The organism is Pseudomonas sp. DWP2-2 (assembly GCF_049897065.1).
GTDB lineage: Bacteria > Pseudomonadota > Gammaproteobacteria > Pseudomonadales > Pseudomonadaceae > Aquipseudomonas > Aquipseudomonas paracarnis.
Window position 1 is genome coordinate 1 of sequence record NZ_JAFCVN010000019.1, and the last position, 55989, is coordinate 55989.

Here is a 55989-nt window from a genome sequence, read left to right on the forward strand (position 1 = left end):
GTGAAACGATGCATCGCCGATGGTAGTGTGGGGTTTCCCCATGTGAGAGTAGGTCATCGTCAAGATTAAATTCCGAAACCCCAATTGCGAAAGCAGTTGGGGTTTTGTTTTGGGCGCTCTAAAAGCACGCCAACTTCCAAAGCCTGCATAGCGTTCCATTGAAACCTTTTGTACAGATACCCGAATACCAGTCGAACCTTGCGTGTTATCAAGGTTCACAGGTGGTGCGCCATGTATTTATCTCCACGGTTATGTACCTCGCAGACACCCACGTAGCGTCTGAGCTGTGAAACAAAATAATCGCCGGGAACAGGCCCTGCTGCCTGTCCGGATCCAACCGCCCCGGACTATCATGCTGATAGCCCTACCCCTCACCGCAAGGAGCCGCTCGGAACGCCGATGCGCCAGATCTGGAAATCTTTTCGAGCCCTTTATTTCGCCTCTTTGATGATGCTGATCGGCTCCGGCCTACTTAGTACTTATCTGGCTTTGCGTCTGGCAGCAGACAATGTCGACAGCCTGTGGGTCGGTGCGCTGATGGCCGCCAACTATTTTGGCTTGGTGCTGGGCGGCAAGCTCGGACACCGCCTCATCGCCCGGGTCGGGCATATTCGCGCCTACGCCACCTGCGCGGGCATCGTCGGTGCAGCGGTGCTGGGGCACGGTTTGATTGATTGGCTGCCAGCCTGGATCGTGCTGCGGATGATCGTGGGCCTGGGGATGATGTGCCAGTACATGGTCATCGAGAGTTGGCTCAACGAGCAGGCGGATGCCAAGCAGCGCGGTGTAGTGTTCAGCGGCTACATGATTGCGTCCTACCTTGGGTTGGTGCTGGGCCAACTGATCCTGGTCATGCATCCTCATCTTGGGCTTGAGCTGTTGATGCTCGTGGCGTTGTGCTTTGCGCTGTGCCTGGTCCCGGTGGCAATGACTCGACGCATTCACCCGGCCCCACTGCACCCGGCCCCGATGGAGCCGCGCTTCTTTATCAAGCGTGTGCCGCAGTCGCTCAGCACCGTGTTGGGCGCTGGGTTGATCGTCGGTTCGTTCTACGGCTTGGCACCGCTGTACGCCTCTCAGCAGGGCCTGACGACCGAGCAAGTCGGCCTGTTCATGGGTAGCTGCATTTTTGCTGGATTGGTCGTGCAGTGGCCACTGGGCTGGTTGTCGGACCGCTATGACCGCGCGCTGCTGATTCGCTGCTTCGCCTTGTGCCTGGCGGTGACGGCCTTGCCGTTGGCAATCATGACGCAGGTTCCGCTGGAAGTGTTGTTCGTGGCAGGCTTCTTCTGTTCGCTGGTGCAGTTCTGCCTTTACCCTTTGGCAGTGGCCTTTTCCAACGACCATGTGGAAGGCGATCGTCGGGTATCGCTGACGGCCATGTTGCTGGTGACCTACGGGATCGGCGCCAGCGTGGGGCCGCTGTTGGCCGGTGTGGTAATGAAGCTATTCGGCAGCCAGATGCTCTATGCGTTTTTCAGCCTGTGTGCATTGATCCTGGTGTGGCGCATTCGCCCCAAGGCGGTGACCAACCTGCATCAGGTCGATGACGCGCCGCTGCATCACGTGGCGATGCCCGACAGCATGTCCAGTTCGCCTTTGGTGGCTGCTCTTGACCCGCGGGTGGATGAGCAGGTGGTACAGGATCAGATGCAAGTCACTGTGCCCGATCCAGAGCCTGCCCCTGAAACCGATGAGCCGACGAGCGAAGAGCCGCACGAGCCACCAGACCCGGACGAACATCCCCATGACTTAAGCAGGGCACGCCCCTGAACGAAAAAACGGGCAGATCCCATCAGGATCTGCCCGTTTTTTATCTCAGCGTCTAACGCTTAAAGATCGTCGTCTTTATCGAAGCGCCGAGCTTCACGCTGTAATTGGTAGACAAAGCGTTCCACTTGTCGCTGCACCAAGCCACTCATGTTATGAAAGCGCACGCCGGCAAAGGTGGTGTTGATCTTGTCTTCGAAGTGCAGATAGCGCAGTTCCACAGAGGTGGTCATGCTGCCGAAGGGCAGGGCAGCGATAAAGCGATCATAGACCTGGCCTAACTGCAGACGCTCGGAGATGTCGCCTTCAAAGCGCAATTTGCAGCCGGTTGCCGAGATGTCCAACAGCTTACCGCTGACAGGCACCTTGAGCTTCTCGCCACCTAACTGAATATCCACCAATTGCGCGAGTTTCAGTGCGGCGCGGAAGGCATTGCGTCTTTGGTGGTAAACCACTTCGCCGGGCAGGCTGCCGCTGTAGATGCGGTGGCCGCCTTTCTCGCTGATGGTCAAGGTGCCGTTGCTTTCCCAGGCAACCCGCACGCCCTCATGGAAGCCTTCGATACGGAAGGCTTCGCCATTCTCAAGATAGCGTTCACCGTCGCGGGGAATCATTTCGTCCAGTACCAGCGTCTTGCTGTCCCGGTCGATGTCCACTAGGTAGCTCTGGAAGCGCTGGCTACGTTCGTGGAAAGTGATGATCAGCGGGTCATGGCTTTCTTGCAGCATCCGCAACGTGCTGGCGATTTCCAGAGGCGTGGTGAGCACCTTGGGTGGCTGCGGTGCATCTTCCGCATTAAGGGCGTTGAACACGGTTCTTCCATCTCCAGGCAAAATACGACTACACGCAAGAACCGGCATTTTGCCAGTATGTAGCGCGCCTTGAATAGGTCGCGCTGTAAACCGGCGTCAGGCTTGGCTGCGGGTGCTTGGTTTGATCAGGCGTGAGGTGGAGCCTTGGGCGTTATACAGGGCCGGAGGTTCTCCGCCGTGCAGTATGCGCAACTGATTGGCGGTGGTGGCTTGCTGAAGCTGGATCGACTGACCGTTGAGCAGGTTGGCTTCCTGGCACTGGGCGAGCAAATGATTGAGTTCTTTGCTTTGTGCCAGCAGTTGATCGCCGACTGAGGAGTGGCTGGCCAGTTGTGCCAGGCCATCATGATCGGCGGGCAGGCCCAGGCTGATCAGAATCTCGCTGCGTTTCTTGCCGTGCTGTTCGAGCAAGACAATCAGCGACTGTTTGCGCGCCAGGATTTCTTCCAGCAAGGGCATATCCCGGCCGTACAAGGCCAGTGATTCTTCCTTGAGCAGCTCGAGCAATTGTTGCGTCGGCGCCAGATCATCAATGATCAGTTGGAGCAAATGTTCGTCGTGGTGCATGGCTGGCCTTGGGTTTTAAGCGTCCAAAAGCCCTGCGCAGGCTTTTGCCTAGCGCTCGGCTTCGAAGTTGAGCAGCTTGCTGGCTACACGGTTGCTGTCGACTTTATAGCTGCCATCGGCGATAGCCTGTTTCAACTCGGCCACGCGGGCTTTATTGACGACGGGTTGATCGCGCAGCGAGTCAGTGACCTTCTGCAACTGTTGAGCCTCATTGCTCAGGTGTACCGATTCCCCACTCTGGCTGGCGGCGGCCTGTTCTGCTTTGGCAGGCAAGGGCTGCTGCTTGGCCTCTACGCTGTCCTTGGTACCGCCGGTGCGCGTATTGCCGGGCAAAGCCGGGGCGTTATTCAAACGACTGAAATCAATGACCATGTTGAAAAACCTCTGGGTATTTGGACGCTTGCCATGTTTTCGGCCATACCCGGGCAAACTTTAGGCTCGATTGACAATAAACCTGTACGGCTCAATATCCAGCACACAGTGTAGGAAAAGCTGGCATTTGATTCCAGTCATCTATAGCGCCACCTCGACCTGGCCTGGTGCCGTGACCCGCGCCTTGATCACGCGATTGGAGTTGAGGTTCTTGACGCGGATCTGTTCGCTCATGCCGCCATTTGACAGCGCCTCGCCCGGCATCCTGACGTTCAGGCCGCCGCTGCTGGCGGAAATTACCACCTGGTCACCCTTGCGAATCACCTCGGCCTGTTCCAGATGAACCAGCGTGAGGACTTGGTCGGTGACCACTGGCCGCGTGAGTTTCTGCCCGACGGCCTGGTCCAGCGACGTCAGGTAGCCCTGGTTGATCAAGCTGATATCCCGCTCGCGCAACGCCACGTCGTCGTAGCCGATGATGCCCGTGCGCTTCAACGGTCGCGCCACTACCACCACATCGCGATACAGCTTGACCTGAGCTGGTACGAAAACCGTCCAGGGCGAGGCGCCCTCACAGCGTACCTTTACGGTCACACGACCGATGGGCTGGGCGGGGCTTTCCAGAGTGGCTGTCAATTCCTTGTCGCACATTGGCATGCGCAAGCGAGGGTCCAACTGGTTGACCTGAATTTCATAACGCCCCGGCGTCTGGGTAGTCGCCAGATAATCTTCTACAGTGAACTCAAGAAAGCCTTGGGTGACGCCGATAAGTAGATCAGGCAGGGTGACGTTGTCGGCACGGGCCGTGACGCCCAGGCCCGAGACAAGCAGTGCCATCGCGGCGCAGAGCAGTCTACGGTAGCGTGAGCGGCCAGGGTGTCGGGAAACTGTCGTTTTAATATCCATACTCAGTAAATAGCAAAGCTCGTGCCGTTTAGTGTTGGGTACGCGTCGTACCCCTAGGATTTAGGAGTCTGGGCATGGCAGGTGTAATGGATTCAGTAAACCAGCGCACACAGCTGGTAGGGCAGAATCGCCTGGAGTTGTTGCTTTTCCGCCTGGATGGCAAACAGTTGTATGGCATCAACGTGTTTAAAGTGCGTGAAGTGCTGCAATGTCCCAAGTTGACGATCATGCCCAAGTCCAGTCCAGTGGTGTGCGGCGTGGCCAACATCCGTGGCGCGACCATTCCGATTCTTGACCTGGCCATGGCCACGGGGGCCGCGGGTTTGCAAGACCGCCAGAACCCCTTCGTGATCATCACCGAATACAACACCAAGACCCAGGGTTTCCTGGTGCGCTCGGTGGAGCGCATCGTCAATATGAACTGGGAAGAAATCCATCCGCCGCCCAAGGGCACGGGGCGCGATCACTACCTGACGGCGGTGACGCGGGTCGATAACCAGTTGGTGGAAATCATCGACGTGGAGAAGATCCTCGCCGAAGTGGCCCCCACCTCGGAAACCATTTCCGTCGGGGTGGTGGATGCCGAAACGGCACACAAGGCGGTTTCGCTGCGTGTGTTGACCGTGGACGACTCTTCTGTAGCGCGCAAGCAGGTCACGCGTTGCCTGCAAACGGTCGGGGTTGAGGTGGTAGCGCTCAATGATGGCCGCCAGGCCTTGGATTACCTGCGCAAGCTGGCAGACGAAGGCAAGAGGCCTGAAGAAGAATTCTTGATGATGATCTCTGACATCGAGATGCCGGAAATGGATGGCTACACGCTCACGGCCGAAATACGTAACGATCCACGCATGCAAAAGTTGCATATCATCCTGCATACTTCGTTGTCGGGGGTATTCAATCAGGCAATGGTCAAGAAGGTCGGTGCGGATGACTTTCTGGCCAAGTTCCGTCCTGATGACCTCGCATCCCGGGTAGTCGACCGGATCAAGGCAGCAGATCACGGCTAGGGGATTTCCCCTGGCGGTCACACGATTTAAGAGGCGGCATCATTGTCTACGGGTAATTTGGATTTCGAACAGTTCCGGGTCTTCCTGGAAAAAGCCTGTGGCATATTGCTCGGTGAAAACAAGCAGTACCTGGTATCCAGCCGTCTCAACAAGCTGATGGAACAGCAGGGCATCAAGTCCCTGGGTGAGTTGGTCCAGCGGATCCAGGGGCAGCCGCGCAGTGGGCTCAAGGAAATGGTGGTCGATGCCATGACTACCAACGAAACCTTGTGGTTTCGCGATACCTATCCCTTTGAAGTGCTCAAGAACAAAGTCTTGCCGGAAGCCATCAAGGCCAGCCCGGGCCAGCGCCTGCGCATCTGGTCGGCGGCCTGTTCCTCGGGGCAGGAACCGTACTCGATCTCGATGTCCATCGACGAGTTCGAGCGGACCAACATGGGCCAGTTGAAAGCCGGCGCGCAAATTGTGGCCACGGACTTGTCCGGCACTATGCTCACCAACTGCAAGACCGGTGAGTACGACAGCCTGGCGTTGGGCCGAGGCTTGTCCCAGGAGCGCCTTCAACGTTACTTCGATCCCAAAGGGGCGGGGCGTTGGGCGATCAAGGCGCCGATCAAGAACCGCGTCGAATTCCGCTCGTTCAACCTGCTCGACAGCTATGCCAGCCTGGGCAAGTTCGACATGGTGTTTTGCCGCAACGTGCTGATCTATTTCTCCGCTGAAGTGAAGAAAGACATCCTGTTGCGTATCCATGGCACGCTCAAGCGTGGAGGTTATCTGTTCCTCGGTGCCTCCGAGGCATTGAACGGCCTGCCGGATCACTTCCAGATGGTGCAGTGCAGCCCGGGAATCATCTATCAGGCCAAGTAGGCCGGGTATAGGCAATAAAACTGTGGGAGCCGGGCTTGCCCGCGATAGCGTTTTGTCAGTCGACGAATAGGTCGGCAGGCACTCGGCCATCGCAGGCAAGCCAGCTCCCACATTTGTTTTCTCGGCAAGCTGGCGTAAAGCGGCAACTGCCCATTGCCGCTTTACTGGCACTACGCGGAAATCGCTTGCCGCTTTTCTGGCATAGTCGCCGGCAACTCCCCTCGAAACCCTTCATATACGGGGCTTTCGCAAGTTTGGCATACACCTTGCTATAACCCTGCTAACGAACAGCAGGTCAGCCTAAAGGTTTCCGCCATGAGCATCAGCTTCGATAAAGCGCTCGGTATCCACGAACAAGCCCTGGGCTTCCGCGCCCAGCGTGCCGAAGTCCTGGCCAACAACATCGCCAACGCCGACACCCCGAACTACAAAGCTCGGGACCTGGACTTCTCCGCCGTGCTCGCCGCACAACAGGACAAGACCAAGAACGGCACCTTCGCCTTGAACATGACCAATAGCCGTCATATCGAAGCGCAAGGCCTGGGCAATGGTGACGAGTCGCTGCTGTATCGCACGCCGATGCAGCCGTCGATCGACCAGAACACCGTTGACGCCCAGCTGGAGCAATCGAACTACGCCGAAAACTCGGTGAACTTCCAAGCCAGCTTCACCCTGCTCAACAGCAAATTCAAAGGGCTGATGTCAGCCCTGCGCGGAGAGTAAGCCATGTCCCTGTCCAGTGTTTTCAATATTGCCGGCAGTGGCATGAGCGCGCAGACCACGCGTTTGAACACCGTCGCCAGTAACATCGCCAACGCCGAGACCGTCTCCTCGAGCATTGACCAGACCTATCGCGCCCGCCATCCGGTATTCGCCACCATGTTCCAGGGTGGCCAGGCAGGCGGCAGCGAGTCGCTGTTCCAGAATCAGGACGCAGCTGGCTCCGGCGTGCAGGTGTTGGGCGTCGTCGAAGACCAGAGCAACCTGGAGGCCCGTTACGAGCCCAACCATCCTGCCGCGAACGAAAAGGGTTACGTCTACTACCCCAACGTCAACGTGGTCGAGGAAATGGCTGACATGATTTCCGCCAGCCGTTCGTTCCAGACCAACGCGGAAATGATGAACACCGCCAAAACCATGATGCAGAAGGTCCTGACCCTGGGTCAGTGATAAGGGGCGCCAAATAATGGCCATCGTTGATACGTCAAACAACACGGCTGTCCAGGACCTGTTCAACTCCAAGGTCAAGGACGCGTCGAACAATGTCTCGAATGTTTCCAAAGCGGCCACGGGTAACCAGGCGCTGGGCAAGGACGCATTCCTGCAGTTGCTGGTGACCCAGCTGAAAAACCAGAACCCGCTGTCGCCCCAGGACAACGGCGCGTTCGTGGCCCAGCTTGCCCAGTTCAGCAGCCTGGAAGGCATCAACACCCTGAACGACTCGGTGAACAACATCTCCAGCAACTTCAGCTCTTCTCAAGCGCTGCAGGCTTCGTCGCTGGTGGGGCGGTCGATCATTATCCAGACCGACAAAGCCATGGTGGATACCAGCAAGAGCATGAACGGTTCAGTGGCGGTGCCATCGGCGGTGGGCAACGTGTCCGTCAAGATCACCGACAAGGACGGCAACGTCGTACGCACCGTGGATATGGGCGCGCAGAGTGCCGGCAGCCAGAGCTTTATCTGGGACGGCAAGAACGACAAGGGTGAGGTCGCCCCAGCCGGCACCTACACCTTCAATGCCTCCACCAAGAACGACAAAGGTGACGCGGTGGCCCTGACCACCTCGCTACCAGCCACGGTCACCAGCGTGACCCTGAGCAAGACCGGCGGCGAAATGCTGCTCAACCTTGCAGGCGGCATGGGCAGCGTCAAGCTGTCGCAAATTCAGACTATCGGTACATAGAGCCGGCTAAATACGGCAGAGGAGAGAAACATGTCTTTTAACATCGGCCTTAGCGGCCTCTATGCGGCCAACAAACAACTGGACGTGACCGGCAACAACATCGCCAACGTCGCGACCACTGGCTTCAAGTCATCCCGTGCGGAATTCGCGGATATCTACGCGGCCTCCAAGCTGGGCACCGGCCAGAACAGCATCGGCAACGGTGTGAACCTGGCGGCGGTGTCCCAGCAGTTCACCCAGGGCGACGTCAACGGGAGTGGCGGCATCCTCGACATGGCGATCCAGGGTGGTGGCTTCTTCGTGCAGAAGGGCAGCGACGGTTCGCTGGAATACACCCGTAGCGGTGCTTTCCGTGCGGACAAAGACGGCTATATCACCAACAATACCGGCACCTCGCGCCTGCAAGGCTATGCCGCGGACGAGAATGGCAAAATCACCAAAGGCGGCCTGGTTGACCTGCAGCTGAACCTGGCGAACCTGCCGCCGAAGGCGTCTACCAAGGTGGACTCTTCCAGCAACCTGAACTCCTCGTCGCCGGTGATCGATCAGTCCAAGAACCCGTTTGATCCAACCAAGTCCGAAAGCTTCACCACGCAATACAGCACCACCTTGTACGACTCCCAGGGCAATGCGCACCCGATGGTGCAGTACTTGGTCAAAACCGATGCCAACCAGTGGCAGGCCTACACCTTGATCGATGGCCGCAATCCTGATGGTTCGGCTCCTACCGGTACCGGTGCTGACGTGAAGGCGCCTGTGCCGTCGACGTTGAGCTTCGATGGTGCTGGTAACCTCAAGAGCATCGTGACCGGCGGTGTTGCCGGTAACACCTTGACCATCAAGGATTGGGTACCTGGCACGGTGACCGATGGAGTATGGAAAGCTAACGATGCGACGGCGAACAAGGATGGCATCGCCATCAACATGGGCACCGTCACCCAGTACAACTCGGCCAGCTACCGTAACCCGCCGGTCACAGATGGTTACGCCACCGGCCAGATCACCGGCCTGAAGATCGATGGCAGCGGCGTGCTCTTCGCCACCTTCAGTAACCAGCAGAGCAAGGCCATCGGCCAGATTTCCCTGGCCAGCTTCAACAACGAGCAGGGCCTGCAGCCCGCCGGCGGTACGACCTGGAAAGAGACCTTCGCGTCGGGCCAGCCGGGCTACGACGCACCGGAATCTGGCACTCTGGGGTCGATCAAGGCCAGTTCCCTGGAGAACTCCAACGTCAACTTGACCAACGAGCTGGTGGACCTGATCAAGGCCCAGAGCAACTACCAGGCGAACGCCAAGACCATCTCCACCCAAAGCACCATCATGCAGACCATCATTCAGATGACCTGATAGGTTAGCGCTTTAAAATGTGGGAGGGGGCTTGCCCCCGATAGCGGTGAATCAGCCAAGTATCCATTGACTGACACCCTATCGGGAGCAAGCCCCCTCCCACATTTGCATCTGCTTCACGCTGTCCATCCAGGTATTGACCGAACAGCAATATCGCAACAAGGGCTTTATGCCCGCCCAAGAAAAAGCCCCCGATACACCCTAGGTGTATCGGGGGCTTTTCTGCCTCGGGTGGTTAAACCCAGGGCAGGTTCAGCTTATTGGCAAGCTTCGCAATCCGGCTCGTCAATCGCGCAGGCCTTTGGCACAGGTGCCGGGCCGGCTGGCGCTGCGAGTACCGAGTCATCACCGTGGTTGCCGCTGGACACTGCGTTCAGCTTGCCGGTGTTGATGGTCGACTTCTCGGTGCTGGTGGCGGCCAGGGCACGGAGGTAGTAAGTGGTTTTCAGGCCACGGTACCACGCCATGCGGTAGGTCACGTCCAGCTTCTTGCCCGAAGCGCCGGCGATGTACAGGTTCAGGGACTGGGCCTGGTCGATCCACTTCTGACGACGGCTGGCGGCGTCAACGATCCACTTGGTGTCCACTTCGAAGGCGGTCGCGTAGAGCTCTTTGAGTTCTTGCGGGATGCGCTCGATCTGCTGCACGGAACCGTCGTAGTACTTCAGGTCGTTGATCATGACCGAGTCCCACAGGCCACGGGCCTTCAGATCGCGAACCAGGTACGGGTTGATCACGGTGAATTCGCCCGACAGGTTCGATTTCACATACAGGTTCTGGTAGGTCGGTTCGATCGACTGCGACACGCCAGTGATGTTGGCGATGGTGGCGGTCGGTGCGATGGCCATGATGTTGGAGTTACGAATACCCTTCTGCACACGGGCACGTACCGGGGCCCAGTCCAGGGTTTCGTTCAGGTCGACGTCGATGTACTTCTGGCCACGGGCTTCGATCAGGATCTGTTGCGAATCCAGCGGCAGGATGCCCTTGGACCACAGCGAACCCTGGAACGTCTCGTAGGCGCCGCGCTCGTCGGCCAGGTCGCAGGAAGCCTGGATCGCGTAGTAGCTGACCGCTTCCATGGACTTGTCGGCGAACTCGACCGCTGCATCGGAACCGTAAGGGATGTGCTGCAGGTACAGCGCGTCCTGGAAGCCCATGATCCCCAGGCCAACCGGACGGTGCTTGAAGTTGGAGTTCTGCGCCTGTGGCACCGAGTAGTAGTTGATGTCGATGACGTTATCGAGCATGCGTACGGCGGTGTTGACGGTGCGCTCCAGCTTGGCGGTGTCCAGCTTGCCGTTGACGATGTGGTTCGGCAGGTTGATCGAGCCCAGGTTGCAAACGGCGATCTCGTCCTTGTTGGTGTTCAAGGTGATCTCGGTGCACAGGTTCGAGCTGTGGACCACGCCCACATGCTGCTGCGGGCTGCGCAGGTTGCATGGGTCCTTGAAGGTCAGCCATGGGTGGCCGGTTTCGAACAGCATGGACAGCATTTTGCGCCACAGGTCTTTGGCCTGGATGGTCTTGAACAGCTTGACCTTGCCTGGGTACTCGGTGAGAGCTTCGTAGTACTCGTAGCGCTCTTCGAAGGCCTTGCCGGTCAGGTCGTGCAGGTCCGGCACTTCGGATGGCGAGAACAGGGTCCACTTGCCGTCATCGAAGACGCGCTTCATGAACAGGTCAGGGATCCAGTTGGCGGTGTTCATGTCGTGGGTACGACGACGGTCATCACCGGTGTTCTTGCGCAGCTCGATGAACTCTTCAATGTCCATGTGCCAGGTTTCCAGGTAGGCACATACAGCGCCTTTGCGCTTGCCACCCTGGTTCACGGCAACGGCGGTGTCGTTTACCACTTTCAGGAACGGTACGACGCCCTGGGACTTTCCGTTGGTGCCCTTGATGTAAGAACCCAGTGCACGCACCGGTGTCCAGTCGTTGCCCAGGCCGCCGGCGAATTTGGACAGCATGGCGTTGTCGTGGATCGCGTGGTAGATGCCCGACAGGTCATCCGGCACGGTGGTCAGGTAGCAGCTCGACAGCTGTGGACGCAGGGTGCCGGCGTTGAACAGGGTCGGGGTCGACGACATGTAGTCGAAGGACGACAGCAGGTTGTAGAACTCGATCGCACGGTCTTCTTTGTTCTTCTCTTCGATCGCCAGGCCCATGGCCACGCGCATGAAGAACACTTGCGGCAGTTCGAAGCGGATGCCGTCCTTGTGGATGAAGTAACGGTCGTACAGGGTTTGCAGGCCCAGGTAGGTGAACTGCTGGTCACGCTCGTGGTTGATCGCCTTGCCGAGTTTTTCCAGGTCGAAAGTGGCCAGGACCGGGTTCAGCAATTCGAATTCGATACCTTTGGCGATGTAGGCCGGCAGGGCCTTGGCGTACAGGTCGGCCATCTCGTGGTGAGTGGCGCTGTCGGCGACTTTCAGGAAGCCCAGGCCTTCGGCGCGCAGGGTGTCCATCAGCAGGCGGGCGGTCACGAACGAGTAGTTCGGCTCACGCTCGACCAGGGTACGGGCGGTCATCACCAGCGCGGTGTTGACGTCGGTCAGGGCCACGCCGTCGTACAGGTTCTTCAGGGTTTCGCGCTGGATCAGGTCACCGTCGACTTCTTCCAGGCCTTCGCAGGCCTCGGTGATGATCGTGTTCAGGCGGCCCAGGTCCAGCGGGGCAAAGCTGCCGTCGGCCAGGGTGATGCGGATCGACGGGTGCGCTTGTACGGCGGCTTCTTCGGCCGGGGAACGTACGGCACGCTCCTTGGCGCGCGAGTCACGGTAGATCACGTAGTCGCGGGCCACTTTTTGCTCGCCGGCACGCATCAGGGCCAGTTCTACCTGGTCCTGGATTTCTTCGATGTGGATAGTGCCGCCCGATGGCATGCGACGCTTGAAGGTCGCGGTGACCTGTTCGGTCAGGCGTGCAACGGTGTCGTGGATGCGCGACGAAGCGGCAGCGGTGCCGCCTTCAACTGCAAGAAACGCTTTGGTGATGGCGACGGTGATTTTGTCATCGGTATAAGGAACGACAGTGCCGTTACGCTTGATCACGCGCAGTTGGCCAGGTGCAGTGGCGGACAGATCCAGGTTCGAATCAGCGGCCTGCGGCACGGAGCCCTGCGGGTTCTCGCGAGTTGTGTCGGTTTGCATGAGGGGGTGTCTCCACATTCTATATTTATTTGGGCACCATCACGGTGCCCACCGTTCCGTCCTGAAGCACTTACAGCAGGCCTGGGCCTGGCATAACAACTTCGGGACAGGAGGAAGGGAGCTCATCGCGCCGCTTCCATGCCGAAGTCTTTGGTTCGGGGCCGGGGAGCCCTTCGCCGTATTCCTGGTGGGTGACAGTGGCCCCATTCAAGCCCTGCAACACCCGTACCGTTTTCTGCCAATCGGGTTGGAAAACGGCCGCCATCCGCGTGCGCGGTTTGGGCTTTCAAAAAATGCTTTGGTTCAACCAAGCGCGAGCAAGAAAGCGCTTGAGTTTCTTGTCTGATATGTGTTTGGTCTTTTCGCTGAAAACCCTACATGTAGGGTTTTTTTAGCGCCGAGGTACAAGATAATGCGTTTTTGGGGGCTTAGCAACGCACTACCTGTGGATAACGCTGTGGGTAAAATGTGTATGAATCATGGAACACCCGTGTAGGCCGCATTACTACTGGATTACACCGTTTGTCACCGAATATTCCCGGCTAGAAACTGCCGGCGGGAATTTTGAGGGCGCGAACCCTACCACAAAAAATCGCCATGACCGAATGGATTTCGCGGCTTGTGTTCAAGGGCCGTTGCATGGCTACAATCGGCCTTTGTTATGCCTTCAAAACATGACAAACAGGCTATGCCTGCGGAAGATCAATAGGTGGGAGCTGGCTTGCCTGCGATGGCGTTGGATCAGCCGCCAACAGGCGCGCTGACCCACCGTCATCGCAGGCAAGCCAGCTCCCACACCGACCGTATTTCACATTCGATCGTGTCGGCCAGAAGAACTTCTTATAAAAACGAGGACAATGCATGGAGCAAGAAGCCTGGCAGATACTGATCGTCGAGGACGACGAGCGACTCGCCGAGTTGACCCGTGAGTACCTGGAAAGCAACGGCCTGCGTGTGTCGGTGGAAAGCGATGGTGCCAAGGCCACGGCGCGCATCATCGCCGAACAGCCCGACCTGGTGATCCTCGACCTGATGCTGCCCGGCGAAGACGGCCTGACCATCTGCCGCAAGGTGCGCGAGCGCTATGACGGCGTGATCCTGATGCTCACCGCGCGCACCGACGACATGGACCAGGTGCAGGGCTTGGACATGGGCGCCGACGACTATGTGTGCAAACCCGTGCGCCCGCGTTTGTTGCTGGCACGTATCCAGGCGCTGCTGCGCCGCAGCGAACCGGTGTTGCCCGTTGCAGTGGAAAACCAGCGCCGCCTCCAGTTTGGTCCGTTGGTGGTGGACAATGCCTTGCGCGAAGCCTGGTTGCATGAGAGCAGCATCGAACTGACCAGCGCTGAATTCGACTTGCTGTGGCTGCTGGTTGCGAACGCCGGGCGCATCCTGTCCCGCGAAGAAATCTTCATAGCGCTGCGTGGTATCGGCTATGACGGCCAGGATCGCTCCATTGACGTGCGTATCTCGCGCATTCGGCCAAAGATCGGCGACGATCCGCTCCACCCACGCCTGATCAAGACCATCCGCAGCAAAGGCTACCTGTTCGTCCCCGAAGCCGCTGCCGATATGCCGCTGTGAACTCGATCTTCCTGCGCATCTACGGCGGCATGTGCGCGGCGCTGATCCTGGTGGCGTTGCTCGGCGCTCTGGCACTGCACCTGCTTAATGACGTGCGCAGCGGCCAGTACCGTGAGCGCCTGGCCCACGGCACCTTTGCGTTGATGGGCGATAACCTGCAACCCATGAGCACCATTGAACGGCAGCGCGCCTTGGCGGTGTGGGAGCGCTTGCTGGGCATCCCGCTGGAGTTGCGCACGTTCACCGATGCGCAATTGGACCTGGGCCAGCGCAACCGCCTGCAACGCGGCCAGGTCCTGGTTGAGCAGACCGGGCCTCATGCGGCGCGGGTGCTGCGGTTGGTCAGCGAGCAAGAGCAATTGGTGCTCACCGGCGAAGTGCAGCAGATCAGCGAGCAATTGGCCCGTGCGACTATTTACCTGCTGGCCGACGAACTGGTACGTTTCCCGGTGGCCGAACAGCCCCAGCGCCTGGCCGACATCAAACACGCCAAGGGTTTTGGTTTTGAAATGCACCTGATGGCCCTTGACCAGGCCGACATGGACGACGACCAGCGTCGTCGCGTGGCGGAGGGCGATACGGTGATGGCGCTGGGCAAGGGCGGCGATTCGATTCGCGTGTTTGCCGGCATGGTCGGCACCCCGTGGGTACTGGAGATCGGCCCGCTGTACCAGATGAACCCGTACCCGGCGCAATGGCTGATCCTGATCACCTTGATCGGCCTGACTCTGATCGGCTTGATCGTCTATTTGCTGGTGCGTCAACTTGAGCGTCGGCTCAAAGGCCTTGAGGCAGCGGCTACGCGTATCGCCAAGGGCAACCTGGAAGTGCGCGTACCCGCTCGCGGTGCAGACTCGGTCGGGCGGCTGGCGGCAGCTTTCAATGGCATGGCCGAGCACCTGCAGCAATTGCTGGCGATTCAGCGCGAGCTGGTGCGCGCGGTCTCCCACGAGTTGCGCACACCGGTCGCGCGCCTGCGTTTTGGCCTGGAGATGATCGGTGACGCCGCCACGCCCGAGGCGCGGCGCAAATACCTGGAAGGCATGGATGGCGATATCCAGGACCTCGATGGCCTGGTGGACGAGATGCTCACTTATGCGCGCTTGGAACAGGGTGCGCCGGAGCTGAATTTCCAGCGCGTAGACCTTGATGCATTGCTCGATCAGGTGATTGGCGAATTATCGCCATTGCGCCCGCAGGTCACCGTCACTCGGGGTATTTGCCTGTCTTCGGCACATTGGGATGACGCCTGGGTCGACGCTGAACCGCGCTACTTGCACCGTGCCCTGCAAAATCTGGTGAGTAACGCCATGCGCCACGCCAGAGGCCAGGTGTTGATCAGTTATCAGGTGGGGCAGGTGCGCTGTCGCATCGATGTGGAAGACGACGGCCCTGGTGTGCCGGAAAGCGCCTGGGAGCGGATCTTCACGCCGTTCCTGCGCTTGGATGACAGCCGTACCCGCGCTTCTGGCGGGCATGGCCTGGGCTTGTCGATCGTGCGGCGGATTATCTATTGGCACGGCGGGCGGGCGCTGATCAGCAAGAGCAATAACCTGGGTGGGGCGTGTTTCAGCCTGAGCTGGCCCAGGGATCAAGATAAACCCTGAAAACCTAACTGTAGGAGCGAGCTTGCTCGCGAAAAACCTCAACGATAACGCGTGCTGCCTGAATAAACGCGGCGCCTGTGAGTTTTTCGCGAGCAAGCTCGCTCCTACATTGCGATAGCCACCAAGCTCAACAACTGCTCCCCTTGCACCACAAACTGCCCTTCCAGCTCTTTGCCATGCTTCCATTCTTGCGAAAGATCGGTCAGCAACCGCAGGCGCACCTTCCCAGCCGCTGACCACTCCAACACCTCGGCATGCTCGAAATAAAAGCGCTTGTGCACGATCGGATAGAGCGCCTTGAACAAGCTTTCCTTCACCGAAAACGTCAGCGTCACCAGCAAGGCGTGTTGCTCACGGGGCAGGGCGGCCATGCGCTGGAGCTCATCGGCCGTCAGAATTTCCCCGGCCAGGCGTTCGGCCCGTTCCACCGTCAGCAGATGCTCCAGGTCCATGCCCAGCCCGCGCCATTGCGCCTTGTGCCCGACAATCGCCGCAGCGTGCCCGGTGCTGTGGGTGATGGAACCACTGATATGCCCTGGCCAGACCGGGGCACGGTCTTCGCCGATGGCCGGGATGCAGTGCAGATGATCGAGTCGTTGCAGCGCTTCGCGCGCGCACAGGCGGCCGGCGAGAAATTCCGCCTGGCGCTTGGCGACCGAGCGTTGGATGCTCGCGGGCGGCGGCACATCGCAGCGCTGAAAATCGCCGTGGCTCAATAAAGCCGGGTCGAATCGCGTGCTCAAAAACACCGTGCCCGGCAAAGAAACCGGCAACGGCCAATGATCATCGAGTGGGGTGCAGCAAGCGGGTAGGGGCGTCATGCGCGGTATTTTGCCGAGTTGGTGCGCCAGTGGATAGCCCGATGCGGTTCAGCTGCGGTTCAGAGCCTGTTCAGGGGGAGTTCAGGGGCGCCTGCGTAGTCTGGGCCCCACAGCTTAAATGCGTATGAGGTAACCACCATGACTGCGATCAAAAAGCTGATGTTGGCCTTGACCATGCTCGGCGCCACTGCCGGCGTGCAGGCGTCCGATGGCGCCTTTGCGGCCTTTGGCAGCGAGAAAACCAAGAAATCCAGCAACCTGATCCATCGTGTCAGCTTCGAAGACGCCGGCACCCAGGCCGCGCCGTGGGGCCAGGCCCTGGGCGCTACCCCTGCGCAACCCGACTATCGCAGCGGCTACGCGCACCTGACTGGCCACTACAATGGCATAAAACTGCGCCCCCAAGAGCTGCAGGGCCGCTATGATATCCCCCTGTCGGCTAGTTGAATTGCAGTGGAGAACCTTATGAAATTGCTGGTGGTGGAAGATGAGGCGCTGCTGCGTCATCACCTGTTTACCCGCCTGACCGACAGCGGGCATGTGGTCGAAGCCGTGGCCAATGCCGAAGAAGCCCTGTACCAGACCGGCCAATTCAACCATGACCTGGCGATCATCGACCTTGGCCTGCCCGGCATGGGCGGCCTGGACCTGATTCGCCAGTTGCGCACCCAGACCAAGACCTTCCCGATCCTGATCCTCACCGCCCGCGGCAACTGGCAGGACAAGGTTGAAGGCTTGGCGGCCGGGGCCGACGACTACGTGGTCAAGCCGTTCCAGTTCGAAGAGCTGGAGGCACGCATGAACGCCTTGCTGCGCCGCTCCAGCGGTTTTACCCAGTCGACTATCGTTGCCGGGCCGCTGCTGCTGGACCTCAACCGCAAGCAAGCCTCCCTGGACGAGCAACCCTTGGCGCTGACCGCCTACGAGTATCGGATCCTCGAATACTTGATGCGTCATCATCAACAAGTGGTCGCCAAAGACCGTTTGATGGAGCAACTGTACCCGGATGACGACGAGCGCGATCCAAACGTGATCGAAGTGCTGGTCGGCCGCCTGCGCCGCAAGCTGGAAGGCCCGGCCGGGTTCAAGCCGATCGACACCGTGCGTGGCCTGGGCTACCTGTTCAATGAGCGCTGCCGTTGATTCGTTCGCTACGTGTGCGCCTGATGCTGGCGGCCGCCACCCTGGCCGTGCTGTTTATGCTCGGCCTGTTGCCGGCCATGCAAGGCGCGTTCAGCCTGGCGTTGCAGGATTCCATCGAACAGCGCCTGGCGTCGGATGTGACCACCCTGATATCTGCGGCGCGGGTCGACAATAACCGCCTGCTGATGCCGGCGCAGCTGCCCGATGAGCGTTTCAACCTCACCGACAGTCGGCTGCTGGGTTATATCTACGACCGTGAAGGCCATCTGGTATGGCGCTCGCGGGCGACCCAGGAAGAAAACATCAACTACAAACCGCGCTATGACGGGCGCGGCAACGAATTTGCGCGGATTCGCGAGGCCAATGGCCAGGAATTCTTCGTGTATGACGTCGAGGTGCGCCTACTGGGAGGCAAGAGCGCGGCGTTCAGCATTGTCGCCTTGCAGCCGGTGCGCGAATACCAACTGACCCTCGAAGGCCTGCGTGAGAACCTCTACCTCGGGTTCGGCGCGGCGTTGCTGGTGCTGTTGACGCTGTTGTGGCTGGGCCTGACCTGGGGCCTGCAAGCCCTGCGGCGCCTGAGCCATGAGCTCGACCAGATCGAAGGCGGCACCCGCGAAAGCCTCAGCGAAGAACACCCCCGTGAGCTGCTGCGCCTGACTGGCTCCCTGAACCGCTTGCTGCACAGCGAGCGCGAACAGCGTGCGCGCTACCGCGATTCTCTTGATGACTTGGCTCACAGCCTGAAAACGCCACTGGCGGTGTTGCAGGGCGTGAGCGAAGACATGGCCCAGCGGCCTGAAGAACGTAGCCAGGCGTGGGTGCTGCAATCGCAAATCGAACGCATGAGCCAGCAGATCGGTTACCAACTGCAGCGTGCCAGCCTGCGTAAAAGTGGCCTGGTGCGCCACCAGGTCCGCCTGGAACCGGTGGTGCAAAGCCTGTGCGATACATTGGAAAAAGTTTACCGCGACAAGCGGGTCACCGTGACCTTCGATTTACCGCAGGCCTGCGAAGTGCCCATCGAGAAGGGCGCGTTGCTCGAAATGCTCGGCAACCTGCTGGAAAACGCCTACCGCCTGTGCCTCAAGCAAGTGCGTATCAGCCTGGTGGAAAACCTCGATGGCATTGAGCTGTGTATCGAAGACGACGGCCCCGGCGTACCACCGGACCAGCGTGCACGGATCCTGCAGCGCGGCGAACGGCTAGATCGCCAGCACCCGGGGCAGGGGATCGGGCTGGCGGTGGTCAAGGACATCATCGAAAGCTATCACGCGCGGTTGACGTTGGGGGATTCAGCGTTGGGTGGGGCGGCGTTCAGGATTCACTTTCCTGCCTTGTGATCTGCACTGGCCTCATCGCAGGCAAGCCAGCTCCCAAATGTTGATGTGTGAATACATTCAACTGTGGGAGCTGGCTTGCCTGCGATGAGGCCCTCCCAGCCAATACACCGCTAACTCTCCTGCGCTCTGTAGGCCCCCGGCGTCAGCCCTGTCCACTTCTTGAACGCCCGATGAAACGCCGACGGTTCGGAAAACCCCAACTGTTCCGCGATCTCCTGCACAGACAAATCCGCCCGCCCCAGGTGGTAAATGGCGATATCCCGGCGTAACTCATCCTTCAATGCCTGAAAGCTCGTGCCTTCTTCGCGCAGGTGCCGACGCAGGGTCTGTGGGCTGATGTGCAAGTGCTGGGCGACGGCTTCCAGGTCTGGCCAGGGCGTGCGGTCGCGGCTCAGCAGGCGGCGCAACTGGCTGCTCAGGCTGTCACCTTCATCCGGCCGGGACAACAAGTCGGCAGGGGAGCGCTGCAAGAAGTGCTTGAGGGTGCGTTCATCCTGCAACAGCGGCAGGCTCAGGTAGCGGCTGGGAAACACCAGGCTGCTGGTCGGCGCGCCGAACACCTGGGGGCAGGGGAACAGCAGGTCATATTCACCGGCATGGGCCGGCATCGGGTAACTGAAGGTGGCCTGCTGCAGCCGGATACGCTGGCCGATCAACCAACTGCCCAGGCGATGCCAGATCACCAGCAGGCATTCACTGAGGAAGTGGTCCGGGTCCCATAGCTGTGAGTCGTCCAGGCTCAGGCGCGCCATGTCGCCTTCTTTGGTCAGTTGCCAGCGTGGGCCTTGGGGGAACAGGCTATAAAACAATAAGCCGCGCTCCAGCGCCTTCTCCAGCGTGCGGCAATGGATCAGCGCGTGGCACATCATGGCGAAAGTGCCGCGTTTGCTCGGCCCTTCGGCAAACCCCAGGTATTCGTCATCCAACCCCAGCCAGAGCATTTGCAGCAAGCGGGCAAATTGCTCTGGAGCGATGCGGGCGCGGGGTTCGGTCAGTAGTTCCGGGGTGATGCCCACCTGCTGCAACACCCCCGAGTAGTCGAAACCGGCTCGGCGCGCACCGCCGAGGGCCGCTCGGGCGTAATGGCTGGCGATGGTACGTTCACGCATGCAAGGGCCTCATCCATGGAGTGGCGGATGGTAGCCATCACCCAGTGGGGCGACAAGGCGGATATCCGCCAAATTGTAGGACGAGACAGGTTGCGTGGGCGGAAATCCGCCACCTTGTTGCGCGCCCAAGAGTCCCTCGTGAACCCCAAGCCCTGATGTCTAAAGGCCTTCAGCGCGTTTAAGCAAAGTGGCACGCTGTTTGCGATAAGGATTACAGCGCAGGCTTGCTCCTACAGGCTTCGCAAACAACAAATCCCTCCAGTGCAGGAGGGTTCGCAATTCAAGTGCCGTGGGCAATGGCGGATATTTGCCACACGGGACGATTGAGGAACTTTGCAATGACGACTCGTCAGCCAATCTACAAATCCCTGTATTTCCAGGTGATCGTTGCAATCGTTATCGGTATTTTGCTCGGCCACTTCTACCCGCAGACCGGCGTGGCCCTCAAGCCACTGGGTGACGGCTTTATCAAGCTGATCAAAATGGTCATCGCCCCGATCATCTTCTGTACCGTGGTCAGCGGCATCGCTGGCATGCAAAGCATGAAGTCGGTGGGCAAGACCGGCGGCTACGCGCTGCTGTACTTCGAAATCGTTTCCACCATCGCCCTGCTGATTGGCCTGGTCGTGGTCAACGTGGTGCAGCCGGGCGCCGGCATGCACATCGACGTCGCGACCCTGGATGCTTCCAAAGTGGCGGCCTACGTCACCGCCGGTAAAGACCAGAGCATCGTCGGCTTTATCCTCAACGTCATCCCGAACACCATCGTCGGCGCCTTCGCCAACGGCGACATCCTGCAAGTGCTGATGTTCTCGGTGATCTTCGGTTTCGCCCTGCACCGCCTGGGTGCCTACGGCAAGCCGGTGCTGGACTTCATCGATCGCTTCGCCCATGTGATGTTCAACATCATCAACATGATCATGAAGCTCGCGCCAATCGGTGCCCTGGGTGCCATGGCGTTCACCATCGGCGCCTACGGGGTCGGTTCCCTGGTGCAGTTGGGCCAGTTGATGATCTGCTTCTACATCACCTGCATTCTGTTCGTGGTGCTGGTGCTGGGCGCTATCTGCCGCGCTCACGGTTTCAGCGTGTTGAAGCTGATCCGCTACATCCGTGAAGAACTGCTGATCGTACTGGGCACCTCGTCGTCGGAATCCGCACTGCCGCGTATGCTGATCAAGATGGAACGCCTGGGCGCGAAGAAGTCCGTGGTCGGCCTGGTGATTCCAACCGGTTACTCCTTCAACCTCGACGGTACGTCGATCTACCTGACCATGGCGGCCGTGTTCATCGCTCAGGCGACCGACACCCACATGGACATCACTCACCAGATCACCCTGCTGCTGGTGCTGCTGCTGTCGTCCAAAGGCGCTGCTGGCGTGACCGGTTCGGGCTTCATCGTACTGGCCGCCACCCTGTCGGCCGTTGGCCACCTGCCGGTTGCCGGCCTGGCGCTGATCCTGGGTATCGACCGTTTCATGTCCGAAGCCCGTGCACTGACCAACCTGGTGGGTAACGCAGTTGCCACCATCGTTGTGGCCAAGTGGGTCAAGGAACTGGACACCGACAAGCTGCAAAGCGAGCTGGCGTCTGGCGGTACCGGTATCTCCGAAACCCGCGAGCTCGATGACCTGGGCGTGGCTGAAGGCCCGGCGCCTGTCGTCAAGTAAGTGGCTGCTGGCGTGAACTGACGCCAACGCTATCCGTAAACGCCCCGACTGGTTCGGGGCGTTTACGTTTCTGGCGGGATACAACCGATATTTTTGGTTTACAGTGAGCGCGACAGTACTTACCGGAGGCCTGATGGACAGTGTGGATCTGAACGTCCTGCGCAGCGTACTGCAATGGCGCCGCGCCGGGCAGCGCGTGATGTTGTACAGTGTGGTGCAAACCTGGGGCAGCGCGCCGCGCCCGCCGGGGGCGATGCTGGCCCTTCGCGGTGATGGCGTGGTGATTGGCTCGGTGTCGGGCGGTTGCATCGAGGATGACTTGATCGCGCGCCTGCAGGACGGCCGCTTACCCGCTGACGGCCCGCCCGTGCAGTTGGTGACCTACGGCGTCACCCGCGACGAGGCGGCGCGTTTTGGCCTGCCCTGCGGCGGCACCCTGCGGCTTACCGAGGAGCGCGTGGAAGAGTGGGGTTGGGTCGAAGCGCTGCTGGCGCGTTGTGAAGATCATCAGATCGTCGCTCGCGAGCTGAACCTGGTCACCGGCGAGGTGACGTTGAGCGCCGCCAGCAAGACCGACGTGGTGAGCTTCGACGGCGAACGCTTGCGCGCCATCTATGGCCCGCGCTGGCGCCTGCTGTTGATCGGCGCCGGGCAGCTGTCGCGCTACGTAGCGGAAATGGCACGCCTGCTGGATTTCGAAGTGCTGATCTGCGACCCCCGCGAAGAGTTCGTCTACGGCTGGGAAGACCAGCATGGACGCTTTGTGCCGGGCATGCCCGACGAGGCGGTGTTGAACATCCATACCGATGAACGCACGGCCATTGTCTGCCTGACCCACGATCCACGTTTGGATGACATGGCGTTGCTGACGGCGCTAAATTCCACGGCGTTCTATATCGGCGCCCTGGGGTCGCGGGTCAATACCCAGAAGCGTCGGGAGAACCTGGCCGCGCTGGGCCTGTCGGCGGACGCCATCGCACGTTTGCACGGGCCGATTGGCCTGCACATCGGCAGTCATACGCCGGCGGAAATTGCGCTGTCGCTGATGGCGGAAATTGTTGCGATCAAGAACGGTGTGGCACCGATGCAGAAAAAACCGATGGCAGTGGTGGCCGAGTGACGGTGACGGCGATTGTGCTGGCGGCGGGGCAGGGCAGTCGTTTTCGTGCCGAAGCTGGAGCTGATCAAGACAAATTGCTCGCCGCGTGTGTGGGGCTGGATGGCGTTAGCCGGCCGGTCATCGAGCAGGTGTTGCGCAACTTGCCTGAGCGTGTGGTAACGCGCTGGCTGGTGACGTCGCCGGAGCGCGGGGAGGTTATCCGCCTGGCAGAGGCTTATGGCTGTCAGGTTGTACTGCTGGATTCGAGCGGTATGGGCGACAGCATTGCGACGGCGGTCAAGGCCAGCGGTGCAGCGGATGGGTGGCTGGTGGTGTTGGGGGATATGCCGTTTATTCAGTCATCGAGTATCGAACGGGTGATTGCCAGCGTGGAGGGCATCACTGTGCCGGTATCTGCCGGGCAGTACGGGCACCCGGTGGCTTTCCATCACAGGTTTGGGCCGGCGCTGATGGCTCTGAGTGGGGATCGTGGGGCCAGGCCGTTGTTTGCACAAACTCAGGTGCGAGAAGTGCAGGTAGATGATCCTGGTGTGCATTGGGATGTGGATGTGCCGCAACGGTTGAGTTTTACTGCAGGTTAAGTGTGGCAGCTGGCTTGCCTACGATAGCCATAGGTATCTACTTAGAGCCGACGTTGGACCTGTGGCGAGGGAGCTTGCTCCCGTAACGGCCTGATAGCCGGCGCTTATCTACCTGACGCACCACCGTCCAATGTGGGAGCTGGCTTGCCTGCGATAGCGGCCTGACAGTCAACACAGTTGGATTGTGTACATATCCATTCCTGCGGTAACGGCCACTTAAGGTTCCGCCCTGACGGCGGCTAAATCGCTGCCGGTTCACCCCCAAAATCCCTGTCGAATACCGGCCGGCGTGGTTTGACGGGGCGCCTAAGATCAAAAGCAGATCAAGAGCGACTCGCTTCGCATCGTGGTTACCGTCTGCCGTTACAGCCCACAAAGTTGTGTAGATACCTCTGCTGCGATAGCGGTGTGTCAGTCACCGCCACGCTGGCTGAATCGACGCTATCGCAGGCAAGCCAGCTCCCGCAGTGATCGCATTCCAGGTCGAGATAATCAGCCATAAAAAAGCCCCGCCTGATCACTCAGGCGGGGCTTTTTAGTGGCTTATGGAATCAGACGAGGGGTTTAGGCTCGTGCTCTGCTTCCTGGGCCTCGTGCTCTACCGCCTTGGCTGCGGCTGCAGCAGCTTCGGCTTCCTTGCGGCGACGACGCACTTCACGCGGGTCGTTCGGCGCACGGCCGTTTTCGGTGAGGGCGCTTGCAGGTGCAGCTTCAACCACAGGGGCGGCCACTTCGGCAACCACTGGGGCTTCAACTTCAACCACGGGCGCAGGCTCAGCAACCGGCGTCGGCTCAACCACTGGGGCTGGCTCGGCGACGACTTCAGCAACCGGTGCCGGTGCTTCTTCTACCACTGGGGCAGGCGCTGGCGCTTCAACCGGTGCAGCCGGTTCGGCGGTCCACTGGAAGGCGGTCTGTTCTTCGCGAACTTCACGCACAGCCGGGGCAGCTTCTTCGACCACCGGAGCTTCTACAGCCGCTTCGACTACTGGCTGAGGCTCAACCGATGGAGCTGGTTCAACGGCAACCACGTCGGTTTCTGGCTGTGCATCGCGAACCGGGGCAACTTCCACTTCCGGAACCGCTGGGGCTTCGACAGGGGTCGTGGCTTCAACGACTGGCGCTTCAACAACCGGCGCTTCAACCGCTGGGGTTTCGGCGGCTGGCGCTTCTACGGCAACAGTGTCTTCGATGGCAGCGGTAGCACGTTCGGCTTGCTCGTGAGCCTGGGCTTCAGCAGGTGCGCTGATGACTGAGCTGGCAACGGCAGCGGTAACGGCCAAACCGGCAGCCAGTTCGGCGCCTGTTGGCTCGTTGTTGGCAGCTTCTGCGTTCTCGCCGGTTTCTTCCGAACCTTCGATTACGTTGCCGTTGGCATCACGCTGACGCTCACGACGGTTGCTGCGACGACGCTGGCCGCGGGAGCGGCGGCGTGGACGATCGCCTTCGGCGTTGTCCTGGCCGTCTTCCTGCAACTGCTCTTCGCCGGTCAGTACTTCTTCTTCGGTGGCAGCAGCGGCTTGCTCGGCGCGTGGTTGACGCTCTTCACGTGGCGGGCGCGGTTGGCGCTCTTCGCGTGGTGCGCGTTCTTCACGCGGCTGGCGGGCCGGGCGTTCTTCGGTGCTAACGGCTGCGGCAGCGGCAACGGCAGGTGCCGCGTCCAGAGGCTCGCGCAGTTCACGCACGCGTTCTTCACGCTCGCCACGTGGCTTGCGGTCTTCACGTGGAGCGCGTGGGGTACGTGGGGCGCGCTCTTCACGCGGTGCACGTTCTTCACGGGCGACGGTCGGGGTTTCTTCGCGGGCTTCGCGAGGCGCACGCTCTTCACGTGGTGCGCGTTCTTCACGCGGGGCACGTTCTTCGCGAGGCTTGCGCTCTTCGTCACGGCGGCCGTTGCGGTTACGGCTCTGCTGGCGACCGTTGCGACGCTCTTCGTTGCGCGCCGGGCGCTCGGTGGCAGGTTTTTCAACCACAACCGGGGCAGCAGGCTCTTCCTTGGTGGCGAACAGGCTGACCAGCGACTTCACCAGGCCCTTGAACAGGCTTGGCTCAGGCAGCGCGGCCGGCGCGGCAACCGGGGCGGCAGCTTCGGTCGGTACCGGTGCGTTGGCACGGGCCGGTGCAGTCTTCACCGCGGCTTCCTGGCGAACCAGGGTGCGGGTCGCAGCGGCTGGCTGGACTTCTTCGACTTCGGCGGCAGCCGCGGCGATTTCATAGCTGGACTGCCCGCTATGGGCTTCCGGGCTGTCGTCACGCAGGCGCTGTACTTCGAAGTGCGGCGTTTCGAGGTGATCGTTCGGCAGGATGACGATACGGGCACGGGTGCGCAGTTCGATCTTGGTGATCGAGTTGCGTTTTTCATTGAGCAGGAAGGCGGCAACCGGAATCGGCACTTGGGCGCGAACTTCGGCGGTACGGTCTTTCAGGGCTTCTTCTTCGATCAGGCGCAGGATCGCTAGGGACAGCGATTCAACGTCACGGATGATGCCTGTGCCGTTGCAACGCGGGCAGACGATGCCGCTGCTCTCGCCCAGGGATGGACGCAGGCGCTGACGGGACATTTCCAGCAGGCCGAAGCGCGAGATACGGCCCACTTGTACGCGGGCGCGGTCAGCTTCCAGGCATTCGCGGACTTTCTCTTCCACGGCGCGCTGGTTCTTGGCAGGGGTCATGTCGATGAAGTCGATCACGATCAGGCCGCCGATGTCACGCAGACGCAGTTGGCGGGCGATTTCTTCAGCCGCTTCCAGGTTGGTCTGCAGGGCGGTTTCTTCGATGTCGCTGCCTTTGGTCGCACGTGCCGAGTTGATGTCGATGGACACCAGAGCTTCGGTCGGGTCGATCACGATGGAGCCGCCGGAAGGCAGTTCGACCACGCGCTGGAAAGCGGTCTCGATCTGGCTTTCGATCTGGAAACGGTTGAACAGCGGAACGCTGTCTTCGTACAGCTTGATCTTGCTGGCGTACTGCGGCATCACCTGGCGGATGAAGGTCAGGGCTTCGTCCTGGGCTTCAACGCTGTCGATCAGCACTTCGCCGATGTCCTGGCGCAGGTAGTCGCGGATGGCGCGGATGATCACGTTGCTTTCCTGGTAGATCAGGAACGGCGCGGAACGATCCAGGGACGCCTCTTTGATAGCGGTCCACAGTTGCAGCAGGTAGTCGAGGTCCCACTGCATTTCTTCGCTGCTGCGGCCAAGGCCTGCAGTGCGCACGATCAGGCCCATATCGGCCGGTGCGATCAGGCCGTTCAGCGCTTCACGCAGTTCGTTGCGCTCTTCGCCTTCGATGCGACGGGAAATACCGCCTGCACGTGGGTTGTTCGGCATCAGCACCAGGTAACGACCGGCGAGGCTGATGAAGGTGGTCAGGGCTGCGCCCTTGTTGCCACGTTCTTCTTTTTCGACCTGGACGATGACTTCCTGGCCTTCGCTCAGGACGTCCTTGATGTTCACGCGGCCTTCAGGGGCTTTCTTGAAGTATTCGCGGGAGATTTCTTTGAGGGGCAGGAAGCCGTGGCGCTCGGAGCCGAAATCGACAAAGGCAGCCTCAAGGCTTGGTTCGATGCGAGTGATACGGCCTTTATAGATGTTGGCCTTTTTCTGCTCGCGTGCACCGGATTCGATGTCCAGGTCGTAGAGGCGTTGGCCATCTACCAGTGCAACACGCAACTCTTCGGGTTGAGTTGCGTTAATCAGCATTCTTTTCATGTTGTACCGTCGGTTTCCGGGCTGCCGGAAACGGCGTTCGGCACACACGACTTCTCACGGTCGGTGTCAGGTGCGTCAAGAGTGGTTGGCCACTCCAGTGTCCAGCAAAACCTGCCAATTGGGCGGGTATCGCGACGGACGCGTCCTGCTTGTTAGCGGTGGTGACAAAGGCACCACTTCAACAAAAGCTAAGGTCAGGAGGAGGAATCAACCGGCGACTGTGGACGAGATGAAGCGTCTAAATATAAGCCTAGTGCTACACGGTCCGACGGTTGTGCATCTCCACCCTACACGTATCCCTGATAATTCGGGTGCTGCCGCGCGCAGAATCCGCAGCGGGTTGGCATTTACCGTGTTCTCCAATGGGGAGTCCACGCTCATGGCTAAACAAGACTAGGTGTGGGCGGTTGCGCTCTCACTCAGCTCTTAACAGGCGTTGTTTCCGAAGCATTCGCCATGGTCTGGCTCAAAACTGACTGCACTTTGTGAACTGGCCGTAAATATCGGCGCAAAAGGCGAGTATTCACTCTGCTTTCTGCACTCGCTTCAGGCCTCATGTCACCTGCGCTTGTTACAATCTTGAGCCTTCCTGGGTGGCGAAAGCCCCGTAGGACGGCCTCGCGTCCTGATGAATTGCGATGGTCAGGGCCGGCAGTTTGCCGCATGTCCTCTGTCCAGGCCGCTTTTGGCGGCGTTCGCGACTATAGCAGTAATGATTAAGTGCTTCAATTCCATAAAAAATTGTTATCATCGCCGCCATGACGACTACCACCCCCCCGACCCCCAGCGTCCAGCTGCTTGAGGTCTCGCCGGAATATGCCGGCCAACGCATCGACAACTTTCTTTTGGCCAGGCTCAAAGGCGTGCCCAAGACCTTGATTTATCGCATTTTGCGTAAAGGCGAAGTGCGCGTGAACAAGGGGCGCATCAAGCCTGAGTACAAGCTGCAGGCGGGCGATATCGTCCGTGTGCCGCCAGTGCGCGTGCCTGAACGCGACGAACCGGTACCGCTGGCCCAGGGGTTGTTGCAGCGCCTGGAAGCGTCGATCGTGTTCGAAGACAACAAGCTGATCGTGATCAACAAGCCCTGTGGCATTGCGGTTCATGGTGGCAGTGGCTTGAACTTCGGCGTGATCGAAGCCTTTCGTCAGTTGCGCCCGGATGCCAAGGAACTGGAACTGGTGCATCGCCTGGACCGTGACACCTCCGGCCTGTTGATGATCGCCAAGAAGCGCAGCATGTTGCGCCACTTGCACACCGCCCTGCGTGGCGATGGTGTGGACAAACGCTACATGGCGCTGGTGCGCGGCAATTGGGCCAGCTCGATCAAGAGCGTGCGTGCGCCGCTGCAGAAGAGCAATCTGCGCTCCGGCGAGCGCATGGTCGAAGTGGACGAGGAGGGCAAAGAAGCCCTGACCCTGTTCAAGGTGTTGCGTCGCTTCGGTGACTTCGCCACGATGGTCGAGGCCAAGCCGGTCACTGGCCGCACTCACCAGATTCGTGTGCACACCCTGCATGCGGGCCACTGCATTGCGGGCGACACCAAGTACGGCGACGAAGATTTCTCCAAGGAAATTCGCGACCTGGGCGGCAAGCGCCTGTTCCTGCACGCCTACATGCTCACCGTGCCGCTACCCGATGGCGGCGAGCTGAAATTGCAGGCGCCGGTCGATGAAATGTGGGCCAAGACCGTGGAGCGTTTGAGTGTCGCACCTTGACTACAAGCTGCTGATCTTCGATTGGGACGGGACGCTGGCCAATTCCATTGGCCGCATCGTCGAGTCCATGCACATGGCGTCGACCCGCTCGGGCTTTGAGTTGTGCACGGACCTGGCGGTCAAGGGCATTATCGGCCTGGGTTTGCCTGAAGCCATTCGCACCCTGTACCCCGACATCAGCGACGCCGAGTTGGTAGCGTTTCGCGAGCACTACGCCGACCACTACATTGCGCTGGAAGCTACCCCTTCGCCGCTGTTTGAAGGCGTGGTGCAATCGCTGCAAGCGTTTCGTGCCGAGGGCTATCACCTGGCGGTCGCCACCGGCAAGGCTCGTCGCGGCCTGGACCGTGTGCTCAAGGCTCACGGCTGGGAAGATTACTTTGATATCACCCGCGCTGCGGATGAAACCGCCAGCAAGCCTCATCCCTTGATGCTGGAGCAGATCCTTGCGCACTGTGGCGTTACGCCACGCGAGGCATTGATGGTGGGTGATGCGTCTTTCGACCTGATGATGGCGCGCAATGCAGGCATGGATAGTGTCGCCGTCAGCTACGGCGCCCAGTCTGCCGAGGCGTTGCAGCAGTACGAGCCGAGGCTGACGATTGATCATTTTTCTGAACTGCAGGCCTGGCTCAGCCGGGCCCTGTAAGTCTTTGCTGGGGTTAATGGCATGAGTGACGAGTGGAAGGCGCCTGAAAAGGCACAGAGCAGTGATGATAAAAGCTGGAAGCTTTTGGAGAAGACCCTCCTGGCCAGCGTCCAGGAGCAGCGACGTTCGCGGCGCTGGGGGATTTTCTTCAAGCTGCTGACCTTTGTATACCTGCTTGGGATGCTGGCGCTGTTCAGTCCGCTGATGGACATGGAAAAGAGCGCCGCCCGTGGCAGTCATTACACTGCCTTGATCGAGGTGCGCGGCGTGATTGCCGACAAGGAGCCCGCCAGTGCCGACAATATTGTCACCAGCCTGCGCGCGGCTTTTGAGGATGCCAAGGTCAAGGGCGTTATCCTGCGCATCAACAGCCCAGGTGGCAGCCCAGTGCAGTCGGGTTATGTGTATGACGAGATTCGTCGTCTGCGCGCCTTGCATCCGGATACCAAGCTCTATGCCGTAATCTCCGACTTGGGTGCCTCGGGTGCCTATTACATTGCCAGTGCTGCAGACCAGATCTATGCCGACAAGGCCAGCCTGGTGGGTTCTATCGGTGTGACGGCGGCCGGTTACGGTTTTGTCGGTGCCATGGAGAAGCTGGGGGTCGAGCGTCGCACCTATACCTCGGGTGAGCACAAGTCGTTCCTCGATCCTTTCCAGCCGCAGAAGGCGGATGAAACCGCGTTCTGGCAGGGCGTGCTCGACACTACCCATCGTCAGTTCATCGCCAGCGTCAAGCAGGGGCGTGGGGATCGCTTGAAAGATAAAGAGCATCCGGAGCTGTTCTCCGGCCTGGTATGGTCGGGCGAGCAGGCATTGCCGCTGGGCTTGATTGACGGCTTGGGCAGCGCCAGCTCGGTGGCGCGGGATATAGTGGGTGAGAAGGAGTTGGTGGATTTTACGGTCGAGGAATCGCCGTTTGATCGCTTCTCCAAGAAACTCGGTGCCAGTGTGGCGGAGAAGTTGGCGCTGTACATGGGCTTCCAGGGGCCGTCCCTGCGCTGAAATTCCAAGCTAGGTGTAGATCAACTGTGGGAGCGGGCTTGCCCGCGATAGCGATGGATCAGTCGATATAAGTGTCGCCTGGTACATCGCTATCGCAGGCAAGCCAGCTCCCACATTGCTTTACGAAGGTTTCAAGGGATCTGTACGCTTTCGGTCAGCAGCATGTCCACCAGTCGAATCAGTGGCAGCCCAACCAGGCTGGTCGCATCCGGTCCCTCGGTGCTCCGGAACAAGCTCACACCGAGCCCTTCTGCTTTGAAGCTGCCCGCACAGTCATAAGGCTGCTCGATCCGCAGATAGCGCTCAATACGCTCTGCATCCAGTTCGCGCATGTGTACGGTAAACGGCACGCAGTCCACCTGGCAGCGCCCGGTCTCGCTGTTGAGCAGTGCCAGCCCGGTAAGAAAGCTCACACGCTTGCCGCTGGCAGCCAGTAATTGCTCGCGGGCATTTTCGAAGGTGTGCGGCTTGCCGATGATCCGGCCTTCCAGTGCGGCGACCTGATCCGAGCCAATGATTAAATGCCCAGGATGGCTGGCGGCGAGGGCGCGGGCCTTTTGTTCGGCCAGGCGCTTGACCAGTTCGATGGCGGATTCATCCGGGCGGTGGCTTTCGTCGATATCCGGCGAGCTGCAGGTGAACGGCAGGTGCAGGCGACTCAGTAATTCCCGGCGATAAACCGAGCTGGACGCGAGTAATAAAGGCAGCATATACGTCTCCTCAAGGCAGTCGCCGATTCTATCGACGTGACCGGCTGACGCACAGGGCTGAATTTCCTTTGACATGGCCGGGTGCATCCCTATAATGCTGCGCCTATGTTGAATGACCCGATTCCACCTCACGTTGACCCGCGCAAATTGGCTGATCGTGGCACCACCCTTCAAGGTGAAGTGCTGCTGGCCGATTTGGAGAGACTCTGCGACCCGCTTTCCGACACTGTCGGTACGGTGCAGGCTAAATTCGTTTTTGAACGAGATGAACGTAAGTCTGTGGTAATCCACAGTTTTATCGACACCGAAGTCAAAATGGTTTGCCAGCGTTGTCTTGAGCTGGTCACCCTGCCGATCCACAGCGAATGCAGTTATGCTGTGGTGAAAGAGGGTGCGAATACCCAGTCGTTGCCGAAAGGTTATGACGTGCTGGAACTGGGCGAAGATCCATTGGATCTGCATGCACTGATCGAGGAGGAGCTTTTGCTCGCCTTGCCCATTGTGCCTGCTCATCATCCGGAAGAATGCCAGCAGCCGGAGGGTCTCGATGACGAGGCCGAGCCGAGCGAGGACGAGGTAACGCGGTCCAACCCGTTCAGTGTATTGGCGCAGTTAAAGCGTGACCCAAACGTTTAGGAGTTAATCAATTATGGCTGTTCAGCAGAACAAAAAATCCCGCTCCGCCCGTGACATGCGCCGTTCGCACGACGCTCTCGAGGCTAGCACCCTGTCCGTGGAAAAGACCACTGGTGAAGTTCACCTGCGTCACCACGTATCGCCAGAAGGCGTATACCGTGGCCGTAAAGTGATCGACAAGGGCGCTGACGAGTAATCACTTGTCTGCCCAAGTCATCGCGATTGACGCAATGGGCGGGGACTTCGGTCCCCGCAGCATTGTTCAGGCCTGCATTGCCAGCCTGTCTGCTACGCCCTCGCTGCACCTGACCCTCGTCGGTCAACCTACCCTTCTTGAAGAACTGATTGCCAGCCATCCGGCGGTGGATCGCGCGCGCCTGACCATAACGCCGGCCAGCGAAACCATCAGCATGGATGAAAAGCCGGCCGCAGCCTTGCGTGGCAAGCCCGACTCTTCAATGCGAGTGGCCCTTGAGCTGTTGCGTGATGGCAAGGTGCAAGCCTGTGTCAGTGCCGGCAATACGGGGGCGTTGATGGCCTTGTCGCGGCATGTGCTCAAGACCTTGCCGGGTATTGACCGGCCGGCGATGGTGGCGGCAATTCCGACGCAGAAGGGCTATTGCCAGTTGCTGGACCTGGGCGCCAATGTCGATTGCAGTGCCGAGCACCTGTTGCAGTTTGCCGTGATGGGCTCGGTGGCCGCCGAAGCGCTGGGCGTTGCCCGGCCCAGGGTGGCCCTGCTGAATATCGGCACCGAGGAGATCAAGGGCAACCAGCAGGTCAAGCTGGCCGCCAGCTTGTTGCAAGGCGCGCCAGGCTTGAACTACATCGGTTTTGTCGAAGGTGACGGCTTGTACCGTGGCGAAGCCGACGTGGTGGTGTGTGACGGGTTTGTCGGCAACATCCTGCTCAAGTCCAGCGAAGGCTTGGCAACCATGATTGCCGCGCGTATCGAGGCCTTGTTCAAGCGCAACCTGGTATCGCGCATGGTCGGTGCCCTGGCGCTGCCATTGATGCGCCGCTTGCAGGCCGACCTGGCACCGGCACGGCACAACGGTGCAAGCTTTCTCGGCTTGCAGGGCATTGTGGTTAAAAGCCACGGCTCGGCCGGTGTGCAGGGTTTTCAAAGTGCGATTGCGCGGGCGTTAATCGAGATCCAGGAAAACCTGCCGCAACGCTTGCACGGCCGTCTTGAGGATCTGTTGCCTTAGGCGAATTGGCCCGGGAGTGCTTAAATGTGACCGGCCAGTTCAATTGACCATCCAATCTGTCAGTTTCGTGCGCTCCCACCATTGGAGTGCGCATTTTTGACGACCAGATCATTAGGGGCTTGTTACATGTCTACATCCCTCGCATTCGTCTTTCCAGGGCAGGGTTCGCAGTCCCTCGGCATGTTGGCCGAGCTGGGCGCGCAATACCCGCTGATTCTGGACACTTTCAAGGAAGCTTCCGAGGCCCTGGGTTACGACCTGTGGGCGCTGACCCAGCAAGGGCCGGAAGAGCAACTCAATCAAACCGATAAAACCCAGCCTGCCATCCTGACTGCTTCGATCGCCCTGTGGCGTTTGTGGTTGGCAGAAGGCGGGGCGCGTCCAGCTTTTGTCGCCGGGCACAGCCTGGGCGAATACAGCGCCCTGGTAGCGGCGGGCAGCCTGACCCTTGGTGAAGCGGTCAAGCTGGTCGAGCGTCGTGGTCAGTTGATGCAAGAAGCCGTTCCGGCCGGGCAGGGCGGCATGGCCGCGATCCTGGGCCTGGACGACGCGGTGGTCATCGAGGCCTGCGCCGAAGCGGCGCAAGGCGAAGTGGTCAGCGCGGTAAACTTCAACTCCCCGGGCCAGGTAGTGATCGCCGGCGCCAAGGCCGCGGTAGAGCGTGCCATCGAAGGCTGCAAGGCCCGTGGTGCCAAGCGTGCGTTACCGTTGCCGGTGAGCGTGCCGTCCCACTGCGAGCTGATGCGCCCGGCTGCCGAGCGTTTTGCCGAGTCCATCGCCGCCATCAACTGGCAGGCGCCGCAGATCCCGCTGGTGCAGAACGTCAGCGCGGCCGTGGCCGCCGACCTCGACACCCTCAAGCGCGACCTGCTGGAGCAACTGTACAAGCCAGTTCGCTGGGTTGAATCGGTCCAGACCCTGGCCGCCAACGGTGCCGCCGAACTGGTCGAGTGCGGCCCGGGCAAAGTCCTGGCCGGCTTGAACAAGCGCTGCGCCGACGGTGTGTCGACCGCCAACCTCAATACCCCAGAAGCCTTCGCTGCCGCTCGCGCGGCACTGGCCTGAATCCCGTACTTAGGAGAAGCCTGCATGAGTCTGCAAGGTAAAGTTGCACTGGTTACCGGCGCAAGCCGTGGCATTGGCCAGGCGATCGCCCTGGAGCTGGGCCGTCAGGGCGCCGTTGTGATCGGCACCGCCACCTCCGCCTCGGGCGCCGAGCGTATCGCCGCGACCCTGAAGGAAAACGGCGTGCAAGGTACCGGTCTTGAACTGAATGTGACCAGCGATGAGTCCGTGGCTGCCGTACTGGCCCAGATCACTGCTCAGTTCGGTGCACCGGCTATCCTGGTGAACAACGCCGGGATCACCCGTGACAACCTGATGATGCGCATGAAAGACGACGAGTGGTACGACGTGGTCGATACCAACCTGAACAGTCTGTTTCGCCTGTCCAAGGGCGTTTTGCGCGGCATGACCAAGGCGCGTTGGGGCCGAATTATCAATATTGGCTCCGTAGTGGGTGCCATGGGCAACGCAGGCCAAGTAAACTACGCCTCTGCCAAGGCCGGCCTGGAAGGTTTCAGCCGCGCACTGGCGCGTGAAGTCGGCTCGCGGTCGATTACGGTCAACTCGGTGGCCCCTGGGTTCATCGACACCGATATGACCCGCGAACTGCCGGAAGCACAGCGCGAAGCCTTGCTGACGCAGATTCCGCTGGGCCGTCTGGGCCAGGCCCAAGAGATCGCGAATGTGGTCACTTTCCTGGCATCTGACGGTGCGGCATACGTGACTGGGGCTACAATCCCGGTTAACGGCGGGATGTACATGAGTTAAATTGTGACGGATCGCTTCAAAAAAATGTCATACGAGCTGTCTAAAATCCGTTATAAAGCTGCAACTTAATTTATAGGCAGGTGGCCGACCGGGTACAGGGTGAAGCTTTCAGTTGAAAAGCTGAAATGGCTTTCTATACACTTACCCACTGGCCAGCTGCCTGAATTTGTCCATTAGGAGTTAAACAAGGTATGAGCACCATCGAAGAGCGCGTCAAGAAAATCGTCGCCGAGCAACTGGGCGTTAAGGAAGAAGAAGTGGTCAACACTGCTTCCTTCGTAGAAGACCTGGGTGCCGATTCCCTTGACACCGTTGAGCTGGTGATGGCTCTGGAAGAGGAATTCGAGACCGAAATCCCGGACGAAGAAGCTGAAAAAATCACTACTGTTCAAGCTGCCATCGACTACGTTACTAGCCACCAGGCGTAATAGTTTGTAGTCGTCGCTTGCTGTCAGGGAAAAACCGCACTGCTGTAAAGGCGTGCGGTTTTTTCTTTAGCGGCGATGAAAAGTGTCGTCATTAGAAAAAGGAGAGTGCTGTGTCGCGTAGACGCGTCGTAGTCACCGGTATGGGTATGTTGTCGCCACTGGGTACGGATGTGCCGAGCAGTTGGCAGGGCATTCTGGCTGGCCGCAGTGGTATTGGTCTGATCGAACACACGGACCTTTCTGCCTATTCCACCCGTTTTGGCGGCTCGGTAAAGGGCTTCAATGTCGAGGAATATCTCTCGATCAAAGAATCCCGCAAGCTCGACCTGTTCATTCAGTACGGCCTGGCTGCCGGGTTTCAGGCTGTGCGTAACGCCGGCCTGGAAGTCACCGACGCCAACCGTGACCGCATCGGCGTGGCCATGGGTTCAGGTATTGGCGGTCTGACCAATATCGAAGAAACCAGCCGCACCTTGCATGAGACTGGCCCACGTCGAATTTCACCGTTCTTCGTACCGGGCTCGATCATCAATATGATTTCCGGCTTCCTGTCCATTCATCTGGGTGCACAGGGACCGAACTACGCAATCGCCACGGCGTGTACCACAGGTACCCACTGCATTGGCATGGCTGCACGCAACATTGCCTACGACGAAGCCGACGTGATGATCGCCGGCGGCGCCGAAATGGCCGCGTGCGGCCTGGGCATGGGCGGCTTCGGCGCGTCTCGTGCGCTGTCGACCCGCAACGACGAGCCGACCCGTGCCAGCCGTCCGTGGGACAAGGGCCGTGACGGCTTTGTGCTCTCCGACGGTGCCGGTGCGCTGGTGCTCGAAGAGTTGGAGCACGCCAAGGCGCGTGGTGCCACTATCTACGCCGAATTGATCGGGTTTGGCATGAGCGGCGATGCTTACCACATGACCTCGCCGCCGTCCGATGGTGCGGGTGCTGCGCGTTGCATCACCAATGCCCTGCGCGATGCGAAGGTCAACCCCAACCAGGTGCAGTACATCAACGCCCATGGCACTTCGACCCCGACCGGCGACCTGGCGGAAGCAGAGGCCATCAAGTCGGTGTTCGGCGAGCACGCCTATAAGCTGGCGGTCAGCTCCACCAAGTCCATGACCGGCCACCTGTTGGGTGCGGCGGGCGCGGTCGAGGCGATCTTCAGTGTGATGGCAATCAGGGATCAGGTCGCTCCGCCGACTATCAACCTTGATGAGCCGGACGAAGGCTGCGACCTGAACTTCGTGCCCCACGAAGCGCAGCCCATGCCGATCGACGTGGCGATTTCCAACTCGTTCGGTTTCGGTGGCACCAACGGTTCCCTGGTGTTCCGCCGGTTCGCCGAGTGATGCACAGCTGGGTCGACGGTCAGCCAGCGGACAGCGTGCCCCTGAAAGATCGCGGCCTGGCCTATGGCGATGGGGTGTTCGAGACCATCGCCGTCAAGGCCGGGCAGCCGTTGCTGCTCGACCGTCACCTGCAACGCCTGGAAGAGGGTTGCAGGCGTTTGGCATTGGTGGTGGATCACGGGTTGATTCGCCACGAAGTGCTGAGCTTCGCCGCCGCCCTTGGCGACGGTATTCTCAAATTGATCCTCACCCGTGGCGACAGCTTGCGCGGTTACGGCATCAACCCTGGCGCCCCGGTGCGCCGCATCTTGCAGGGCAGCGCGCCCGCTGTTTACCCGCCCACCCATGAAGTCGAAGGCGTGCGCCTGTTCGCGTGTGCCACGCGCTTGGCGCAGCAGCCGTTGCTGGCCGGTATCAAGCACCTCAATCGCCTGGAACAGGTGATCGCGCGTGCCGAATGGCAAGATACCGAACATGCCGAAGGTCTGATGCTGGATATGTCTGGCCGGGTGATCGAAGGCATATTCAGCAATCTTTTCCTGGTGAGCAACGGCTTGTTACTAACCGCTGATCTGAGCCGTTGTGGCGTTGCGGGCGTGATGCGCGCCGAAGTGCTGGCCCAGGCACAAGCGCTGGGCGTCCCGGTGGCCGTGGCCGACATCAGTTTGGAGCAGTTGCAACAGGCCGATGAAGTCTTCGTCTGCAACAGCGTTTATGGCATTTGGCCGGTGCGAGGCTGCGCTGCGATGAGCTGGCCGGTTGGGCCGCTCACCCGTAAACTGCAGGGCATTGTTCGCGCGCTATTGGATATTTGAGTTGATACGAAAACTGGTGTTACTGCTGCAGATCAGCCTGATCTCGGCGGCTTTGCTCGTGGGCTTTTCTGCCTGGAAACTCGACTCTGCCCTCAAGCAGCCCCTGAAGCTGCCTCAGGAGCAGTTGCTCGATGTACCTGCTGGCGCTACGCCGACGGGCACCTTCAATCGTCTGGAAGCCGACGGCGTGCTCGACGATGCATTCTGGTTGCGTCTGTACTGGCGCTTCAACCTCGAAGGCCAGCCACTGCACAGCGGCGAGTACCGCATGAGCCCGGGCCTTACCGCCGAGGGTTTGATCGGCCTGTGGCAGCGCGGCGAAGTGGTGCAGTACAGCCTGACCTTGGTGGAGGGCTGGAATTTCCGTCAGGTGCGCACCGCCCTGGCCAAGCATGAAAAGATCGTGCAGACCCTCGCGGGCCTGACTGACAGCGAAGTGATGGATAAGCTTGGCCACCCAGGTGTGTTTCCTGAAGGGCGGTTCTTCCCCGACACCTACCGTTTTGTCCGCGGCATGACTGATGTCGAGTTCCTGAAAAAAGCTTACAACCGCCTGGACGATGTACTCGCCCAGGAGTGGAGCAAGCGTGCCGCCGACGCGCCCTACACCGACCCTTACCAAGCACTGATCATGGCGTCGCTCGTGGAAAAGGAGACCGGGGTGCCTCAGGAGCGCGGGCAGATTGCCGGTGTGTTTGTGCGTCGCCTGAAGATCGGCATGTTGCTGCAGACCGACCCCACCGTGATCTACGGCTTGGGTGAGCGCTACAACGGTAAATTGACCCGCGCCCACCTCAAGGAAGCCAACCCCTACAACACCTACATGGTTGCTGGCCTGCCGCCCACGCCCATCGCGATGGTCGGTCGCGAGGCGATCCATGCAGCACTGAACCCGGTACCGGGCAGCAGCCTGTATTTCGTCGCCCGCGGCGATGGTAGCCATATATTCTCGGATAACCTGGATGCGCATAATGCCGCCGTGCGTGAGTTCCAACTCAAGCGCCGTGCCGATTACCGTTCCAGCCCGGCACCGGTGGTGAAACCGCCTGAAGATTCGGCACCTTCCAGCGATGCGCCTACCCCCGACGCTCCGATCGAGCCCGCGCCGGACACGACCGCGCCGCAAAGCCCGCAATGACTCTGACTAAGGACTGCCTGTGACTGGCTTGTTTATTACCCTGGAAGGCCCGGAAGGCGCCGGCAAAAGCACTAACCGTGACTACCTGGCCGAGCGCCTGCGTGCGCAGGGCATCGAGGTGGTGCTGACCCGTGAGCCGGGTGGTACGCCGTTGGCCGAGCGCATTCGCGACGTCCTGCTGACCCCGGGTGACGAGCCGATGAATCCGGACACCGAGTTGCTCCTGGTGTTTGCCGCCCGTGCCCAGCACCTGGCCGAAGTGATTCGCCCGGCCCTGGCGCGGGGTGCCGTGGTGATCTGCGACCGGTTTACCGATTCCACCTACGCCTACCAGGGTGGGGGCCGGGGGTTGTCCATGGAGCGCATCACCACCCTGGAAACCTTCGTGCAAGGCGATCTGCGCCCCGACCTGACCCTGTTGTTCGACCTGCCGGTGGAAGTGGGCATGGCCCGCGCCAGTGCGCGAGGTCGTCTGGATCGTTTCGAGTTGGAAGGCCAAGCCTTCTTTGATGCAGTGCGCAGCGCTTTCCTGCAGCGCGCCAAGGCCGAACCCGCACGTTATTATCTATTGGACGCCGCCCAGCCGCTGAGTCAGGTGCAACAGGCTATCGACGCGCTGCTGCCCACTTTGTTGGAGCGTAGCCGTGGCTGAGTCCTACCCGTGGCAGGACGGCCTCTGGCAGCAACTGGCGGGGCGCGCCCAGCACGCCCACGCCTATCTGCTGCATGGGCCGGTGGGCATCGGTAAACGCCACCTCGCCGAGCGCCTGATGGGCAGCCTGTTGTGCCAACGCCCGGTCAATCTGGAGGCATGTGGCGAGTGCAAGTCCTGCCTGTTGCTCAAGGCTGGCAGTCACCCGGACAACTATGTGCTGGAGCCCGAGGAAGCGGACAAGGCCATCAAGGTCGACCAAGTGCGCGACCTGGTGAGCTTCGTGGTGCAGACCGCGCAGATGGGCGGGCGCAAAGTGGTGCTGATCGAACCGGTCGAGGCGATGAACATCAACGCGGCCAACGCCTTGCTCAAAAGCCTTGAAGAGCCGTCCGGCGATACCGTGCTGTTGCTGGTGAGCCACCAGTCCAGCCGCTTGTTGCCGACCATTCGCAGCCGTTGCGTGCAGCAGGCTTGCCCGTTGCCCAGCGAAGCCATGAGCCTGCAATGGCTGGCGCAGGCGTTGCCGGAATGCAGCGCAGAAGAACGAGGCGAGTTGCTGACCCTGGCGGCCGGTTCGCCTTTGGCGGCAGTGAAGCTGCAGGCACAGGGCGTGCGCGAACAGCGTGCACTGGTCGTGGATGGCGTGAAGAAACTGCTCAAGCAGGAATTGTCCGCCACGCAACTGGCCGAAAGCGCCTGGAAGGATATTCCGCTGTTGCTGTTGTTCGACTGGTTCTGCGACTGGTCCAGCCTGATTCTGCGCTACCAGCTCACCCAGGATGAGAACGGCCTGGGCCTGGCGGATATGCGCAAGGTCGTGCAATACCTGGCGCAAAAAAGTGTTCAGGACAAAGTGCTGAACATCCAGGACTGGATCCTCGCCCAGCGCCAGAAAGTCCTCGGCAAGGCCAACCTCAACCGCGTGCTGTTGCTCGAGGCATTGCTGGTGCAGTGGGTCGGCCTGCTCGGGCGCCGTTAAATTCCGTGGCTGACGGGTGTATCGTTGGCCCTACCTCTTTTGTGACTTAAGCTCAGATTCCTATGCTCGTAGATTCCCATTGCCACCTTGATCGCCTCGACCTTGCCCAGCACGGCGGCTCCCTCGACGCCGCCCTTGAAGCTGCCCGCCAGCGTGGGGTAGGGCACTTCCTGTGCATTGGCGTCAGCGCCGACAACGCCGCCGATGTCAAAGCCCTGGCTGATCGCTACGCCGACGTCGATTGCTCGGTGGGCATTCACCCGCTGGACCTCAAGCCTGGCGAAGCGCCTGCTCTGGACTGGCTATTGGGCGAACTCAACCATCCGCGAGTGGTGGCCATTGGCGAAACCGGCCTGGACTATCACTACGAGCCTGAAGCTGCCGAGTTGCAGCAGGCCTCGTTCCGCCTGCACCTGCAAGCCGCCCGGCAGACGGGCAAGCCGGTGATCGTCCACACCCGAGGCGCCCGTGCCGATACCCTGGCCTTGCTGCGTGAAGCCGCGTTGCCGCAGGCTGGCGTGTTGCATTGCTTTACCGAAGACTGGGACATGGCCAAGGCGGCCCTGGACCTGGGGTTCTATATTTCCCTGTCGGGCATCGTCACCTTCCGCAATGCCGACGCGCTGCGCGATGTGGCCCGCCAGGTGCCCGCCGACCGCCTGCTGGTGGAAACCGACTCGCCGTACCTGGCGCCCATCCCCCATCGCGGCAAACCGAACTTGCCCGAATATGTACGTGACGTGGCTGATTACCTGGCGATGCTGCGCGGCGAATCGTACGAACGCTTTGCCGAGCAGACTACCGAGAACTTCAAGCGCCTGTTCCCGCTGGCCCACGTAGCCGGTTAGGGCGGCCGAATTCCAGGCAAAAAAAACCCGGGTTCTGGGGGGTGAATCCGGGCTAAGACCATTAGGAGTAAAACAAGGGCACGCAGTCCGTCGGTACCCAGGTCGACGCGTCACTTGGGGGAGATGTCGCGCCGACAGTTGAAGTATTGACCACTATCCTATTCAGTCCAGTCGTGATTGATCGTTTTTTAAACAGATTTGGAATACGCGGCCTTCGCTTGAGTTCTCAGTGGGCTGGTGGGCAGGTTCAGGTGTTGCGTATTATTTCTGACTGATAACGGCGAAATCGTTGGCGCATTGAAAGTTATGTGCCTGACGGGTTCACATAGACATTGCCCAACGACCGTTCAGTCGGGATAATCCCTCGCACCGGGTAAATCGTATCGCCACGTATCCATGGCCCTGCGCAACCCTCCCTATTTCCGACCTTTGCAGACTCTTCCTCATGCACAAAGAACCCCGTAAGGTCCGTGAATTTCGCCGCCGTGAGCAGGAAATTCTCGACACCGCGCTCAAGCTGTTCCTCGAACAAGGTGAAGACAGCGTCACCGTCGAGATGATTGCGGATGCCGTGGGTATCGGCAAAGGCACGATCTACAAACATTTCAAGTCCAAGGCCGAAATCTACCTGCGCCTGATGCTCGACTACGAGCGTGATTTGAACGAGTTGCTGCATTCGGCGGATGTCGACAAAGACAAGGAAGCCCTGTCCCGCGCTTACTTCGAGTTCCGCATGCGTGACCCACAGCGCTACCGCCTGTTCGACCGCCTGGAAGAGAAGGTGGTCAAAGGTCACCAAGTGCCGGAGATGGTCGAGGAGCTGCACAAGATCCGCGCCTCGAACTTCGAACGCCTGACCCTGTTGATCAAGGGCCGTATCAGCGAAGGCAAGCTTGAAGACGTGCCACCGTATTTCCACTACTGCGCCGCCTGGGCCTTGGTGCATGGCGCTGTGGCGCTGTACCACTCGCCGTTCTGGAGCAATGTGCTGGAAGACCAGGAAGGTTTCTTCCAATTCCTGATGGACATCGGCGTGCGCATGGGCAACAAGCGCAAGCACAGCCCGGAACTGCCGGGCGCCGAGAAGAGCGGCGACACCCCTGCCACGTAAGTCATTCGCCACAGTGATGGCGCAACGATTTACTGCCAGGCGCAGTAACCCAGGAATATACTCAGGCAAGGACCTTGCTAAAAGCTGAGTTATGAGTCAGCTTTTAGCGCGCCCGAATTATCCTCTGCCGGAGTGATCCATGATCGTTGATCGTCAAGGCAGGCGTTTTCGCAATTTGCGGATCAGCCTGACTTCAGCCTGCAATTATGCGTGTACCTATTGCGTGCCTGACGGCAAGCGGCTGGTGGCTGCCCAGGATGAACTGTCGGCCGAGGCCATGGCCCGAGGCGTGGCTTACCTGATCGAAGCGGCGGGTATCGAGCGCTTGCGCATTACCGGCGGTGAGCCGTTGGTCAGCCCCAAGTTGGAAGCCTTCATGGGGGCGGTAGGGCAGATGGGCCTGAGCGACATCAGCCTGACCACCAACGGCCAACTGCTGGCGCGTAAACTGCCGTTGCTGGTGGCAGCCGGTATTCGGCGCATCAATGTCTCCCTCGACACGCTGGATGCCGACGCTTTCCGCAGTATCGCCCGTGGCGGCGACCTGGCCACCGTGCTCGATGGCATGGACCAGGCCAGTGCTGCCGGAATCAAGATCAAGGTCAACATGGTGCCGTTGCGCGGCCAGAACCTGGACCAGGTGATGCCGTTGCTCGATTACTGCCTGGCGCGTGGCTACGAGCTGCGCTTTATCGAACTGATGCGCATGGGGCACCTGGCCAAAGACTCCAACGCGTTCCTGCAACAGTTCGTCAGCTTGCAACAGCTGCTCAGCTTGATCGGCGAGCAACATGAATACCTGCAAGCCAACGCACCCGTCGATGCGACGGCGGTACGCTACGAAGTGCCGGGCAAAGGCTTCTTCGGTGTGATCGCCAACGAGAGCGTACCGTTCTGCCGTACCTGTTCGCGGTTGCGGTTGTCCTCCACCGGTTGGCTGCATGGGTGCCTGTCGTCCAGCAATCGCCATTATGTCGGTGACTTGCTCGATCAACCGCGTCACCAGGCGTTGCCGGCGTTGCAGGGCTTGTTGATGAAGGCCTTGGCCGACAAGCAGGAAGTGGCGTTCTCCGGCGGTGCCACGATCATGAAGATCATTGGTGGCTAAGCTAGATATTGCGGGTTCACACATTTGATTTGTAGCGCAGCTGAATGGCGCGGATTCTGCATCCCACGCCCCATTCGCCGGTTTCCTGTCACCGGCCTCTGGAGGATTAGGATGCGTAGTCTGGTTTTGCTGCTGGCGTCATTGGCCCTGGGCGGTTGCATGACCGTCAGTGATATGGCCGAAGGCACCCGCTATCAGATGAGCGATGCCGGGCTGCTCGATCACAGCGATACGCGCCGTACCGCCTCGGTGCGCATACAGCCGGATTCCTTTGTATTTATTGCCCAAGGTGCCTTCGTGCCGCCGGGCAGCGCCTACCCGCGGCCCAATGTGGTGGCCGAGGAAGCATTCAATGGCTTCGTTGAATATTTCCCCATGGTGCGTCGCGCCCGCCAGCCCGAAGGTCTTGAACAGGCCATGGCCGAAGCCCGTGCCGTCGGTGCTCACTACTTGCTGTATTGCCGTTTTGCGGCAGCCGATGACCGTATCGGCAACGCCGACGAGTGGACCGACCAGCAAGCCCTGGACCGCCTTGGCCTGGACAGCGGGGTGATCCAAGTCATGTTGATCGAGACCAGCACCCAGTATTTGATTGATACTGCACGTATTCGCAGTCGTGGCGGTTTACTGACGTTCCACGACACATCGCCACAAGATTTGATCGCTCGCCCCCTGGCGCAATATGCCCGCGGTTTGCTGGGTATGAGTGATCAGTAAGACAGAGGAGCCCGCCATGACCGATTCCGCCAAGGCCAATGATCTATTGGCCCAACTGCCCAAGGGCAAGGGGCCGGCACCGGTGCATTTGTGGAACCCGGATTTCTGCGGCAACATCGACATGCGCATCGCCCGCGATGGCACCTGGTTCTACCAGGGCACACCTATCGGGCGAAAGCCGATGGTCAAGTTGTTCTCCAACATCATCCGCCGCGACGGCGATGATTATTTCCTGGTGACGCCCGTGGAGAAGGTCGGCATCCGTGTCGATGACGCACCCTTTGTTGCAGTGACACTGGAAGTGCAAGGGCAGGGCGAAAGCCAGGTATTACGCTTTACCACCAACGTCGACGAACAGGTCGAGGCAGGTCTCGAGCACCCGCTGCGAGTGGTGACCGACCCTATCACCCAGGAACCCGCCCCCTATGTGCGCGTTCGCACCAACCTCGAAGCCCTAGTGCATAGAAACGTTTTTTACCAGTTGGTGGAGCTGGCGGTGAGCCGTCCGATCAACGGTCAGAACTGGCTTGGCGTCTGGAGCAGCGGGGAGTTTTTCCCCATCGGCCTGGAGCCCTGAGGCGGTTTTTGTCTTCAGCCTGAAATAATCCTCTTGCGGTAAACGCGCGCTTTCGGTTATCAATTTGTACATGATTAGACATGTTCGATTTGATAAGAAAAAACGCGTCGTCGATGAGCTCATCCGCCGTATCGAAGGTGGAGTCATGGCCGACGGCTTTCTGTTGCCGGGCGAGCACCAACTGGCCGAGGAGTTTGCGGTCAGCCGCGGCACGCTGCGCGAGGCGCTGGCCGAGCTCAAGCGTCGCAACTACATCGCCACCCAGAGCGGCGTCGGTTCGATTGTCACCTTTGACGGCATGGTGTTGGACCAACGCAGCGGTTGGGCCCAGGCCCTGGCCGATACGGGCGCCCAAGTAAGCACCGACGTCCTGCGTTTCGAAGCCGTGACGCGCCCGGATCTGTTCAGCCGTTTCGGCACCGACCAGTTCATTACCCTTGACCGCCTCCGGCGCACGGCTGACGGTACAGCGGTGTCGCTGGAACGCTCGTTGATGCCGGCCGTTGGCGATCTGGAAAACCTGCCCCACATTGGGCTGATCGATAATTCCCTGACCATCACTCTGGCCGCCTACGGCTACGTCGGGGCCGACGGTGACCAGTGGATCGGTGCTGAACCCCTGAGCGATGAAGACGCCGAATTACTCGGGCGCCCCAGCGGTACGGTATTTCTCAAGGCGTCGCGCACCACCTATGATCGTCGCGAGCGTTTCATGGAGCATGTCGAAAGCCTGCTTGACCCGTTGCACTTTCGCCTGCATCTGCAGTTTGGAGCGTCGAAATGAGCCGAGAAAATCGCGCACTTGGCGCCTTTTATGGCCTGGCCCTGGGCGATGCCTTGGGCATGCCCACCCAATCCTTGAGCCGCGAGCAGGTACAAAAGCGCTTCGGTGCTATCACCGCCTTGGAAGATGCCGACGCGGACCAGCCCATTGCGCCCAACATGCCTGCCGGTTCCATCACCGATGACACCGAACAAGCCATCCTGGTTGCCGAGTTACTGGTGCAAGGCCAGGGCAAGATCGAGCCCACCGTGCTTGCCCAGCGCCTGATCGACTGGGAAGCGGGGATGCGCGCCAAGGGTTCCCAGGACTTGCTCGGGCCGTCCACCAAACGCGCAATCGACATGATCCTCGCCGGTCATACTCCGGAGGAATCCGGGCGCTACGGCACCACCAATGGTGCGGCCATGCGCATCACCCCGGTGGGCATCGCCGTCGATGTCAGCGACCCGGCGCGGTTTATCCAGGCGGTGATCCAGGCATGCCAGGTCACCCATAACACCAACCTGGGTATTTCCAGCGCTGCGGCCGTGGCGGCGGTGGTCTCGGCTGGCATCAATGGCGTGGACCTGGGGGAAGCCCTGAATATCGGGACCCAGATTGCCCGACAGGCCGAAAGCCATGGTCACTGGATCGCGGGCGGACGCATTTCTACCCGCATCAGTTGGGCTCGCACCCTGAGCGTCGGCAGCGGCGACAAAGCGTTGTTTGCCGACCTGCTTTACGAGTTGATTGGTACTTCGGTGGCTTCTCAGGAATCGGTGGTGGTCTCGTTTGCCTTGGCCCAGCAAGTGGCGTCGGGTGATATGAACGCCTTCGAAGCCCTGTGCCTGGCGGCCAGCCTGGGCGGCGACACCGACACCATTGCCGCGATCCTCGGCGCCATGCTGGGGGCGTGCCTGGGTATGCAGTGCTGGCCTGAGGCGTTGGTTGAACAGGTCAAGCGGGTCAATGGCCTGGACTTGCAGCCGCTGGCCCAAGGGTTATTGGCCTTGCGATAAACACGGAACCAAATGTGGGAACTGGCAAGCCAGCTCCCACATTCAAAAGCGTTGGGTCAGGAAGACTGGATAAAGATTCGACTCGCTGCCACAACCACAACAACAATACAGGCATCAGGAGCCCCCCTTAATGAGCAGCCCCTCTTCCGGCCAAACCGCCGGGCAACTGGAAACACGCGGCATTGAGCCGGTCCCGGAAGGCGAGTGCAACGGTCATCCGCTGCAACTGTTCTGGGTGTGGTTCGCGGCCAATATCAGCATCCTCGGTTTGCCCCTTGGTGCAACGCTGGTGGCGTTTCGTGGCCTGGCCATCTGGCAGGCGATCATCGTCGCGATTCTTGGCGCCGCGGGCTCCTTTGCCGTAGTGGGCATCATCTCCATCGCCGGTCGCCGTGGTCGTGCGCCCAGCTTGACCTTGTCCCGCGCCATTTTCGGTGTGCGCGGCAATATCGGCCCGACATTGGTGTCGCTGATGTCCCGCCTGGGTTGGGAAACCGTCAACACCACCACCGCAGCCTTCGTATTGTTGTCGTTGAGCTCCATCCTGTTCGGCTCGGCAGTGGAGGCCAAGAGCGCGCCGGTGCTCACCCTGATCTTCATTGCCATCTTCGTGCTGTTGACCCTGGCCGTATCGGGCCTGGGCCACGCCACGTTGCTGGTGATCCAGAAGTGGGCCACCTACGTATTCGGCGGCCTGAACATTCTGGTGGGCGGCTTTCTGTGTGCCACCATCGACTGGAGCGCGGTGTTCAACGCCACCCCGGCGCCGTTGAGCGCGATGATCATTGGCGTAGGCACCATGGCTGCCGGTACCGGTATCGGTTGGGCCAACGCCGGTGCAGACATGTCGCGTTACCAGCACCGCAGCGTCAAGGCCGTGCGCCTGGTGGCCTCCGCCGCGTTTGGTGCAGGTATCCCGCTGGTGCTACTGATCACCCTGGGTGGCCTGTTGTCGGTGGGTAACAATGACCTGGCATCGGCCACCGACCCCATCATCGCGATCCGCGACATGCTGCCGACCTGGATGGCCGTGCCGTACCTGATCACCGCGTTCGGCGGCCTGTTGCTGTCGAACAACCTGTCGGTGTACTCGGCCGGCCTCACTACCCTGACCCTGGGCTTGAAGGTCAAGCGCGTGCATGCAGTGATCGTCGATATCGTGGCGATTTTTGCCGGCTCCATCTATTTCATGCTGATCGCCGATAGCTTCTATGGCCCGTTCATTACCTTCATTTCGCTGCTGGCGGTGCCGATCACGGCGTGGGTCGGGATCTTCGTGGTCGACCTGATTCACCGTCATTACTACAGCCCCACCGACCTGCTGGACGTCAGCGCCAGCAGTGCCTACTGGTATCGCGGTGGCGTGGAGTGGCGTGCATTTGGCGCCTGGGCCGTGGCCATTGTGCTGGGGTTCAGCTTCACCACCATCGGCACCACCGCCGAAAACATCTGGTTTGCCGGGCCGCTGTCCGACTCCTGGCTCGGCCACAACGGGCTGGGCTGGATCGTGACCTTCGTGGTGGCTGGCGGAATATATGCAGTCTTGGGCGGAGCGTCTGACCGTCGTCCGGCTTTAGCAGAGAGCGCCAATGTCTAGATTGCTGCACACCGGCCAGGTCATTGTCGACCTGGTCACGGGCCTCGACACCCTGCCGGCAAGCGGCGGTGACGTGCTGGCCAACTCCGCCAGTTTCCAAGTCGGTGGCGGTTTCAACGTAATGGCTGCGGCACGGCGCAATGGGTTGCCGGTGGTTTATCTGGGCCGCCATGGCGATGGGCGCTTTGGCGAGCTGGCGCGTGCCGCGATGCAGGCCGAAGGTGTTGAAATGGCCTTGGCGGCCAGCGCTGGCAAAGATACCGGGTTGTGCGTGTCGCTGACTGAAGCGAGCACCGAACGTACCTTCATCTCCTATCTCGGCGCCGAGGGTGAGCTCAGCGCCGACGACTTGGCTCAGATCATCCCGCGTATCGATGATTATGTGTACGTCAGTGGCTACAGCTTGCTGCTTGAAGGTAAGGCGCAGCCGTTGCTTGACTGGCTGCTGGCGCTTCCGCGAGAGATCGTGGTGGTATTCGACCCGGGCCCGCTGGTCAAGGCGCCGGACTCGGCGTTGATGCGTGCCTTGTTGCCGCGTATCGACATCTGGACCAGCAATGGCCCTGAAGCCCTCGCGTTTACCGGGGCGGCGGATATGAGTCAGGCGCTGCCCACTCTGAGTCAGCACTTGCAGGCACTGCTGGTTGTGCGTGATGGACCAAATGGTTGCTGGGTAGGGCGTGGGGCAGAGACTGAGCATGTACCTGGCTTCAAGGTGCAGGCGGTAGACAGCAATGGTGCGGGGGATGCGCATGCAGGGGTATTTATTGCCGGGTTGGCGCAGGGCTTGAAACCCGTTGAGGCGGCGCGTCGAGCGAACGCAGCGGCGGCGTTGGCGGTGACGCGTTGGGGGCCGGCCACTTCACCTGGCGTCACCGAAGTCGACGCATTGCTGGCTGAGTAAATACGCACAACCCTGGGGGAGCGGGCTTGCTCGCGAAGGAGGTGTATCAGTTAAAGCATGTGTTGACTGACACACCTCCTTCGCGAGCAAGCCCGCTCCCACAAAGGGTTCTGCGTCTAACCTGCTTTTTTCAGCGCTTGAATCAACTCATCTTTGCGCATGGTTGAGCGCCCAGGAATATCCTTGGCCCGCGCCTCTTTCATCAAACTTTCCTTGGTCTGCGTACCCAGCGAAGCCCCACTGCTGCGCGGGTGGCCTTCACGGCTGGCAGCGGCACGCTTGGCCGATTCCTGCCGGTCCTGAGCCTTCTTGGCTGGCGCCTTGCGTCGGCCTGATCCGCCGGCTTTTTCACCGCCGCCGGACTGTTTGTTCACGGTCGCCCAGGCGCGGGCTTCGGCTTCGTCCTTGGGCAGCCCCTTATGCTCATAACTGTCTTCGATATGAGCGGCCTTGCGTTTCTGTTCGTCGGTGTATTTGGCTTTGCTTCCACGAGGCATCGCTAAAACTCCCTCTGGCCCCAGTCGCGGGGCCAGGCCAGAAATGGATTACTGAGTACTTTGAGCGTCGAGCTTGCGCGCCTCATCCACACCAGAAGCGGTGAGCTTGATCGGCAGGTTCAACGCGTATTCGCCGGCGTCGTCGGTGGTCACATGCCCATCCTTGATCAGCCCGCGGTCCTGCAGGAACGCCAAGACACTGGCGACCTCTTTTTCACCGCGGTAATTGTCCAGCACCTCCTTGCCCAAGCCTTGCGGATGGGCGTGCAGCAGGCGGGTGAGGACTTCTTTTTCAAGGTTTCTATCGACGTTCATGCGTACCTCTTCACTGGGAAATGGTCGGGTGTTGGTCGTACCAAGGGTGCATCAAGGCGCTGGTTGTTTCTGCGCGCCGGGGATGTTCGAGTCGTCGCCCTTGTTGATCTTCGGTTCGTTGTTGCTCGTGCCAGGGCCCATCTTGCCGTTGCCTACGGCAGGCGGTGCCTGGCGCTGGGTGTCGTTGCCTTTGGTGCGTGGGTCGGCGCTGTTGTCGATGATCGCGCCACCGTTGGTATCCAGGCCGGTGCCCATGGATTTTTGCGACTCGGTAGTGGCGTCCGGCGTTGGATCGGTGGGGCCAGTGGTCGAGCTAGCCGCAAAGGCGCTCAAGGACGCGGCAGACAACAGGCCGGTGAGGGCGAGGGCAGCAAATTTGGAATTTTTCATCAGGGTGTCTCCATATGATTAATGTCCTTACCCTGTATTGGTCTGCCCGCGTTTGCCGATCGTGCCGGGATGGCGACGAACGGTATCAGCTCACATGTATCACTTTATGTGCCGATAGTCGGCGCGCTACCAAGTGCGCCACTGTGATCGTCCAGTTGAGTGCGGCGATCACCAGTACGCTCAGCATCATTGTCGCAAGGCCGAAGTCGACGATGATCTTGCCTGCGAACCAGGGAAACCCGAAGACGCCGATAAAGTACGCCAGGCTGAACAGCAATAACGCCTGGGAAGTGGTGCCGCTGGGCGCTTCGTTGGCCACCAGGCCGTTAATCACCGAATACGTCAGGCCATACCCGATCCCTAGCGTGGCGGCGGCGAGCACATAACTGAGGTTGCCGCTGACACCAAACGCGAACAGCGTGATCGCGCCGAGCATCACCCCGGATAATACGCAGGCAGCCTGGTACGCATCGCGCTTGACCACGAAACCGGCGATCAGCAGGCGACTGATAATTGCCGCTGTCAGGAAACCCGCGAAGAACAGCGAATAGTCCAGCTTATGGGCAACGGCATAGCTGGTCTGGAACGAAGATAGCCCCCCGAATACGCAGCCACCCAGGCCAACCATCAGGATGGCGAACGCCGCCTTGGAAGACAGTACGCGGCGGCTTGCAGCCCAGGAAATCCTGGATGTCGGTACATTCGCGTGCTGTCGCAACCAAGAGCCCATGCGCCAGAACATCACCACCCCGGCGAGGCTGGCGAGCCCGGCAATATAAAACGCCGTTGTCAGGGGCAGGTCCAGCGCAGTGGCGGCGCGTCCCAGCAAAGGGCCGGAACCTATGCCGCTCAACATACTGCCCGAGAGCAAGGCGAAATATTTGGCCCGCTGGCGGGGTTCCACCAGCAGCGTCACGATGATCGGACCCAAGGTATAGAACACGCCCCAGCCCAAGCCAAGGGACAATCCAAACAGCATCAAGCCCTGGCCAAACCCTGGCGTCAGGGCAAACCCCAGGCAGGCCACCACTAACAATAGGCCGGTGCTCGCAATCGCTCGCGCCGCGCCCATCGCATCGGCCAGATGCCCGGAAAGCACCACCGCTACGAAGGTGCTGAGCATTGCCGTGGCAATGACACTGCCCGCGTCGTGTTCATTACCGCCACGGGCATGGATCAGCAGTGACAACAAAAAGGTCGAGCCGTAAGACAGTGACAGCAGGAAACTGGCGAGGCAGAACAGCGCGAATGTCTTCGTGCCCACTGGTGGCGTGGCGTGCATGAGCAGGTCTCTGATCGTTGGATTTATGCCCATTGTTTACCATGGGCGTCCGCAGGCTTTGTTCTGTTGTTGCTGATGCTTGCTTCACCCCGCGCCGGAGTGAAACGTGCTGATTGGCATCAATTGCACTGCAAACGGCCATCAAACCGTCTTAGTATGTGGCCTTTGAATTTGCCCAAGGCTCGCCCATGACCATCGAGATTCGCCCCGCCGTGCCCAGCGATGCTGCGCAGATCCTGACCTTTATCACTGAACTTGCCGAGTACGAGAAAGCCCGGCATGAAGTGATCGCCAGCGTGGTGGATATCGAACGCAGCCTGTTCAGCGAAGGCGCCACGGCCCATGGCCTTATCTGCTTGCGCGACGGCTTGCCGATTGGCTTTGCGGTGTTCTTTTTCAGTTACTCGACGTGGCTGGGCAGTAACTGCCTGTACCTGGAAGATCTGTACATCAACCCGGAACAACGCGGCGGCGGGGCCGGCAAGAAGTTGCTGCGCCACTTGGCCAAGATCGCGTGTGACAACGGTTGCGGGCGCTTTGAATGGAGCGTGCTGGACTGGAACGAGCCAGCGATTGCCTTCTACAAATCCATAGGCGCCCAGCCTCAGGAAGAATGGGTGCGTTATCGCATGGAAGGCGATGCCCTGCGCGACTTTGCCCAAGGCTGAAGCCTCATTTATGTAAACACTAAAACCAGATGTGAGCTTTCCTGTGGCGAGCAAGCTTGCTTGCGCTGGGGTGCGAAGCGCCCCCCAAAAGCGGGAGTCTGCTGCGCAGACAGCGGGAGCAAGCTCCCTCGCCACAGCTAACCCGCTTGAACATTTTTTATTTTTCTCAATATATGGGATCTTAATTTATATATTGAGATATTTCAGGCGATGGGTTTATAGTCGCCAGCATCAGCACTCACTACTAAAAATAAAAAGGTGAAGCGATGCAGGCGCAACCGTTGTCCCTACCCGCCGTGCCCGAGCCGACTTATGGTGAGCGGCTGAAGAACAAGGTGGTGATCGTCACCGGCGCCGCCCAAGGCATTGGCGAAGCCATCGTTGCCTGTTTCCAGGCCCAGCAGGCGCGGTTGATCATTGCCGATATCCAGGGTGACAAAGTCGAGAAAATCGCCGCTCATTGGCGCGAACACGGTGCGCAGGTTTACGCCCAACCGGTTGATATTACTTCCAAGGATCAATGGCAGGCACTGGTCAACCTGGCCATCGAGCGCTTTGGCCGCGTGGATGTGCTGGTCAACTGTGCCGGGGTCAACGTGTTCCGTGACCCACTGGAGATGAGCGAAGAGGACTGGCGCCGCTGTTTCGCCATCGACCTCGACGGCGCCTGGTACGGCTGCCGTTCGGTATTGCCGCACATGATCGAGCAGGGCATCGGCAACATCATCAATATCGCGTCCACCCATTCCAGCCACATCATTCCCGGTTGCTTTCCTTACCCTGTGGCCAAGCACGGCCTGCTCGGCCTCACTCGGGCCCTGGGCATCGAGTACGCGCCCAAGGGCATCCGCGTGAATGCCATCGCCCCCGGCTATATCGAAACCCAGCTCAACGTCGATTACTGGAACGGTTTCCCAGACCCCCACGCCGAACGCCAGCGTGCGTTCGACCTGCACCCGCCCAAACGCATTGGCCAGCCCATCGAAGTGGCCATGACAGCACTGTTCCTGGCGACCGACGAGGCGCCCTTTATCAACGCCACTTGCCTGATGATCGATGGCGGGCGGTCTGTGATGTACCACGACTAAAGCGTTTTCCAATAACAAGAAGGAGGTGGTCCATGTTCAAGCAAACACTCGGTGCCGTGGCACTGGCAATGGCGTTCTGCGGCTGGGTATCGGCTGAAGAAGTGAAGATCGGTTTCCTGGTCAAGCAGGCCGAGGAACCCTGGTTTCAAACGGAGTGGGCATTCGCGGAAAAAGCCGGCAAGGAGAATGGTTTCACCGTGATCAAGATCGCCGTGCCCGATGGCGAAAAAACCTTGTCGGCCATCGACAGCCTGGCCGCGAACGGCGCAAAGGGTTTTGTGATCTGCCCGCCGGACGTGTCCCTGGGCCCGGCCATCGTTGCCAAGGCCAAGGTCAACGGTTTGAAAGTGATGGCCGTGGATGACCGCTTTGTCGATGCCAAGGGCAACTTCATGGAAGACGTGCCGTACCTGGGCATGGCCGCGTTTGAGGTGGGCCAGAAACAGGGCGCCGCCATGGCCGCCGAAGCGAAAAAACGCGGTTGGGACTGGAAGGACACCTACGCGGTGATCAACACCTTCAACGAGCTCGACACCGGCAAGAAACGCACAGACGGCTCGATCAAATCCCTCGAGGAGGCCGGTATTCCCAAGGACCACATCCTCACCGCTGCGCTGAAAACCCTCGACGTACCTGGCAGCATGGACGCCACCAACTCGGCCTTGGTCAAGCTGCCGAACGGGGCGAAGAACCTGATCATCGGCGGCATGAACGACAACACCGTGCTCGGCGGCGTGCGCGCCACCGAAAGTGCCGGCTTCAAGGCCGCCAACGTCATCGGCATCGGCATCAATGGCACCGACGCCATTGGCGAATTGAAGAAAGCCGACAGCGGTTTCTTCGGCTCCATGCTGCCCAGCCCGCATATCGAGGGCTATAACACCGCGCTGGCGATGTACGAGTGGGTCACCACCGGCAAGGAACCGGCCAAATACACCGCCATGGACGAAGTGACCTTGATCACCCGCGCCAATTTCCAGGAAGAACTGACCAAGATCGGCCTGTGGAAATGAGCGGCGCGGCCCTGCGTTTCAATGGCATCGGCAAGGAGTTTCCCGGTGTGAAAGCCCTGGCGCAGATCAGCTTTGAAGCACGGCCGCATTCGGTGCACGCGCTGATGGGCGAGAACGGTGCCGGCAAGTCGACCCTGCTGAAAATCCTCGGCGGCGCCTACATTCCGTCCAGCGGTACGGTGCAGATCGGCGCGCAGACCATGGCCTTCAAATGCGCCGCCGACAGCATCGCCAGCGGTGTGGCGGTGATTCACCAGGAGCTGCATCTGGTGCCGGAAATGAGCGTGGCCGAGAACCTGTTCCTCGGGCATTTGCCCACGCGCTTTGGCGTGGTCAACCGGAGCCTGCTGCGCAAGCAGGCCCTGGCCTGCCTCAAGGGCCTGGCCGATGAAATCGACCCCGACGAAAAACTCGGGCGCCTGTCCCTGGGCCAGCGCCAACTGGTAGAAATCGCCAAGGCGCTGTCCCGTGGCGCCCATGTGATCGCCTTTGACGAGCCGACCAGTAGCCTCTCGGCGCGGGAAATCGACCGCTTGATGGCGATCATCACGCGCCTGCGCGAGGAGGGCAAAGTGGTGCTCTACGTGTCGCACCGTATGGAAGAAGTGTTCCGTATCTGCGACGCAGTGACGGTGTTCAAGGACGGTCGCTACGTGCGCACGTTCGAGGACATGAACACGCTGACCCACGATCAGCTGGTGACCTGCATGGTCGGTCGCGATATCCAGGATATTTACGATTACCGACCGCGTGAGCAGGGCGAAGTGGCGCTCAAGGTAGACGGCTTGCTCGGTCCTGGCCTGCGTGAACCGATCAGCTTTGAGGTGCGCAAGGGCGAGATCCTGGGCCTGTTCGGGCTGGTGGGCGCGGGGCGTACCGAGCTGTTTCGCCTGCTCAGTGGGTTGGAGCGCGCCAGTGCCGGCAGCCTGGAACTGTGCGGGCAAGCGCTGCAACTGCGCTCACCCCGGGACGCCATCTCCGCCGGGGTATTGCTGTGTCCCGAGGATCGCAAGAAAGAGGGCATCATCCCGCTGGGCAGCGTCGCTGAGAACATCAACATCAGCGCCCGTGGCGCCCATTCCACCTTTGGCTGGCTGTTGCGCGAAGGCTGGGAGAAAGGTAACGCCGACCGACAGATCCAGGCGATGCGGGTCAAAACGCCGAACGCGGCGCAGAAGATCCTGTACCTGTCCGGTGGCAACCAACAGAAAGCCATCCTTGGCCGCTGGTTGTCGATGCCGATGAAGGTCCTGCTACTGGACGAACCCACCCGGGGTATCGACATCGGCGCCAAGTCGGAGATCTACCAAATCATCCATAACCTGGCGGCCAGCGGCATAGCGGTGATCGTGGTGTCCAGTGACCTGATGGAAGTGATGGGCATCTCCGACCGCATCCTGGTGATGAGTGAAGGCGCCCTGACCGGTGAGTTGCCCCGCGCCCAAGCGGATGAAGCGCGCCTGCTGCAACTGGCGCTGCCACAGTCGCGGGCTTGAATAAGAACAAGAGGGTTTGGCTATGTCTGAGGTAAAAACTGCAAAGGGTTTCTGGCCGGGTTTC

Annotated in this window: 57 protein-coding genes (1 of these 57 only partly in view); 43 read left to right on the forward strand and 14 right to left on the reverse strand. The window is 60.1% G+C overall.

What is annotated here, in order from left to right:
- On the reverse strand, nucleotides 1–219 hold a 219-nt coding region (locus ACP7CZ_RS25940), incomplete at its 3' end, for a hypothetical protein (protein ID WP_222937098.1).
- A gap of 180 nt (nucleotides 220–399) precedes the next feature.
- On the opposite strand from ACP7CZ_RS25940, the gene ACP7CZ_RS25945 reads away from it, so the two are divergent.
- The gene (locus tag ACP7CZ_RS25945; RefSeq protein WP_054922167.1) at nucleotides 400–1773 is read left to right on the forward strand and encodes an MFS transporter; all 1374 of its coding nucleotides are present in this window, start codon (nucleotides 400–402) and stop codon (nucleotides 1771–1773) included.
- Between the two features lie 59 nt (nucleotides 1774–1832).
- On the opposite strand, the gene ACP7CZ_RS25950 is transcribed toward ACP7CZ_RS25945, so the two are convergent.
- From ACP7CZ_RS25950 to flgA, 4 genes are all read right to left on the reverse strand, one after another.
- Nucleotides 1833–2582 carry a flagellar brake protein gene (locus ACP7CZ_RS25950; protein WP_054922165.1) on the reverse strand — a complete coding sequence of 250 codons (750 nt, stop codon included), beginning with the start codon at nucleotides 2580–2582 and terminating at the stop codon, nucleotides 1833–1835.
- Nucleotides 2583–2678: 96 nt separating this feature from the next.
- Nucleotides 2679–3149, reverse strand: coding sequence for a flagella synthesis protein FlgN (locus ACP7CZ_RS25955; protein ID WP_034128459.1), 471 nt, complete (start codon nucleotides 3147–3149; stop codon nucleotides 2679–2681).
- Between the two features lie 48 nt (nucleotides 3150–3197).
- Complete coding sequence (gene flgM, locus ACP7CZ_RS25960) at nucleotides 3198–3521, reverse strand: flagellar biosynthesis anti-sigma factor FlgM (protein WP_054922163.1); 324 nt, start codon at nucleotides 3519–3521, stop codon at nucleotides 3198–3200.
- 141 nt (nucleotides 3522–3662) lie between these two features.
- Entirely contained in the window at nucleotides 3663–4427 is a 765-nt protein-coding gene (gene flgA / locus ACP7CZ_RS25965) for a flagellar basal body P-ring formation chaperone FlgA (protein ID WP_054922160.1), read from the reverse strand.
- Nucleotides 4428–4501: 74 nt separating this feature from the next.
- Between flgA and ACP7CZ_RS25970 the strand changes: the two genes are divergently transcribed.
- From ACP7CZ_RS25970 to flgE, 6 genes are all read left to right on the forward strand, one after another.
- On the forward strand, nucleotides 4502–5434 hold the full coding sequence (locus ACP7CZ_RS25970; RefSeq protein ID WP_034128456.1) for a chemotaxis protein CheV: 933 nt from the start codon (nucleotides 4502–4504) through the stop codon (nucleotides 5432–5434).
- Between the two features lie 42 nt (nucleotides 5435–5476).
- A complete protein-coding gene (gene cheR, locus ACP7CZ_RS25975; protein ID WP_014719581.1) occupies nucleotides 5477–6304 on the forward strand; it encodes a protein-glutamate O-methyltransferase CheR in 828 nt (275 codons plus the stop codon).
- Nucleotides 6305–6619: 315 nt separating this feature from the next.
- A complete protein-coding gene (gene flgB / locus ACP7CZ_RS25980; protein ID WP_034120825.1) occupies nucleotides 6620–7027 on the forward strand; it encodes a flagellar basal body rod protein FlgB in 408 nt (135 codons plus the stop codon).
- A 3-nt stretch (nucleotides 7028–7030) separates the two neighbouring features.
- Nucleotides 7031–7474, forward strand: a complete 444-nt coding sequence (gene flgC, locus ACP7CZ_RS25985) for a flagellar basal body rod protein FlgC (RefSeq protein WP_032895649.1) — start codon at nucleotides 7031–7033, stop codon at nucleotides 7472–7474.
- 16 nt (nucleotides 7475–7490) lie between these two features.
- Complete coding sequence (flgD, locus tag ACP7CZ_RS25990; protein WP_034128455.1) at nucleotides 7491–8210, forward strand: flagellar hook assembly protein FlgD; 720 nt, start codon at nucleotides 7491–7493, stop codon at nucleotides 8208–8210.
- Between the two features lie 30 nt (nucleotides 8211–8240).
- Nucleotides 8241–9557, forward strand: coding sequence for a flagellar hook protein FlgE (gene flgE / locus ACP7CZ_RS25995; RefSeq protein WP_054922158.1), 1317 nt, complete (start codon nucleotides 8241–8243; stop codon nucleotides 9555–9557).
- 257 nt (nucleotides 9558–9814) lie between these two features.
- On the opposite strand, the gene ACP7CZ_RS26000 is transcribed toward flgE, so the two are convergent.
- Nucleotides 9815–12709, reverse strand: coding sequence for a ribonucleoside-diphosphate reductase subunit alpha (locus ACP7CZ_RS26000; RefSeq protein ID WP_032895655.1), 2895 nt, complete (start codon nucleotides 12707–12709; stop codon nucleotides 9815–9817).
- Between the two features lie 861 nt (nucleotides 12710–13570).
- Between ACP7CZ_RS26000 and ACP7CZ_RS26005 the strand changes: the two genes are divergently transcribed.
- Both ACP7CZ_RS26005 and ACP7CZ_RS26010 read left to right on the forward strand, forming a co-directional pair.
- Nucleotides 13571–14296: a response regulator gene (locus ACP7CZ_RS26005; protein WP_054922155.1), complete on the forward strand. Its 726-nt coding sequence runs from the start codon at nucleotides 13571–13573 to the stop codon at nucleotides 14294–14296.
- Complete coding sequence (locus tag ACP7CZ_RS26010; RefSeq protein ID WP_054922153.1) at nucleotides 14293–15903, forward strand: ATP-binding protein; 1611 nt, start codon at nucleotides 14293–14295, stop codon at nucleotides 15901–15903. The genes ACP7CZ_RS26005 and ACP7CZ_RS26010 overlap by 4 nt, the downstream gene beginning before the upstream one ends.
- Nucleotides 15904–16007: 104 nt before the next feature.
- Here the strand turns inward: ACP7CZ_RS26010 and ACP7CZ_RS26015 are convergent, their stop codons facing one another.
- Nucleotides 16008–16724 carry a 4'-phosphopantetheinyl transferase family protein gene (locus tag ACP7CZ_RS26015; protein WP_072448791.1) on the reverse strand — a complete coding sequence of 239 codons (717 nt, stop codon included), beginning with the start codon at nucleotides 16722–16724 and terminating at the stop codon, nucleotides 16008–16010.
- Between the two features lie 138 nt (nucleotides 16725–16862).
- Between ACP7CZ_RS26015 and ACP7CZ_RS26020 the strand changes: the two genes are divergently transcribed.
- Genes ACP7CZ_RS26020 through ACP7CZ_RS26030 form a run of 3 tightly spaced genes read left to right on the forward strand, consistent with a single transcriptional unit; the run spans nucleotide 16863 to nucleotide 19210 of the window.
- Nucleotides 16863–17171: a hypothetical protein gene (locus ACP7CZ_RS26020; protein WP_003193560.1), complete on the forward strand. Its 309-nt coding sequence runs from the start codon at nucleotides 16863–16865 to the stop codon at nucleotides 17169–17171.
- An 18-nt stretch (nucleotides 17172–17189) separates the two neighbouring features.
- Nucleotides 17190–17867 (forward strand): response regulator, encoded by a 678-nt coding sequence (locus ACP7CZ_RS26025; RefSeq protein WP_003193559.1) that lies wholly within the window; start codon nucleotides 17190–17192, stop codon nucleotides 17865–17867.
- Nucleotides 17864–19210 carry an ATP-binding protein gene (locus ACP7CZ_RS26030; RefSeq protein WP_019817208.1) on the forward strand — a complete coding sequence of 449 codons (1347 nt, stop codon included), beginning with the start codon at nucleotides 17864–17866 and terminating at the stop codon, nucleotides 19208–19210. Before ACP7CZ_RS26025 ends, ACP7CZ_RS26030 begins: the two co-directional genes overlap by 4 nt.
- 110 nt (nucleotides 19211–19320) lie before the next feature.
- Here the strand turns inward: ACP7CZ_RS26030 and ACP7CZ_RS26035 are convergent, their stop codons facing one another.
- The gene (locus tag ACP7CZ_RS26035) at nucleotides 19321–20319 is read right to left on the reverse strand and encodes an AraC family transcriptional regulator (protein ID WP_294160366.1); all 999 of its coding nucleotides are present in this window, start codon (nucleotides 20317–20319) and stop codon (nucleotides 19321–19323) included.
- 338 nt (nucleotides 20320–20657) lie between these two features.
- Here ACP7CZ_RS26035 and ACP7CZ_RS26040 point away from each other — a divergent pair, with 338 nt between their 5' ends.
- From ACP7CZ_RS26040 to ACP7CZ_RS26050, 3 genes are all read left to right on the forward strand, one after another.
- Nucleotides 20658–21989, forward strand: coding sequence for a dicarboxylate/amino acid:cation symporter (locus ACP7CZ_RS26040; RefSeq protein WP_003189258.1), 1332 nt, complete (start codon nucleotides 20658–20660; stop codon nucleotides 21987–21989).
- A gap of 133 nt (nucleotides 21990–22122) precedes the next feature.
- Nucleotides 22123–23109: an XdhC family protein gene (locus ACP7CZ_RS26045; protein WP_294160361.1), complete on the forward strand. Its 987-nt coding sequence runs from the start codon at nucleotides 22123–22125 to the stop codon at nucleotides 23107–23109.
- Nucleotides 23106–23690, forward strand: coding sequence for a nucleotidyltransferase family protein (locus ACP7CZ_RS26050; protein ID WP_294160359.1), 585 nt, complete (start codon nucleotides 23106–23108; stop codon nucleotides 23688–23690). Before ACP7CZ_RS26045 ends, ACP7CZ_RS26050 begins: the two co-directional genes overlap by 4 nt.
- Before the next feature lie 551 nt (nucleotides 23691–24241).
- On the opposite strand, the gene rne is transcribed toward ACP7CZ_RS26050, so the two are convergent.
- Complete coding sequence (gene rne / locus ACP7CZ_RS26055) at nucleotides 24242–27391, reverse strand: ribonuclease E (RefSeq protein WP_169918868.1); 3150 nt, start codon at nucleotides 27389–27391, stop codon at nucleotides 24242–24244.
- A 767-nt stretch (nucleotides 27392–28158) separates the two neighbouring features.
- On the opposite strand from rne, the gene rluC reads away from it, so the two are divergent.
- From rluC to ACP7CZ_RS26070, 3 genes are read left to right on the forward strand one after another with little or no spacing between them, the layout of a single operon-like run.
- Nucleotides 28159–29118 (forward strand): 23S rRNA pseudouridine(955/2504/2580) synthase RluC, encoded by a 960-nt coding sequence (gene rluC / locus ACP7CZ_RS26060; RefSeq protein WP_034128444.1) that lies wholly within the window; start codon nucleotides 28159–28161, stop codon nucleotides 29116–29118.
- Nucleotides 29105–29767 carry an HAD-IA family hydrolase gene (locus ACP7CZ_RS26065; protein ID WP_072448782.1) on the forward strand — a complete coding sequence of 221 codons (663 nt, stop codon included), beginning with the start codon at nucleotides 29105–29107 and terminating at the stop codon, nucleotides 29765–29767. Before rluC ends, ACP7CZ_RS26065 begins: the two co-directional genes overlap by 14 nt.
- A 21-nt stretch (nucleotides 29768–29788) precedes the next feature.
- Nucleotides 29789–30772 (forward strand): S49 family peptidase, encoded by a 984-nt coding sequence (locus ACP7CZ_RS26070; protein ID WP_198791665.1) that lies wholly within the window; start codon nucleotides 29789–29791, stop codon nucleotides 30770–30772.
- Nucleotides 30773–30903: 131 nt separating this feature from the next.
- On the opposite strand, the gene ACP7CZ_RS26075 is transcribed toward ACP7CZ_RS26070, so the two are convergent.
- Complete coding sequence (locus ACP7CZ_RS26075) at nucleotides 30904–31482, reverse strand: Maf family protein (protein ID WP_198791664.1); 579 nt, start codon at nucleotides 31480–31482, stop codon at nucleotides 30904–30906.
- Nucleotides 31483–31587: 105 nt separating this feature from the next.
- Between ACP7CZ_RS26075 and ACP7CZ_RS26080 the strand changes: the two genes are divergently transcribed.
- From ACP7CZ_RS26080 to ACP7CZ_RS26175, 20 genes are all read left to right on the forward strand, one after another.
- On the forward strand, nucleotides 31588–32118 hold the full coding sequence (locus tag ACP7CZ_RS26080; RefSeq protein ID WP_005790551.1) for a YceD family protein: 531 nt from the start codon (nucleotides 31588–31590) through the stop codon (nucleotides 32116–32118).
- 13 nt (nucleotides 32119–32131) lie between these two features.
- Nucleotides 32132–32314 (forward strand): 50S ribosomal protein L32, encoded by a 183-nt coding sequence (rpmF, locus tag ACP7CZ_RS26085; RefSeq protein WP_003179396.1) that lies wholly within the window; start codon nucleotides 32132–32134, stop codon nucleotides 32312–32314.
- A gap of 4 nt (nucleotides 32315–32318) precedes the next feature.
- On the forward strand, nucleotides 32319–33329 hold the full coding sequence (plsX, locus tag ACP7CZ_RS26090) for a phosphate acyltransferase PlsX (protein WP_082629720.1): 1011 nt from the start codon (nucleotides 32319–32321) through the stop codon (nucleotides 33327–33329).
- 126 nt (nucleotides 33330–33455) lie between these two features.
- A complete protein-coding gene (gene fabD / locus ACP7CZ_RS26095; protein ID WP_198791663.1) occupies nucleotides 33456–34394 on the forward strand; it encodes an ACP S-malonyltransferase in 939 nt (312 codons plus the stop codon).
- 24 nt (nucleotides 34395–34418) lie between these two features.
- Nucleotides 34419–35162 (forward strand): 3-oxoacyl-ACP reductase FabG, encoded by a 744-nt coding sequence (fabG, locus tag ACP7CZ_RS26100; protein ID WP_003189275.1) that lies wholly within the window; start codon nucleotides 34419–34421, stop codon nucleotides 35160–35162.
- Nucleotides 35163–35353: 191 nt separating this feature from the next.
- A complete protein-coding gene (gene acpP / locus ACP7CZ_RS26105) occupies nucleotides 35354–35590 on the forward strand; it encodes an acyl carrier protein (protein ID WP_003175607.1) in 237 nt (78 codons plus the stop codon).
- Between the two features lie 110 nt (nucleotides 35591–35700).
- The gene (gene fabF, locus ACP7CZ_RS26110) at nucleotides 35701–36945 is read left to right on the forward strand and encodes a beta-ketoacyl-ACP synthase II (RefSeq protein WP_034128438.1); all 1245 of its coding nucleotides are present in this window, start codon (nucleotides 35701–35703) and stop codon (nucleotides 36943–36945) included.
- Nucleotides 36945–37760 carry an aminodeoxychorismate lyase gene (gene pabC, locus ACP7CZ_RS26115; protein ID WP_106118586.1) on the forward strand — a complete coding sequence of 272 codons (816 nt, stop codon included), beginning with the start codon at nucleotides 36945–36947 and terminating at the stop codon, nucleotides 37758–37760. Before fabF ends, pabC begins: the two co-directional genes overlap by 1 nt.
- A 1-nt stretch (nucleotide 37761) precedes the next feature.
- The gene (mltG, locus tag ACP7CZ_RS26120; RefSeq protein WP_054922136.1) at nucleotides 37762–38898 is read left to right on the forward strand and encodes an endolytic transglycosylase MltG; all 1137 of its coding nucleotides are present in this window, start codon (nucleotides 37762–37764) and stop codon (nucleotides 38896–38898) included.
- 19 nt (nucleotides 38899–38917) lie between these two features.
- Nucleotides 38918–39550, forward strand: coding sequence for a dTMP kinase (tmk, locus tag ACP7CZ_RS26125; protein WP_105227934.1), 633 nt, complete (start codon nucleotides 38918–38920; stop codon nucleotides 39548–39550).
- On the forward strand, nucleotides 39543–40532 hold the full coding sequence (locus ACP7CZ_RS26130) for a DNA polymerase III subunit delta' (RefSeq protein ID WP_294158242.1): 990 nt from the start codon (nucleotides 39543–39545) through the stop codon (nucleotides 40530–40532). The genes tmk and ACP7CZ_RS26130 overlap by 8 nt, the downstream gene beginning before the upstream one ends.
- Before the next feature lie 62 nt (nucleotides 40533–40594).
- The gene (locus tag ACP7CZ_RS26135; RefSeq protein ID WP_198791662.1) at nucleotides 40595–41380 is read left to right on the forward strand and encodes a TatD family hydrolase; all 786 of its coding nucleotides are present in this window, start codon (nucleotides 40595–40597) and stop codon (nucleotides 41378–41380) included.
- A gap of 445 nt (nucleotides 41381–41825) precedes the next feature.
- Nucleotides 41826–42491, forward strand: a complete 666-nt coding sequence (locus ACP7CZ_RS26140) for a TetR/AcrR family transcriptional regulator (protein ID WP_034128432.1) — start codon at nucleotides 41826–41828, stop codon at nucleotides 42489–42491.
- Between the two features lie 139 nt (nucleotides 42492–42630).
- On the forward strand, nucleotides 42631–43599 hold the full coding sequence (locus ACP7CZ_RS26145) for a GTP 3',8-cyclase MoaA (protein WP_019817203.1): 969 nt from the start codon (nucleotides 42631–42633) through the stop codon (nucleotides 43597–43599).
- 111 nt (nucleotides 43600–43710) lie between these two features.
- Nucleotides 43711–44316 (forward strand): DUF4823 domain-containing protein, encoded by a 606-nt coding sequence (locus ACP7CZ_RS26150; protein ID WP_034128431.1) that lies wholly within the window; start codon nucleotides 43711–43713, stop codon nucleotides 44314–44316.
- A gap of 16 nt (nucleotides 44317–44332) precedes the next feature.
- The gene (locus tag ACP7CZ_RS26155; RefSeq protein ID WP_034128430.1) at nucleotides 44333–44893 is read left to right on the forward strand and encodes a DUF1285 domain-containing protein; all 561 of its coding nucleotides are present in this window, start codon (nucleotides 44333–44335) and stop codon (nucleotides 44891–44893) included.
- 70 nt (nucleotides 44894–44963) lie between these two features.
- Entirely contained in the window at nucleotides 44964–45677 is a 714-nt protein-coding gene (locus ACP7CZ_RS26160) for a GntR family transcriptional regulator (protein WP_057976379.1), read from the forward strand.
- Nucleotides 45674–46675 carry an ADP-ribosylglycohydrolase family protein gene (locus tag ACP7CZ_RS26165; protein ID WP_034128428.1) on the forward strand — a complete coding sequence of 334 codons (1002 nt, stop codon included), beginning with the start codon at nucleotides 45674–45676 and terminating at the stop codon, nucleotides 46673–46675. Before ACP7CZ_RS26160 ends, ACP7CZ_RS26165 begins: the two co-directional genes overlap by 4 nt.
- Nucleotides 46676–46805: 130 nt before the next feature.
- Complete coding sequence (locus tag ACP7CZ_RS26170) at nucleotides 46806–48272, forward strand: purine-cytosine permease family protein (RefSeq protein WP_105227928.1); 1467 nt, start codon at nucleotides 46806–46808, stop codon at nucleotides 48270–48272.
- Nucleotides 48265–49176, forward strand: a complete 912-nt coding sequence (locus ACP7CZ_RS26175; RefSeq protein ID WP_294158219.1) for a PfkB family carbohydrate kinase — start codon at nucleotides 48265–48267, stop codon at nucleotides 49174–49176. The genes ACP7CZ_RS26170 and ACP7CZ_RS26175 overlap by 8 nt, the downstream gene beginning before the upstream one ends.
- Before the next feature lie 116 nt (nucleotides 49177–49292).
- On the opposite strand, the gene ACP7CZ_RS26180 is transcribed toward ACP7CZ_RS26175, so the two are convergent.
- The 4 genes from ACP7CZ_RS26180 to ACP7CZ_RS26195 form a co-directional block, all read right to left on the reverse strand.
- The gene (locus ACP7CZ_RS26180) at nucleotides 49293–49673 is read right to left on the reverse strand and encodes a termination factor Rho (protein ID WP_259039166.1); all 381 of its coding nucleotides are present in this window, start codon (nucleotides 49671–49673) and stop codon (nucleotides 49293–49295) included.
- Between the two features lie 48 nt (nucleotides 49674–49721).
- The gene (locus ACP7CZ_RS26185; RefSeq protein ID WP_032895690.1) at nucleotides 49722–49988 is read right to left on the reverse strand and encodes a hypothetical protein; all 267 of its coding nucleotides are present in this window, start codon (nucleotides 49986–49988) and stop codon (nucleotides 49722–49724) included.
- 51 nt (nucleotides 49989–50039) lie between these two features.
- A complete protein-coding gene (locus ACP7CZ_RS26190; protein WP_034128424.1) occupies nucleotides 50040–50378 on the reverse strand; it encodes a hypothetical protein in 339 nt (112 codons plus the stop codon).
- 85 nt (nucleotides 50379–50463) lie between these two features.
- Nucleotides 50464–51660 carry an MFS transporter gene (locus ACP7CZ_RS26195; RefSeq protein ID WP_426175416.1) on the reverse strand — a complete coding sequence of 399 codons (1197 nt, stop codon included), beginning with the start codon at nucleotides 51658–51660 and terminating at the stop codon, nucleotides 50464–50466.
- A 188-nt stretch (nucleotides 51661–51848) separates the two neighbouring features.
- Between ACP7CZ_RS26195 and ACP7CZ_RS26200 the strand changes: the two genes are divergently transcribed.
- The 5 genes from ACP7CZ_RS26200 to araH all read left to right on the forward strand — a co-directional run.
- Nucleotides 51849–52328, forward strand: coding sequence for a GNAT family N-acetyltransferase (locus ACP7CZ_RS26200; RefSeq protein ID WP_034128422.1), 480 nt, complete (start codon nucleotides 51849–51851; stop codon nucleotides 52326–52328).
- 266 nt (nucleotides 52329–52594) lie between these two features.
- On the forward strand, nucleotides 52595–53416 hold the full coding sequence (locus ACP7CZ_RS26205) for an SDR family oxidoreductase (RefSeq protein ID WP_072448768.1): 822 nt from the start codon (nucleotides 52595–52597) through the stop codon (nucleotides 53414–53416).
- A 32-nt stretch (nucleotides 53417–53448) separates the two neighbouring features.
- On the forward strand, nucleotides 53449–54429 hold the full coding sequence (locus ACP7CZ_RS26210) for a substrate-binding domain-containing protein (protein WP_294158188.1): 981 nt from the start codon (nucleotides 53449–53451) through the stop codon (nucleotides 54427–54429).
- Entirely contained in the window at nucleotides 54426–55925 is a 1500-nt protein-coding gene (araG, locus tag ACP7CZ_RS26215; RefSeq protein WP_294363246.1) for an L-arabinose ABC transporter ATP-binding protein AraG, read from the forward strand. Before ACP7CZ_RS26210 ends, araG begins: the two co-directional genes overlap by 4 nt.
- 22 nt (nucleotides 55926–55947) lie before the next feature.
- Nucleotides 55948–55989 carry the beginning of an L-arabinose ABC transporter permease AraH gene (gene araH, locus ACP7CZ_RS26220; protein WP_014719542.1) on the forward strand. It continues 924 nt past the right edge of the window, so 42 of the gene's 966 nt are visible here — the first part of the coding sequence; its start codon is at nucleotides 55948–55950; the stop codon falls past the right edge of the window.

Excerpts from the sequence above, each read along its gene's own strand:
- ACP7CZ_RS25945 (WP_054922167.1), top strand. The coding sequence starts at position 400 with ATGCGCCAGATCTGGAAATCTTTTCGAGCCCTTTATTTCGCCTCTTTG.
- ACP7CZ_RS25955 (WP_034128459.1), bottom strand. The coding sequence starts at position 3,149 with ATGCACCACGACGAACATTTGCTCCAACTGATCATTGATGATCTGGCG.
- flgM (WP_054922163.1), bottom strand. The coding sequence starts at position 3,521 with ATGGTCATTGATTTCAGTCGTTTGAATAACGCCCCGGCTTTGCCCGGC.
- flgA (WP_054922160.1), bottom strand. The coding sequence starts at position 4,427 with ATGGATATTAAAACGACAGTTTCCCGACACCCTGGCCGCTCACGCTAC.
- ACP7CZ_RS25970 (WP_034128456.1), top strand. The coding sequence starts at position 4,502 with ATGGCAGGTGTAATGGATTCAGTAAACCAGCGCACACAGCTGGTAGGG.
- flgB (WP_034120825.1), top strand. The coding sequence starts at position 6,620 with ATGAGCATCAGCTTCGATAAAGCGCTCGGTATCCACGAACAAGCCCTG.
- flgC (WP_032895649.1), top strand. The coding sequence starts at position 7,031 with ATGTCCCTGTCCAGTGTTTTCAATATTGCCGGCAGTGGCATGAGCGCG.
- flgD (WP_034128455.1), top strand. The coding sequence starts at position 7,491 with ATGGCCATCGTTGATACGTCAAACAACACGGCTGTCCAGGACCTGTTC.
- flgE (WP_054922158.1), top strand. The coding sequence starts at position 8,241 with ATGTCTTTTAACATCGGCCTTAGCGGCCTCTATGCGGCCAACAAACAA.
- ACP7CZ_RS26000 (WP_032895655.1), bottom strand. The coding sequence starts at position 12,709 with ATGCAAACCGACACAACTCGCGAGAACCCGCAGGGCTCCGTGCCGCAG.
- ACP7CZ_RS26005 (WP_054922155.1), top strand. The coding sequence starts at position 13,571 with ATGGAGCAAGAAGCCTGGCAGATACTGATCGTCGAGGACGACGAGCGA.
- ACP7CZ_RS26015 (WP_072448791.1), bottom strand. The coding sequence starts at position 16,724 with ATGACGCCCCTACCCGCTTGCTGCACCCCACTCGATGATCATTGGCCG.
- ACP7CZ_RS26020 (WP_003193560.1), top strand. The coding sequence starts at position 16,863 with ATGACTGCGATCAAAAAGCTGATGTTGGCCTTGACCATGCTCGGCGCC.
- ACP7CZ_RS26025 (WP_003193559.1), top strand. The coding sequence starts at position 17,190 with ATGAAATTGCTGGTGGTGGAAGATGAGGCGCTGCTGCGTCATCACCTG.
- ACP7CZ_RS26035 (WP_294160366.1), bottom strand. The coding sequence starts at position 20,319 with ATGCGTGAACGTACCATCGCCAGCCATTACGCCCGAGCGGCCCTCGGC.
- ACP7CZ_RS26040 (WP_003189258.1), top strand. The coding sequence starts at position 20,658 with ATGACGACTCGTCAGCCAATCTACAAATCCCTGTATTTCCAGGTGATC.
- ACP7CZ_RS26045 (WP_294160361.1), top strand. The coding sequence starts at position 22,123 with ATGGACAGTGTGGATCTGAACGTCCTGCGCAGCGTACTGCAATGGCGC.
- rne (WP_169918868.1), bottom strand. The coding sequence starts at position 27,391 with ATGCTGATTAACGCAACTCAACCCGAAGAGTTGCGTGTTGCACTGGTA.
- rluC (WP_034128444.1), top strand. The coding sequence starts at position 28,159 with ATGACGACTACCACCCCCCCGACCCCCAGCGTCCAGCTGCTTGAGGTC.
- ACP7CZ_RS26070 (WP_198791665.1), top strand. The coding sequence starts at position 29,789 with ATGAGTGACGAGTGGAAGGCGCCTGAAAAGGCACAGAGCAGTGATGAT.
- ACP7CZ_RS26075 (WP_198791664.1), bottom strand. The coding sequence starts at position 31,482 with ATGCTGCCTTTATTACTCGCGTCCAGCTCGGTTTATCGCCGGGAATTA.
- ACP7CZ_RS26080 (WP_005790551.1), top strand. The coding sequence starts at position 31,588 with ATGTTGAATGACCCGATTCCACCTCACGTTGACCCGCGCAAATTGGCT.
- rpmF (WP_003179396.1), top strand. The coding sequence starts at position 32,132 with ATGGCTGTTCAGCAGAACAAAAAATCCCGCTCCGCCCGTGACATGCGC.
- fabD (WP_198791663.1), top strand. The coding sequence starts at position 33,456 with ATGTCTACATCCCTCGCATTCGTCTTTCCAGGGCAGGGTTCGCAGTCC.
- fabG (WP_003189275.1), top strand. The coding sequence starts at position 34,419 with ATGAGTCTGCAAGGTAAAGTTGCACTGGTTACCGGCGCAAGCCGTGGC.
- acpP (WP_003175607.1), top strand. The coding sequence starts at position 35,354 with ATGAGCACCATCGAAGAGCGCGTCAAGAAAATCGTCGCCGAGCAACTG.
- pabC (WP_106118586.1), top strand. The coding sequence starts at position 36,945 with ATGCACAGCTGGGTCGACGGTCAGCCAGCGGACAGCGTGCCCCTGAAA.
- ACP7CZ_RS26135 (WP_198791662.1), top strand. The coding sequence starts at position 40,595 with ATGCTCGTAGATTCCCATTGCCACCTTGATCGCCTCGACCTTGCCCAG.
- ACP7CZ_RS26140 (WP_034128432.1), top strand. The coding sequence starts at position 41,826 with ATGCACAAAGAACCCCGTAAGGTCCGTGAATTTCGCCGCCGTGAGCAG.
- ACP7CZ_RS26145 (WP_019817203.1), top strand. The coding sequence starts at position 42,631 with ATGATCGTTGATCGTCAAGGCAGGCGTTTTCGCAATTTGCGGATCAGC.
- ACP7CZ_RS26150 (WP_034128431.1), top strand. The coding sequence starts at position 43,711 with ATGCGTAGTCTGGTTTTGCTGCTGGCGTCATTGGCCCTGGGCGGTTGC.
- ACP7CZ_RS26155 (WP_034128430.1), top strand. The coding sequence starts at position 44,333 with ATGACCGATTCCGCCAAGGCCAATGATCTATTGGCCCAACTGCCCAAG.
- ACP7CZ_RS26160 (WP_057976379.1), top strand. The coding sequence starts at position 44,964 with ATGATTAGACATGTTCGATTTGATAAGAAAAAACGCGTCGTCGATGAG.
- ACP7CZ_RS26165 (WP_034128428.1), top strand. The coding sequence starts at position 45,674 with ATGAGCCGAGAAAATCGCGCACTTGGCGCCTTTTATGGCCTGGCCCTG.
- ACP7CZ_RS26170 (WP_105227928.1), top strand. The coding sequence starts at position 46,806 with ATGAGCAGCCCCTCTTCCGGCCAAACCGCCGGGCAACTGGAAACACGC.
- ACP7CZ_RS26175 (WP_294158219.1), top strand. The coding sequence starts at position 48,265 with ATGTCTAGATTGCTGCACACCGGCCAGGTCATTGTCGACCTGGTCACG.
- ACP7CZ_RS26180 (WP_259039166.1), bottom strand. The coding sequence starts at position 49,673 with ATGCCTCGTGGAAGCAAAGCCAAATACACCGACGAACAGAAACGCAAG.
- ACP7CZ_RS26185 (WP_032895690.1), bottom strand. The coding sequence starts at position 49,988 with ATGAACGTCGATAGAAACCTTGAAAAAGAAGTCCTCACCCGCCTGCTG.
- ACP7CZ_RS26190 (WP_034128424.1), bottom strand. The coding sequence starts at position 50,378 with ATGAAAAATTCCAAATTTGCTGCCCTCGCCCTCACCGGCCTGTTGTCT.
- ACP7CZ_RS26195 (WP_426175416.1), bottom strand. The coding sequence starts at position 51,660 with ATGCACGCCACGCCACCAGTGGGCACGAAGACATTCGCGCTGTTCTGC.
- ACP7CZ_RS26200 (WP_034128422.1), top strand. The coding sequence starts at position 51,849 with ATGACCATCGAGATTCGCCCCGCCGTGCCCAGCGATGCTGCGCAGATC.
- ACP7CZ_RS26205 (WP_072448768.1), top strand. The coding sequence starts at position 52,595 with ATGCAGGCGCAACCGTTGTCCCTACCCGCCGTGCCCGAGCCGACTTAT.
- ACP7CZ_RS26210 (WP_294158188.1), top strand. The coding sequence starts at position 53,449 with ATGTTCAAGCAAACACTCGGTGCCGTGGCACTGGCAATGGCGTTCTGC.
- araG (WP_294363246.1), top strand. The coding sequence starts at position 54,426 with ATGAGCGGCGCGGCCCTGCGTTTCAATGGCATCGGCAAGGAGTTTCCC.